62 protein-coding genes and 1 tRNA gene (1 of these 63 cut by a window edge) are annotated in these 56,659 nt (G+C 41.3%); 37 read left to right on the top strand and 26 right to left on the bottom strand.

The annotated features are described in order from the left end of the window. From BLR53_RS17075 to BLR53_RS17060, 4 genes are all read right to left on the bottom strand, one after another. Positions 1-956, bottom strand: the 5' portion of a protein-coding gene (locus BLR53_RS17075; protein WP_074591479.1) for an aromatic amino acid hydroxylase. The gene continues 829 nt to the left of window position 1, outside the view; only the first 956 of its 1,785 coding nucleotides appear in the window; the start codon lies at positions 954-956; its stop codon lies beyond the left edge, outside the window. Between the two features lie 85 nt (positions 957-1,041). Next, positions 1,042-1,521, bottom strand: a complete 480-nt coding sequence (locus tag BLR53_RS17070; protein WP_037440526.1) for a GtrA family protein — start codon at positions 1,519-1,521, stop codon at positions 1,042-1,044. Positions 1,522-1,591: 70 nt separating this feature from the next. Further along, positions 1,592-2,308 carry a CAP domain-containing protein gene (locus BLR53_RS17065; protein WP_083332117.1) on the bottom strand — a complete coding sequence of 239 codons (717 nt, stop codon included), beginning with the start codon at positions 2,306-2,308 and terminating at the stop codon, positions 1,592-1,594. A 328-nt stretch (positions 2,309-2,636) separates the two neighbouring features. Then, positions 2,637-4,124: a glycine--tRNA ligase gene (locus BLR53_RS17060; protein WP_037440520.1), complete on the bottom strand. Its 1,488-nt coding sequence runs from the start codon at positions 4,122-4,124 to the stop codon at positions 2,637-2,639. Positions 4,125-4,359: 235 nt separating this feature from the next. Between BLR53_RS17060 and BLR53_RS17055 the strand changes: the two genes are divergently transcribed. Then, positions 4,360-4,917 (top strand): outer membrane beta-barrel protein, encoded by a 558-nt coding sequence (locus BLR53_RS17055; RefSeq protein WP_074591428.1) that lies wholly within the window; start codon positions 4,360-4,362, stop codon positions 4,915-4,917. A gap of 70 nt (positions 4,918-4,987) precedes the next feature. Here the strand turns inward: BLR53_RS17055 and BLR53_RS17050 are convergent, their stop codons facing one another. Continuing rightward, positions 4,988-5,959, bottom strand: a complete 972-nt coding sequence (locus BLR53_RS17050; protein WP_070808213.1) for a glycerophosphodiester phosphodiesterase family protein — start codon at positions 5,957-5,959, stop codon at positions 4,988-4,990. Positions 5,960-6,033: 74 nt separating this feature from the next. Beyond that, the gene (locus BLR53_RS17045) at positions 6,034-6,651 is read right to left on the bottom strand and encodes a YdeI/OmpD-associated family protein (protein ID WP_037442192.1); all 618 of its coding nucleotides are present in this window, start codon (positions 6,649-6,651) and stop codon (positions 6,034-6,036) included. A gap of 166 nt (positions 6,652-6,817) precedes the next feature. Between BLR53_RS17045 and dnaN the strand changes: the two genes are divergently transcribed. Next, on the top strand, positions 6,818-7,942 hold the full coding sequence (gene dnaN, locus BLR53_RS17040) for a DNA polymerase III subunit beta (RefSeq protein ID WP_037442190.1): 1,125 nt from the start codon (positions 6,818-6,820) through the stop codon (positions 7,940-7,942). 76 nt (positions 7,943-8,018) lie between these two features. Beyond that, positions 8,019-8,675: a VTT domain-containing protein gene (locus tag BLR53_RS17035; protein WP_037442188.1), complete on the top strand. Its 657-nt coding sequence runs from the start codon at positions 8,019-8,021 to the stop codon at positions 8,673-8,675. Positions 8,676-8,680: 5 nt separating this feature from the next. On the opposite strand, the gene BLR53_RS17030 is transcribed toward BLR53_RS17035, so the two are convergent. Genes BLR53_RS17030 through BLR53_RS17015 form a run of 4 tightly spaced genes read right to left on the bottom strand, consistent with a single transcriptional unit; the run spans position 8,681 to position 13,990 of the window. Continuing rightward, entirely contained in the window at positions 8,681-9,541 is an 861-nt protein-coding gene (locus tag BLR53_RS17030) for a zinc dependent phospholipase C family protein (protein WP_074591426.1), read from the bottom strand. A gap of 56 nt (positions 9,542-9,597) precedes the next feature. Beyond that, complete coding sequence (gene hscA / locus BLR53_RS17025) at positions 9,598-11,496, bottom strand: Fe-S protein assembly chaperone HscA (protein WP_074591424.1); 1,899 nt, start codon at positions 11,494-11,496, stop codon at positions 9,598-9,600. A gap of 23 nt (positions 11,497-11,519) precedes the next feature. Next, complete coding sequence (locus tag BLR53_RS17020; RefSeq protein WP_074591421.1) at positions 11,520-12,656, bottom strand: DUF3810 domain-containing protein; 1,137 nt, start codon at positions 12,654-12,656, stop codon at positions 11,520-11,522. Then, complete coding sequence (locus BLR53_RS17015) at positions 12,656-13,990, bottom strand: dihydroorotase (RefSeq protein ID WP_037442202.1); 1,335 nt, start codon at positions 13,988-13,990, stop codon at positions 12,656-12,658. Before BLR53_RS17015 ends, BLR53_RS17020 begins: the two co-directional genes overlap by 1 nt. 59 nt (positions 13,991-14,049) lie before the next feature. On the opposite strand from BLR53_RS17015, the gene BLR53_RS17010 reads away from it, so the two are divergent. From BLR53_RS17010 to BLR53_RS16940, 15 genes are all read left to right on the top strand, one after another. Then, positions 14,050-15,387 (top strand): DEAD/DEAH box helicase, encoded by a 1,338-nt coding sequence (locus BLR53_RS17010; RefSeq protein ID WP_037442184.1) that lies wholly within the window; start codon positions 14,050-14,052, stop codon positions 15,385-15,387. Between the two features lies 1 nt (position 15,388). Then, a complete protein-coding gene (locus BLR53_RS17005) occupies positions 15,389-15,610 on the top strand; it encodes a hypothetical protein (protein ID WP_037442182.1) in 222 nt (73 codons plus the stop codon). A gap of 48 nt (positions 15,611-15,658) precedes the next feature. After that, positions 15,659-15,994, top strand: a complete 336-nt coding sequence (gldC, locus tag BLR53_RS17000) for a gliding motility protein GldC (protein ID WP_037442181.1) — start codon at positions 15,659-15,661, stop codon at positions 15,992-15,994. Beyond that, positions 15,995-16,417, top strand: coding sequence for a hypothetical protein (locus tag BLR53_RS16995; protein WP_037442179.1), 423 nt, complete (start codon positions 15,995-15,997; stop codon positions 16,415-16,417). Then, complete coding sequence (locus tag BLR53_RS16990; RefSeq protein WP_037442177.1) at positions 16,404-17,063, top strand: heme exporter protein CcmB; 660 nt, start codon at positions 16,404-16,406, stop codon at positions 17,061-17,063. Before BLR53_RS16995 ends, BLR53_RS16990 begins: the two co-directional genes overlap by 14 nt. A gap of 173 nt (positions 17,064-17,236) precedes the next feature. Further along, entirely contained in the window at positions 17,237-17,896 is a 660-nt protein-coding gene (ccsA, locus tag BLR53_RS16985) for a cytochrome c biogenesis protein CcsA (RefSeq protein ID WP_037442200.1), read from the top strand. A gap of 51 nt (positions 17,897-17,947) precedes the next feature. Next, on the top strand, positions 17,948-18,163 hold the full coding sequence (locus BLR53_RS16980) for a CcmD family protein (protein WP_037442175.1): 216 nt from the start codon (positions 17,948-17,950) through the stop codon (positions 18,161-18,163). A 153-nt stretch (positions 18,164-18,316) separates the two neighbouring features. After that, positions 18,317-19,738: a Glu/Leu/Phe/Val family dehydrogenase gene (locus BLR53_RS16975; RefSeq protein WP_037442173.1), complete on the top strand. Its 1,422-nt coding sequence runs from the start codon at positions 18,317-18,319 to the stop codon at positions 19,736-19,738. A gap of 193 nt (positions 19,739-19,931) precedes the next feature. Next, positions 19,932-20,342 carry a cytochrome c maturation protein CcmE domain-containing protein gene (locus tag BLR53_RS16970; protein ID WP_037442171.1) on the top strand — a complete coding sequence of 137 codons (411 nt, stop codon included), beginning with the start codon at positions 19,932-19,934 and terminating at the stop codon, positions 20,340-20,342. A gap of 5 nt (positions 20,343-20,347) precedes the next feature. Continuing rightward, on the top strand, positions 20,348-22,819 hold the full coding sequence (locus BLR53_RS16965; protein WP_037442168.1) for a heme lyase CcmF/NrfE family subunit: 2,472 nt from the start codon (positions 20,348-20,350) through the stop codon (positions 22,817-22,819). A 79-nt stretch (positions 22,820-22,898) separates the two neighbouring features. After that, positions 22,899-23,663, top strand: coding sequence for a Rossmann-like and DUF2520 domain-containing protein (locus BLR53_RS16960; RefSeq protein WP_074591419.1), 765 nt, complete (start codon positions 22,899-22,901; stop codon positions 23,661-23,663). 38 nt (positions 23,664-23,701) lie between these two features. Further along, positions 23,702-24,034 (top strand): 2Fe-2S iron-sulfur cluster-binding protein, encoded by a 333-nt coding sequence (locus tag BLR53_RS16955; protein ID WP_037442164.1) that lies wholly within the window; start codon positions 23,702-23,704, stop codon positions 24,032-24,034. Positions 24,035-24,069: 35 nt separating this feature from the next. Continuing rightward, entirely contained in the window at positions 24,070-24,312 is a 243-nt protein-coding gene (gene iscX, locus BLR53_RS16950; RefSeq protein WP_037442162.1) for a Fe-S cluster assembly protein IscX, read from the top strand. Further along, positions 24,313-24,840 (top strand): KdsC family phosphatase, encoded by a 528-nt coding sequence (locus BLR53_RS16945; RefSeq protein ID WP_074591416.1) that lies wholly within the window; start codon positions 24,313-24,315, stop codon positions 24,838-24,840. It begins immediately after the preceding gene. A 29-nt stretch (positions 24,841-24,869) separates the two neighbouring features. Then, positions 24,870-25,445 (top strand): Maf family protein, encoded by a 576-nt coding sequence (locus BLR53_RS16940; RefSeq protein WP_074591414.1) that lies wholly within the window; start codon positions 24,870-24,872, stop codon positions 25,443-25,445. A 19-nt stretch (positions 25,446-25,464) separates the two neighbouring features. Here BLR53_RS16940 and BLR53_RS16935 read toward each other — a convergent pair whose 3' ends face one another. The 5 genes from BLR53_RS16935 to BLR53_RS16915 form a co-directional block, all read right to left on the bottom strand. Then, a complete protein-coding gene (locus BLR53_RS16935; RefSeq protein WP_037442156.1) occupies positions 25,465-26,376 on the bottom strand; it encodes a Ppx/GppA phosphatase family protein in 912 nt (303 codons plus the stop codon). A gap of 31 nt (positions 26,377-26,407) precedes the next feature. Continuing rightward, complete coding sequence (locus tag BLR53_RS16930) at positions 26,408-27,787, bottom strand: ABC transporter permease (protein WP_074591474.1); 1,380 nt, start codon at positions 27,785-27,787, stop codon at positions 26,408-26,410. Positions 27,788-27,791: 4 nt separating this feature from the next. Then, positions 27,792-28,700, bottom strand: a complete 909-nt coding sequence (locus tag BLR53_RS16925) for an ABC transporter ATP-binding protein (RefSeq protein ID WP_074591412.1) — start codon at positions 28,698-28,700, stop codon at positions 27,792-27,794. A 101-nt stretch (positions 28,701-28,801) separates the two neighbouring features. Further along, on the bottom strand, positions 28,802-29,890 hold the full coding sequence (locus BLR53_RS16920) for an AI-2E family transporter (RefSeq protein WP_037442152.1): 1,089 nt from the start codon (positions 29,888-29,890) through the stop codon (positions 28,802-28,804). A 105-nt stretch (positions 29,891-29,995) separates the two neighbouring features. Next, the gene (locus BLR53_RS16915) at positions 29,996-30,346 is read right to left on the bottom strand and encodes a 4Fe-4S dicluster domain-containing protein (RefSeq protein ID WP_037442150.1); all 351 of its coding nucleotides are present in this window, start codon (positions 30,344-30,346) and stop codon (positions 29,996-29,998) included. Between the two features lie 75 nt (positions 30,347-30,421). Here BLR53_RS16915 and BLR53_RS16910 point away from each other — a divergent pair, with 75 nt between their 5' ends. From BLR53_RS16910 to dnaJ, 5 genes are all read left to right on the top strand, one after another. After that, positions 30,422-31,450 (top strand): acyl-CoA reductase, encoded by a 1,029-nt coding sequence (locus BLR53_RS16910; RefSeq protein ID WP_074591410.1) that lies wholly within the window; start codon positions 30,422-30,424, stop codon positions 31,448-31,450. Between the two features lie 62 nt (positions 31,451-31,512). Further along, a complete protein-coding gene (locus tag BLR53_RS16905) occupies positions 31,513-31,716 on the top strand; it encodes a hypothetical protein (RefSeq protein ID WP_037442146.1) in 204 nt (67 codons plus the stop codon). Between the two features lie 3 nt (positions 31,717-31,719). Beyond that, the gene (locus BLR53_RS16900; RefSeq protein ID WP_037442144.1) at positions 31,720-32,403 is read left to right on the top strand and encodes a cell division ATP-binding protein FtsE; all 684 of its coding nucleotides are present in this window, start codon (positions 31,720-31,722) and stop codon (positions 32,401-32,403) included. A 127-nt stretch (positions 32,404-32,530) separates the two neighbouring features. Next, positions 32,531-33,118 carry a nucleotide exchange factor GrpE gene (locus BLR53_RS16895; protein WP_074591408.1) on the top strand — a complete coding sequence of 196 codons (588 nt, stop codon included), beginning with the start codon at positions 32,531-32,533 and terminating at the stop codon, positions 33,116-33,118. A 2-nt stretch (positions 33,119-33,120) separates the two neighbouring features. Beyond that, positions 33,121-34,290: a molecular chaperone DnaJ gene (gene dnaJ / locus BLR53_RS16890; RefSeq protein WP_037442140.1), complete on the top strand. Its 1,170-nt coding sequence runs from the start codon at positions 33,121-33,123 to the stop codon at positions 34,288-34,290. A 72-nt stretch (positions 34,291-34,362) separates the two neighbouring features. Here dnaJ and BLR53_RS16885 read toward each other — a convergent pair whose 3' ends face one another. After that, positions 34,363-34,812, bottom strand: a complete 450-nt coding sequence (locus tag BLR53_RS16885) for a universal stress protein (protein WP_037442138.1) — start codon at positions 34,810-34,812, stop codon at positions 34,363-34,365. Between the two features lie 128 nt (positions 34,813-34,940). Here BLR53_RS16885 and BLR53_RS16880 point away from each other — a divergent pair, with 128 nt between their 5' ends. Beyond that, entirely contained in the window at positions 34,941-35,723 is a 783-nt protein-coding gene (locus BLR53_RS16880; protein WP_074591406.1) for a C40 family peptidase, read from the top strand. On the opposite strand, the gene BLR53_RS16875 is transcribed toward BLR53_RS16880, so the two are convergent. Genes BLR53_RS16875 through hisG form a run of 9 tightly spaced genes read right to left on the bottom strand, consistent with a single transcriptional unit; the run spans position 35,720 to position 43,691 of the window. Beyond that, a complete protein-coding gene (locus BLR53_RS16875) occupies positions 35,720-36,619 on the bottom strand; it encodes a WD40 repeat domain-containing protein (protein WP_074591404.1) in 900 nt (299 codons plus the stop codon). The genes BLR53_RS16880 and BLR53_RS16875 overlap by 4 nt on opposite strands. 2 nt (positions 36,620-36,621) lie before the next feature. Further along, positions 36,622-37,212, bottom strand: a complete 591-nt coding sequence (hisIE, locus tag BLR53_RS16870) for a bifunctional phosphoribosyl-AMP cyclohydrolase/phosphoribosyl-ATP diphosphatase HisIE (protein ID WP_037442132.1) — start codon at positions 37,210-37,212, stop codon at positions 36,622-36,624. Further along, the gene (hisF, locus tag BLR53_RS16865; RefSeq protein WP_074591402.1) at positions 37,203-37,964 is read right to left on the bottom strand and encodes an imidazole glycerol phosphate synthase subunit HisF; all 762 of its coding nucleotides are present in this window, start codon (positions 37,962-37,964) and stop codon (positions 37,203-37,205) included. Before hisF ends, hisIE begins: the two co-directional genes overlap by 10 nt. Positions 37,965-37,967: 3 nt before the next feature. Beyond that, positions 37,968-38,717 (bottom strand): 1-(5-phosphoribosyl)-5-[(5-phosphoribosylamino)methylideneamino]imidazole-4-carboxamide isomerase, encoded by a 750-nt coding sequence (gene hisA / locus BLR53_RS16860; protein WP_037442131.1) that lies wholly within the window; start codon positions 38,715-38,717, stop codon positions 37,968-37,970. 1 nt (position 38,718) lies between these two features. After that, positions 38,719-39,312 (bottom strand): imidazole glycerol phosphate synthase subunit HisH, encoded by a 594-nt coding sequence (gene hisH / locus BLR53_RS16855; RefSeq protein ID WP_074591400.1) that lies wholly within the window; start codon positions 39,310-39,312, stop codon positions 38,719-38,721. 1 nt (position 39,313) lies between these two features. Next, the gene (gene hisB, locus BLR53_RS16850; protein ID WP_074591398.1) at positions 39,314-40,447 is read right to left on the bottom strand and encodes a bifunctional histidinol-phosphatase/imidazoleglycerol-phosphate dehydratase HisB; all 1,134 of its coding nucleotides are present in this window, start codon (positions 40,445-40,447) and stop codon (positions 39,314-39,316) included. Position 40,448: 1 nt separating this feature from the next. Further along, on the bottom strand, positions 40,449-41,495 hold the full coding sequence (hisC, locus tag BLR53_RS16845; RefSeq protein ID WP_037442125.1) for a histidinol-phosphate transaminase: 1,047 nt from the start codon (positions 41,493-41,495) through the stop codon (positions 40,449-40,451). Continuing rightward, positions 41,485-42,783 (bottom strand): histidinol dehydrogenase, encoded by a 1,299-nt coding sequence (gene hisD / locus BLR53_RS16840; protein WP_074591396.1) that lies wholly within the window; start codon positions 42,781-42,783, stop codon positions 41,485-41,487. Before hisD ends, hisC begins: the two co-directional genes overlap by 11 nt. Positions 42,784-42,839: 56 nt before the next feature. Beyond that, the gene (gene hisG, locus BLR53_RS16835) at positions 42,840-43,691 is read right to left on the bottom strand and encodes an ATP phosphoribosyltransferase (RefSeq protein ID WP_037442121.1); all 852 of its coding nucleotides are present in this window, start codon (positions 43,689-43,691) and stop codon (positions 42,840-42,842) included. 249 nt (positions 43,692-43,940) lie between these two features. Between hisG and BLR53_RS16830 the strand changes: the two genes are divergently transcribed. The 13 genes from BLR53_RS16830 (at position 43,941) to BLR53_RS16765 (ending at position 56,257) form a co-directional block, all read left to right on the top strand. Further along, positions 43,941-45,518: a L,D-transpeptidase family protein gene (locus BLR53_RS16830; RefSeq protein ID WP_074591394.1), complete on the top strand. Its 1,578-nt coding sequence runs from the start codon at positions 43,941-43,943 to the stop codon at positions 45,516-45,518. A 313-nt stretch (positions 45,519-45,831) separates the two neighbouring features. Beyond that, positions 45,832-47,094, top strand: a complete 1,263-nt coding sequence (locus BLR53_RS16820; protein WP_074591389.1) for a dihydroorotase — start codon at positions 45,832-45,834, stop codon at positions 47,092-47,094. Beyond that, positions 47,087-47,761, top strand: coding sequence for a hypothetical protein (locus BLR53_RS16815; protein WP_037442116.1), 675 nt, complete (start codon positions 47,087-47,089; stop codon positions 47,759-47,761). Before BLR53_RS16820 ends, BLR53_RS16815 begins: the two co-directional genes overlap by 8 nt. 10 nt (positions 47,762-47,771) lie before the next feature. Further along, positions 47,772-48,347: a DUF4199 domain-containing protein gene (locus BLR53_RS16810; protein WP_037442114.1), complete on the top strand. Its 576-nt coding sequence runs from the start codon at positions 47,772-47,774 to the stop codon at positions 48,345-48,347. Between the two features lie 85 nt (positions 48,348-48,432). After that, entirely contained in the window at positions 48,433-49,386 is a 954-nt protein-coding gene (locus BLR53_RS16805; protein WP_074591387.1) for a glycosyltransferase family 2 protein, read from the top strand. Positions 49,387-49,389: 3 nt separating this feature from the next. After that, positions 49,390-50,358: a glycosyltransferase family 2 protein gene (locus tag BLR53_RS16800; protein WP_074591385.1), complete on the top strand. Its 969-nt coding sequence runs from the start codon at positions 49,390-49,392 to the stop codon at positions 50,356-50,358. After that, a complete protein-coding gene (locus tag BLR53_RS16795; RefSeq protein ID WP_037442110.1) occupies positions 50,355-51,143 on the top strand; it encodes a hypothetical protein in 789 nt (262 codons plus the stop codon). Before BLR53_RS16800 ends, BLR53_RS16795 begins: the two co-directional genes overlap by 4 nt. A 6-nt stretch (positions 51,144-51,149) precedes the next feature. Further along, positions 51,150-52,655 carry a GH3 auxin-responsive promoter family protein gene (locus tag BLR53_RS16790; protein ID WP_074591382.1) on the top strand — a complete coding sequence of 502 codons (1,506 nt, stop codon included), beginning with the start codon at positions 51,150-51,152 and terminating at the stop codon, positions 52,653-52,655. Further along, entirely contained in the window at positions 52,652-53,818 is a 1,167-nt protein-coding gene (locus tag BLR53_RS16785) for a 1-deoxy-D-xylulose-5-phosphate reductoisomerase (protein WP_037442106.1), read from the top strand. The genes BLR53_RS16790 and BLR53_RS16785 overlap by 4 nt, the downstream gene beginning before the upstream one ends. A gap of 29 nt (positions 53,819-53,847) precedes the next feature. Beyond that, a complete protein-coding gene (rseP, locus tag BLR53_RS16780; RefSeq protein ID WP_037442094.1) occupies positions 53,848-55,179 on the top strand; it encodes an RIP metalloprotease RseP in 1,332 nt (443 codons plus the stop codon). Between the two features lie 4 nt (positions 55,180-55,183). Beyond that, entirely contained in the window at positions 55,184-55,717 is a 534-nt protein-coding gene (gene hscB / locus BLR53_RS16775; RefSeq protein ID WP_074591380.1) for a Fe-S protein assembly co-chaperone HscB, read from the top strand. Positions 55,718-55,796: 79 nt separating this feature from the next. Further along, positions 55,797-56,102, top strand: coding sequence for a DUF3817 domain-containing protein (locus tag BLR53_RS16770; protein WP_074591378.1), 306 nt, complete (start codon positions 55,797-55,799; stop codon positions 56,100-56,102). A gap of 75 nt (positions 56,103-56,177) precedes the next feature. Further along, positions 56,178-56,257 (top strand) — tRNA-Leu (locus tag BLR53_RS16765). Positions 56,258-56,361: 104 nt separating this feature from the next. On the opposite strand, the gene BLR53_RS16760 is transcribed toward BLR53_RS16765, so the two are convergent. Continuing rightward, positions 56,362-56,659, bottom strand: a 298-nt coding sequence (locus tag BLR53_RS16760) for a transposase (protein ID WP_143007899.1), incomplete at its 5' end; no start/stop codon positions are given.

Below are 56,659 nucleotides of genomic sequence, written 5' to 3'. Positions count from 1 at the left end.
GCTGTCGCCGGATTACGGGAGTCAATCGCTTTGGCAATACTTTCCGCTCCGCCACGTCTGAACGACATGGTGTCGGCAAACTGTTCGAGTACGTCGATCAGATTTTCGAAGTTTGGTGTCACAAACAACTGCGGCTGTGTTTTAGTGATGTCGTAAGCGTAATTTACGGTATCAATGGTATATAGAATCTTTTTAACGTTTTCGGACATGCAGCTTGAGCTTTCCCCGATAGAAGACAAAAGACCGGCCCCGTAGATCTTTGGATTGTCGAGACTTCCAATCAAGCCATATTCTACCGTCCACCAATGTAAACGGCTTAATAAGGCCATTTCGGATGGTTCGCCCATGTGCGCAGAAATATGACTGAGTTTTTCTTCCGCCCGCTGGATTTCGAATTCCGGTATGTTCTGTGCCTCTTTCAGGATAGATAAATTTCTGATGGCTTCATAGAGTTCAAAATCACGTGCTGAAAACATCGCTTTAGCCCCGATTGAACCTATATAGCTCAGGTAGGAATTGTAAGCTTCGTCTGCAATAATCGGCGCGTGTCCGGCAGACTCATGTATAATATCTGGTGCCGGTGTATATTCAATATGATTTATCTGGCGGATATCGGCGGCAATGACCAGCACTTTAAATGCCTGGTATTCCATAAAGGCAGCGGGAGGGATAAAACCATCAACTGTTACTGCACCCCAGCCCATTTCGCCCAGATTATCGTTCATTGTCTGCAGATCTGGAATATATTCAATACTCAACCCTGCGCGCTGAAGACCTTTGATATAAGGATAATAAGCAACATCTTTCAGGTAACTGTAATTCTGACGCATTACATAGCGCCATACGGCCTGATCCACCGGGGTATATTTCTCGTAATGCTGATCTACGATAAATTGCCTTAAATGTTTGGGTAAACCGGCTACCTGCGGATTATTAAAGTTGTTAAAGTCGCTCATTGCCATTTTTTATTTGTATTCTGCCTAAGATAAGTCTGTCGGAACGATTTATCAAGCGAAAGATCAGCTATGACTTCATTATGATCTACTTTTTGACTTTGAAAGAGAAGTGTTTCTGTATAAAATAACTGAAAAATGCTAATATTATTGTGGTAATGATTTTTGCAATCGTCGGATAAAAATGAAACGTTTCGACCATAACCTTTAACATGGCAAAGTTGAGCAGGATATTAGTGGCTACTACAGTGCCGTAGCGAAAGAGCTGTATTCTGCCTTTTAATTCACTTTGTGTAAAGACAAGATATTTATTGAGTACAAAACCAATAATAAATGTGATGAAAGACTCAATGATCAGTGCAGCTACCGGTGCGGTAATCATTCCGGGAGGGAAAGGGAGCAGAACGTGTTGCTGTTTCAGTATAAAGTTATAGACGATATAATAGACAACAATTCCACTGGCTGCTGTCGTACCACCGGAAACGATGTATCGGAAAGTATGCACCGTAAACCATCTTGAAAATGGAGGATAGAAAAAATCAATAAAACGGATAACGGCTTTACGCATATATAATGTGGGTACGCTTAAAAGCGGCAATTTAGGGAATGAGAATCACTTACCGAAAATTCCGTTTTATTTAATCTGCCGGCCCCGATATAAAATCCATTACAGCGCAGTATCTGTATCCGGGGTGGGTACCGATAGTTACACCCGTATATTTCAAATTGTTCTTTGTACTTAAAATCGTTTTTCTGTGGCCCAGATCATTTACATTCTTGTCCAGCAGCAGCATACAGATATTTGCAAATCCTTTTGAAAATCCGAAAGCAAGGTTCTCGGCCATCGCCCTGTTTGGATAATATGGGGTTATCCGGTCCTTAACCGATCTGCCATCACTTGAGTTATGTCCGGCCTTATTCGTTTTTTTAAGGTCTTTGGCGTGTTGCTGTGCAACCCAGGTTAAAGTTTCATCTGGTTCAAATAGTGGGAGGTTTCTAACATCTTTCAGGTCTTTTTCCAGCCCGCGGTAGTACTTGTCTTTCCGGTTTACCCGCAGGTCATTGTAGTTTCGGTATTGCTGCATCTCCTGGTTATATGCATCAGTAAAATCCTGAAAGTAGGTGTTGAAAAACTTCTCGCCATTGGTCCGGACCAGATTCATATAAAAGATTAGTTTTTTCTCTTCGTCATTTAGATACGGCGCATCTTTGGCAGTATCTGCGTTTTTAAGTTCTAATGCAGTCCAGGTATTCGCTGAAGACCGGCTTTGTGCGCAGAGTGTGTTTGATAGTCCAATCTGTATGAGCAGGAGAAGGAGCAGCCTGGTCAATAGGGTGTATCTTAAGTTTTTCATCCAGCATTTGTTAGCAAAGAGTATTCCGCTTATTCCCGCTTAATTTTTTATTACTTTTTATTTGCTATTCTTCGGGGTTGCTATACCGTTGCGATACCCTTGGTATACCCTTCCTTTACCCAAAGGGTATACCAAGGGTATCGCAACGGTATAGCAAGGGTATACCAAGGGTAATGCAACCCCGAAGAAAAGTGGTCGAAAAACTGGAATTACCTAAAATTTATTACAATTCATATAACTTCCTGCTATACACAGCCAGGGATGTAATGTGATTTGCTAAGGCACAAAAAAGCCCGGTCATTTAATGACCAGGCGCGTTATTTCTATTTTATAATTTTCTCAGCAGGTTTTTCCAGCTTACTTTGCTTGAGATCAGTTCCTCCAGATCTTTAATTTCGATACGCTGCTGTTCCATGCTGTCACGGTGACGGATGGTTACAGTTTGATCTTCCAGTGTCTGATGATCGATTGTAAGACAGAATGGGGTACCTATAGCATCTTGTCTGCGGTAACGTTTACCAATAGAGTCTTTTTCCTCATAAACGACGCTATGATCGAATTTAAGCAAGTCCATGATTTCTTTCGCTTTTTCTGGTAAACCATCTTTTTTAGTTAGAGGCAGAATTGCAACTTTAATAGGGGCCAGGCAAGGGTGCAGGTGTAAAACAATGCGGCTGTCGGTTTTCTCGCCTTCAGAAAGATCCTGCTCTTCGAAAGCACCAATCATAGTGAGCAAGAACATTCTGTCCAGACCGATAGAAGTTTCGATGACATAAGGAATATAGTTTCCGTATGGCTTTCCTTCTTCATTAAGGTCATTATCAAAATATTGCATTTTTTTACCTGAAAACTCCTGGTGCTGACTTAGATCGAAATCAGTACGGCTGTGAATACCTTCTACTTCTTTAAATCCAAATGGGAATTCAAATTCTATATCAACTGCAGCATTTGCGTAATGCGCAAGTTTTGCATGGTCGTGGTATTTATATTTTGCAGGATCTGTACCTAATGCTGTATGCCATTTTAAACGTGCTTCTTTCCAGTAAGCATACCATTTCATTTCTTCTCCCGGACGAACAAAGAATTGCATTTCCATTTGTTCGAACTCACGCATACGCATAATGAACTGTCTGGCAATAACTTCATTCCGGAAAGCTTTTCCGATCTGGGCAATCCCAAAAGGAATTTTCATCCGGCCGGATTTCTGAACGTTCAGGAAGTTCACAAAGATTCCCTGAGCCGTTTCCGGACGCAGGTAAACTTCTTCGGCACCTTCTGCCATTGCACCGAACTGGGTACTGAACATCAGGTTAAACTGACGTACATCTGTCCAGTTTTTTGTACCGCTGACCGGGCAGGCGATTTCATGCTGTTCAATCAGGACTTTAAGCTGTGGCAGATTCTCATCTTTCAAAGCCTGATCCATATCTGCCTGCAGCTGCGCAGCCTTATCTGTTTTGCCGTCCTTTTCATAACGGGCAATTTTATCTTCCAGTAACTGGTCTGCACGATAACGTTTTTTCGAATCTTTATTGTCGATCATAGGATCGCTGAAGCCGTCTACGTGACCACTTGCTTTCCATACTTTAGGATGCATAAATATTGCAGAATCAATTCCGACAATATTTTCATGTAGCTGAACCATCGATTTCCACCAATAGGTTTTAATATTATTTTTTAGTTCAGCACCTAACTGGCCGTAGTCATATACGGCACTTAATCCATCATAAATTTCGCTGCTTTGAAATACGAAACCATATTCCTTGGCATGAGAGATCACATTTTTAAATTGTTCGTCGTTATTCGTTTTGGCCATAATACTGCAAATATAGAATTTGAAGAGTAATTTAAAATATGAATAAACACCAATTTGTCGCTGGGTATGAATAGACTGCATGGAAAAACCAACATAAAACTGACTCTTTGTGAGATATATTCAGTAAATTAAATACTTGATTGTTAGTGTTTTGTGATGGTTATATCTGAATTGGCCGGCTTTTTGATTTAATCACATCAGCGTAAAAGCGCTACTAAACTTAAATACACATATTATGAAAAAGATCTTTTTACTTACCGCTCTTGCAGGAATGTTCGCTTGGTCAACCGCATCCGCTCAGGTACGTGACCCGGCTATGTCAGGCGCTAAGTTAGGTATCGGGGCCGATTTTGCTTTTCCAACGGGAAATACCGGTGACGTTTATAAATTAGGGTATGGAGGTTCGCTTGAATTCCAGACACCTATAGCAGATCGGTTGAATTTCACAGCAAGTGCAGGTTACCTGACTTTTACAGGTAAAGAATATGGTTTTGGCGGTATCACGATTAAAGCGCGTGATTTTAGCGCTGTTCCGGTAAAAGTGGGGATTAAATATTTCCTTGCGGAGAATTTTTATGCAGGCGGACAGGTGGGTGCGTCATTTGGAACCAGTGATGGTGCAGGTACGGCGTTTGCCTATACTCCTGGCATTGGTGTAGAATTTCCAGTTGCTGATAAAGGTTCAATCGACCTTGGTGCACGCTATGAAGGCTGGTCTGCAAAAAACGAGAATCAATTTGTACCAGTTAAAAATTTCGTAGGATTAAGACTGGCATATAACTTTGGTTTATAATAAATCAATTCATAAAAAAAGGGCATCTTCAGATGCCCTTTTTTTATGAATTGATTTTTATATCGCCGTCTTATTTTGTTTGATAACTGCCAAATAAACGGATAAGCCTATCTGGATAATTCGAAATGATTCCGTCTACACCCAGTTTTCCCAGTTCGACCATGTCTTTTTCTTCGTCCACAGTCCAGGGTAAAATCAACATTTTATTTTCATGTGCTTTTTTTACCATTCCGGCATCTACTGAAGAGAAGTGTGGGCTGTAAATATCAGGAGTAAAACCTAGTTTTTTAAGATCTTCATCGATACCACCTTTACCATAGGCCAGAATAGCCTGTTTTACTTTTTCCTGGTTTTCTTTATCAAGGCCAGCTTTTTTTAATTCAGAAGACAGATCCATTTTTCCAAAAGCCAGCAGAGAGAGTTTTAACTTGGGTTCGGTTTTATGCAGGATCTGTAAAGTTCTTACGTCGAATGACTGTATTGTAATGCGGTTATTGATGTTTTTAGGGTTTAATACCTTCATTAACGTAGTCACGAACACTTCTGGTGATGGATTATATACCCCGTCTCCTGCAGGAGAGATTTTTGTTTCAATATTATAATAAACAGGTTTCAGCTGATTCTTTTTTACATAATTTTCCACGCTGTCAATCAGTTCAGAAAGCAGTGGCTTATGTGTTTTCATTTTTACCTGCTGCGGGAACATCGGATGAGGTTTGAGCCCGGCATCAAAATGACTTATACTATCGTAGCTCATCTGGAAAAGTGCTATGCCGGCCTGTTCCTTTTTTGTAATTTCAGAACCATCAGGTTTAAGCATGAAATCCGCTGACATATATGGGTCATGGGACACTACCACTTTGCCATCACTGGATATAACAACATCCAGTTCGAGGGTTTTTACCCCTAGCTTTACACCGTTTAGCATTGCCGCAATAGTGTTTTCCGGCATTAAACCCATACCGCCACGGTGGCCCTGGACGTCTAATTTTTGTTGTCCGAATGCAGCGCCTGTCAAACAAACTGCTGCTGTTAGTATCATTAGTTTTTTCACGTCGCTAAACTAATCAACTTCCTTTCTGCTCAAGTTAAGGCAATATTAAATCATCATCGACGCTACGGTTTTTCGAGGTATTTCCAGTTCCTGATCTTTCCATCCGCTAGCCATTCTACGGCGGTCTGCATCCTTTTTTCACGCGTTGCTTTTGTTTTCGCTTCGGTAATCCATTGCAGGTATTCTTTCCTCTGAGAATAACTGAAGTTTTCGAAATGGTTTTTAGCCGCTATTGCCTGCGCCAAAAGGTTTGCAAAGTCTTCAGGAATTAGCAGTTCGGTCTTTGGAGATGCAGGTTTCTTTTTGAGTTTAACGCCTTCTTCGTTAAGCTGAACTGCAAACTTAATACTGGAAATCAACAGGTCGTCGGTAGGCAAATCGTTCAGTGAACATATCTTGCCCAGCTGTCCCATGGCATTTGCGGAAGCGCTGCTTCTTAATTCTTGCGTTGCCGGGGGAAGGAGTGCCGCTTTCCAGAAACCGAAAGCACAGTGCTGTTTAAAAGCCGCCATACTGCAGACAGTTCCCTTATATTCGAAATGAGGAAAACTCCATTTCATGGTCTCTTTCATTTCGGGACATGCCTGGTGAACCAGCGTTCTGAGATGGTTCAAAATTGGTTTGGCAAATTCTGCTGCATCATCTATATATTTATCTATTCTGGGATCGTATTTTTCCATAGGTCGATTTTGTATGACGATTAAAATAAGAAAACAAATAAATCATAATATTGATTTGTTTTCCAAAAAATCAGATAATAATGGCGGCGATTTTTCAACATTATTACAGCGAGTATAAGTATGCGAGGTAATTTTTATATTTTTGAGAACTTGACAAGATCATATTATGAGATTTATTGTATCCACATCAACGCTTTTAAAACATTTACAAACGGTTAATGGTGCCTCAAGCAGCAGCACTGTTTTACCGATATTGGAAAATTTCCTTTTTGAGATTAAAGAGGGTAATTTAACGATTTCGGCAACTGACCTTCAAACCAGTATGACTACGTCATTACCGGTTGAATCTAAAGAAGGGGGTAAAGTAGCCGTTCCTGCAAGAATTCTGCTGGATACTTTAAAAACGCTTCCTGACCAGCCAATTTCATTTAATATCGACGATTCGACTTTCTCCATTGAGATCAGCGCCGGTGATGGAAAATATAAACTGAGCGGTGAAAACGGAGATGACTTCCCAAAAATACCTGTAGTTGAAAACGCATCTTCAGTGAACCTGCCTGCAGCTGTACTGACAGAAGCGATTACCAAAACTATTTTTGCAGTAAGCAACGATGAGCTTCGTCCTGCAATGACCGGTGTATTCTGCCAGTTGTCAGATCAGTTCATCACGTTTGTGGCAACAGATGCACATAAACTGGTCAGATATAGAAGAATGGATAGCAAAGCTGAAAAAACAGCTTCCTTTATTCTTCCTAAAAAAGCTTTGACCCTGTTAAAAGCTGCACTTCCTTCAACTGATATCAATGTATCGGTCGATTATAATGCAACAAGCGCATTTTTTAAATTTGAAAATATTAACCTGGTATGCCGTCTGATTGATGAGCGTTATCCGGATTACGAAGCTGTAATTCCAGCGAATAACCCTAACAAACTGATTATCGACCGCGCTTTGTTTTTGAATACACTGCGTCGTGTGGTAATTTTTGCTAATAAAACCACACATCAGGTTAGGTTGAAAATCAACGGAAGTGAATTAAATATTTCTTCAGAAGATCTGGACTTTGCAAATGAGGCCCACGAACGTCTGAGTTGCCAATATGAGGGTGAAGACCTTGAAATTGGTTTCAATGCACGTTTCCTGATTGAAATGTTAAGTAACTTATCTGGTGAGGAAGTTACGCTGGAACTGTCTACACCAAACCGTGCAGGCTTGCTGATTCCTCAGACTAATAATGAAAATGAGGATGTGCTAATGCTGGTTATGCCGGTTATGCTAAACAGTTACAACTAAAATTTTTTACGATTTTTTCTAAAATGTCAAATGCGCTGGAATTTTATGCTGCATTTGACGTTTTAATACCAGACCTATGGATATCATCAATCAGCTTATACAATTTATTCTGCATACAGATGTAGAATTGGTAAAACTGGTCAGTAACTACCAGACTTGGACTTACCTGATCTTGTTTATAATAATTTTCGCGGAAACGGGTTTTGTTGTAACTCCATTTTTACCCGGCGATTCTATGCTTTTTGCAGTCGGAGCGCTTATTGCAAAGGGAAATACAGGCCTGGATATCTGGATTATGTTTTTCTTGCTTACTGCAGCCGGTATTTTGGGAAACAGCTTGAATTACAGACTGGGAAGTTTCTTTGGGGTTAAGGTGTTTAAACCGCAAAACAGGATACTGAAACTAGAATATTATAACAAATCACACGAGTTTTTCGAGAAACATGGTGGTAAGGCGATTATTTTCAGTCGTTTCCTGCCAATTTTCAGAACTATCGCACCGTTTGTAGCTGGTGTGGCTAAAATGCCTTTCGGCAGATTTACTTACTACAATATTGTAGGTGGTATTGCTTGGATCGCAAGTTTACTATTTGCAGGTTACTTGTTAGGACAAATTCCGCTGATCCGTGATAATTTCTCTCTTGTTATCGCTTTCATCGCTATTGTGACTTTTGCACCGGTGGTCTTTGCCGCTCTAAAGTCAATGTTCAAGCCGAAAGAAACCATCGACTAATTAAATTATTCCAGCATGGGCTGACCCGCGTCAACCCATGCTGAATACCATAGTGACCCGGTCATGGCCACTGCACCACGCATTTGCCTTTCTACCATCCCGTTAAGTCTCTGGTCATATGCTTTTGCGTATTCAGGTGAATAATTTCTGGTCAGAAGCCCTTTTCTTTTCGTGAAGCTATATTTACGGTAGGCTGGAAATTCTCCGCTGAGCCTGGCTTCTATACGTAATACACTATCGGCCAATTGATAGCTTGTGGCTATTATACGCCACGCTTCTGCTAAAGGGGAAGCTACATATACGGCTGGCCCGGTTATCAAATCAAACTGTTTATCAAATAACTCAGGGAGCAAGCTTTCCCACAAAGCATGGATACCAGTCTGTCCGGTGTATTGTCCATTATGATTTCGGGTAGCATGTAAAGGAACATGAGCATCAGAAACATAATGTGCGAGATGGGCAGAAATGCGCAGGATACGACGTTTATTCTGTTCGCGAAAAGCGGCAACCAATTGCAGATAACTTTTTTGTATATGCCATGGGAGGATCCCGTTTTGCTGTAAATGTTCCAGGCCGTATTTTTCCAGCGCGTGTTCCCACCGGCGGGGAATACTGTCAATGCAATGATGGTAATTTTCCGTATCCAGGAAATGCCTTGGACCTTCTTGCGGATCAGTATATCTCCGCTTGTCAGGATCTATAGCATGCGCAGATAAATAACCGATATGGCTTTTATAAAAACGGATCATGCCTTCAGGTAAGGTGAGTACGGCAAGGTAGTTGATCCTCGTGTGTGCGTGAAAACCCCAGGAGCAAAAAAAAAGCAGGCAGAAGATGAGTGCTGCGAAGATGAATAAACTTTTCATTTTCGTAAAACTACTTCAGGCCTGCCGATATCGGTTAAGAATTTCTGTTTTGCTTTTTATTCTATTGATTTACCTTTCATGGCTTGAGAAACCGCAATGTCCATTAACCTTTCTGCAAAGGGACGTGTAAATTCATTGAGCTCATCAGCTTTTTTCAGGATCAGGTCTTTATCTCCATCTGCAAGTGCATCAGCGAGGTGCTGAATATAGTTTTTAGTATGGCTAATTTCTTCTGCAGTGAGTACATATCCGTTCTTCTCTACAAAACGTTCCACGGTATAAAGTAATTGCTCACCTTCAGATTTTGCTTCGATTCGCATTCTCTCTGCAACATCTGCCTCTGCATGAGTAATGCTGTCCACCAGCATTTTCTCAACGGTATCGTCAGTTAGTCCATAACTTGGGGTAATGTCAATTTCCTGTTTTACACCCGAACGAAGTTCGATCGCCTGAACAGTAAGGATTCCGTCGGCATTAAGCAGAAAGTTAATATCTACTTTTGGAAGACCAGCCGGCATAGCGGGAATTCCTTTCAGTTCAAATTCTGCCAGTTTACGGTTTTCTTTAACCAGGTCACGTTCGCCCTGATAAACAGAAATTTTCATATTAACCTGTCCGTCTACAGAAGTTGTATACTGCCTGCCGCCTTTAGTTGGAACTTTGGCATTTCTGGGAATAATGACGTCCATAAGTCCACCCATGGTTTCAATACCCAGGGAAAGCGGTGTAACGTCAAGCAGCAAAATATCAGACCGGTTTCCGGCGAGAATGTCTGCCTGAATAGCTGCACCCAATGCAACGACCTCATCTGGGTTAAGCTGATCGTGGGGGGCTTTACCAAAGAAGGCTGCAACCTGCGCTTTAACGTACGGTGTACGTGTCGATCCGCCTACAAGGACCACTTCATCTATAGCACTCACCGAAATTCCCGCATCTTCAATAGCTTGTTTACAAGAAAGCATGGTTTCTGCTACTTTCGGTGCGATCAAGTCTTCAAAAGTTTGTTTATTAATCGTGCACCAGATCTTACCGGCAGATTCATCAGCGCTGAGGCCTGAAAATGAAGATATATCCAGGGTCTCGTTAAACAGGTTCTGTGTAGTCAATGCTTTTTTCGCTTCTTCCGCTTTCAGACGTAATTGCTGCATTAAGCCCGCATTTTTCTGTAATGCCTGCACATCTATTTTGTTTTTTTCGATCCAGTAATGTACAATAGCTCTATCGAAATCGTCTCCGCCTAGAAATGTGTTGCCATGCGTAGACAATACTTCAAAAATCCCATGCTGTATAGCCAGAATGGATACGTCAAATGTGCCTCCGCCAAGATCGTATACAGCAATTGTTTTATGTTCCAGCGGATCCAGTCCGATTCCATAGGCGAGACTGGCAGCAGTGGGCTCATTCACGATTCTCAGTACATCGATACCTGCCAGTTTTCCGGCATCGCGTGTTGCCTGACGCTGCGTATCATTAAAGTAAGCCGGGACAGTTATTACCGCACGGTTAACTGGTGTTTTTAAAGCGTGTTCTGCTCTGGTTTTGAGTTCTTTTAAAATGGCTGCTGAAAGATCTACTGGTGTATAAAAGCGCCCGCCAGATTGAATTTTAACCAGGGAGTCACTATCATCGTCAATGATTTTATAGCTAAAAGTATCCTGGTGGGCTGCAACATCTTTATAAGATCTGCCCAGCAAGCGTTTTACAGAAAATATAGTGTTGGCAGGGTCAGATATCAGAAACTCCCTTGCATCATGACCGACAACAGTTTCCCCTGCAGTATTGAAATGCACAATTGAAGGAACTAGTAAGCCCTTGCCTGTATCATTAATAACTTTTGGGTTTTTGTCAGGATCAATAAATGCGACCAGACTATTGGTTGTGCCCAGGTCTATCCCTACAATAATCTCTTCTTTTTGTAAAGAACCTGTAGCCAGGTTGATGGATATCTTTGCCATAATACAGGCAAATTTAGGAATGTTTACTGGTTTTTATGTCTGTAACCCGTACTATTTTCAAAGGCAGGAAACAGGGCAGGAGCGTGCTCAAGTTGCAGATTATAAACCCAGATCACAATATCCTGATAACTGTCAACGCCTTTAGTCTGATTGTTTATTTTCAGGAACTGATCCAGTGCAGTACCCATATAAGCAGACATATCGCCATTGTATTTTTGCCAGAACTCCTGTTCAGCCCGGTAATCGGCCTGAGTGGCTGGATTAATCTGGTCACGGAGCTTCTCTAATTTCTCCGGAGCGATCAGGCGGATTTCAAAAAGTACATTTCGAAGAATTGAATAGACCCCGGCATAGCGGAAATTCAGATCAGGACTGTTCAGGCAGGCAAGATATCCGGCCAGATTAGCTTCGTCTTCCCTTGCGATTCCCAGCTGATGGGAGATTTCATGACAGGTTACAAAAGGAAGGGATACCGGCGGGAGCCCCATATTAACATTGGCTTCTCCGGATACCGGACAATAATAACCTTCCAGACCGATTCTATTGATCAGGGCTTGTGAAAGCACAGCTTTAACAACCGGGTTCTTGTAGGTAAATAATGGATTTCTGCCAGCCAGATTTTTATACGCGATGGTTGCTCCATACTGGAGTTCCTTAATTGTATAGGATTTTCTGGCTTTTTGTTGATCAAGCTCAGCAGATAAGGTATTTACCTCTCTGATTAACTGTTCTCCGAGCGTGGTGAGCTGCTCTGCTGTATAGCTCTTTTTACTGATACCAAGGGTAGTGGCAACAGATGGGCGACTGTAATTGAATCCCCAAAGAATCTTAAATACAATATATAACCAGAGAATAAGTTTTAATGCTTTGAACGGGGCTTTGTATAAAAGGGTTCTGTCGGGCAGACTCCGCCAGGCTTTTCTGGTAAAACGAAAGAGCGAAACACAAAGGATTCCAACTAAAATCAGATAGATAAAGTCTCCGGCCGCAAAATTAAACTGGCCGCTTAGCCAGCGTAAGATTGCTGAGAGCCCGGGATAGAATCCCAGGCTATAAAATTGTTCCGTCAGACTGCTGTTCAAGCCTATACACCAGATGATTGCAGAAAGCAATACCGGAAGCGCAAGCCAGCGCAGTTCATACCGGACCCGGCTCGGCATTAGCGGTTAAATGCCATGCGCTGGCCAGTTTTATTGGTTAGAAATTTACCTTTCATATAGGCCAGGTTTCCTGAAATAATCGTGTGGGTTATTTCAGACTGAAAAGTCTGTCCCTCGAAAGGAGACCATCCACATTTATAGAGAATATTGGCCTTGGTTACTTTAACCGGATCGTTTAGGTTTACCAGTACTAAATCTGCCCAGTAACCTTCGCGGATATAACCTCTGCGGTCTATCTGAAAACATACTGCCACATTATGGGCTGTTTTCTCAGCAATTTTTTCCAGTGTTATTTTTCCCTGATGATACATTTCCAGCAGGGCCGATAAAGCATGTTGTACAAGAGGACCGCCTGAAGGTGCCTGTATATAGGGTTGCAATTTTTCTTCCAACGTATGTGGAGCATGATCGGTAGCGATGATATCGATATGGTTATCCAGTACGCCTTGTAGCACCGCATCCCGGTCTGCACTGGTTTTAACTGCAGGATTCCATTTGATCAGATTACCTTTTTCGGCATAATCCTGGTCATCGAACCATAAATGGTGAACACAGGCTTCTGCTGTGATCCTTTTTTCGGCGAGTGGTGTGACCGCATCAAAAAGGCCAACTTCGGCTGCAGTGGAAATATGCAGGATATGTAATCTTGTATTGTGTTTTTTTGCGAGTTCCACCGCCATGGATGAAGAAAGATAACAAGCTTCTGCACTGCGGATGAGCGGGTGCATAGAAATGGTCAGCTGGTCTCCGTATTTTTCTTTATATACCGCCAGATTACGTTGTATTGTCATTTCGTCTTCGCAATGCGTGGCTACCAGTATCGGTGCTTTAGAAAAGATGTTCTCCAGCACAGTGGCATTATCAACCAGCATATTCCCTGTAGAGGAGCCCATGAATACTTTAATTCCGCAGACATTGGCCGGGTCAGTACGCAGCACTTCATCCAGGTTGTCATTCGAAGCGCCCATGAAAAAGGAATAGTTGGCCAGTGACATCTCAGCAGCAATCTGATATTTATCTGCCAGTAGTTCTTGTGTCAATGTATTGGGTACAGTATTAGGCATCTCCATAAAAGAAGTAATTCCACCTGCAACAGCAGCCATGCTTTCTGAAAAAATATCTGCTTTATGGGTCAGCCCCGGCTCTCTGAAATGGACCTGGTCATCGATCATTCCGGGGAATAGGTGGAGACCTTCCGCATTGATTTCCTGATCTGCTTTTTTATTGATTTCTGTGCCGATTTCTGCAATGAAACCATTTTCGATATACACATCTGCAACAAATACCCGGCCTTCATTAACCAGCGTTGCGCCTTTAATTAGGATGCTCTTCATAGGGCCAAATCTATTAAAAAATGAATTAGCCTTCCTATTATTTATAGTATCTTTGCAAAATGCCAAAATCATTTGAAGAGTTTAACCTGAACAGACAGATCCTTAATGCTGTTGCCGACGCAGGCTTTACTGTAGCGACACCTATTCAAGAAAAAGCAATTGCCCCGGTTTTATCGGGACAGGATATTTTTGGAATTGCTGAAACAGGAACAGGAAAAACTGCTGCATACGTATTACCTATATTAATGCAGCTTAAGTATGCACAGTTTGATGCTGCAAGGGCATTAATTCTGGCGCCCACACGTGAACTTGCCATGCAGATTGCAGAGCACGTTAAAATTTTCTCTAAATACACAGATCTGAGATCGGTTGTTGTTTTTGGCGGAATCGGACCAAAAACTCAGATTGAACAAATAAAAGCAGGGGTAGATATCATTATCGCCACACCAGGACGTTTCCTGGATATTTACCTGGCCGGACATATTAACACGCAATATCTTAAATTTCTGGTACTGGACGAAGCAGACAAGATGATGGATATGGGCTTTATCGGCTCTATCCACCGGATTCTTGAGATCGTGCCCCGCAGAAGACAGAACCTTCTGTTCTCTGCTACCATGAGCGAACTGGTACATAAAATTGCCGGAGATTTCCTGAAAAACCCAACTATCATAGAAGCGGGAGAGCAGGCTACACCAGCACAGACCGTTACGCAGATTCTTTACGAGGTACCTAATTTTAAGACAAAAATTAACCTGCTGCAGCATTTGTTAAAGAATGAAATCGATTTTAAAAGGTTGATTATCTTCTGCAAAACGAAAACAGTAGCAGATAATATTTTTAGTTTTATAGAACGCCGTTACGGAGCAGATGCAGTTCGTGTAATCCATGCGAATAAAGGACAAAACACACGTATCAACTCGATTAATTCTTTTAAAGAGGGTAGTATCAGGGTTCTTGTAGCTACCGATGTTGCTTCCAGAGGGATAGATGTTTCGGAAGTAAGTCATGTGATCAATTTCGATGTTCCTATTATCATAGAAGATTATGTGCACCGTATCGGGCGTACAGGCCGTGCTTATGCTAAAGGCGATGCAATTACGCTTTGTACAGAGGCCGAAAAGTATTATGTGACTAAGATTGAGAAACTGATGCGTCAGTCTATTCCCGTAATGCCACTTCCGGAGGAGGTCTTCATTGAAGAAACTCCTTATGAAGAACGTCAGTTCCTTGCCCGGGAAATTGATAACCAGAAAAGAAAGGATGATCCGGACTTTAAAGGCGCTTTCCATGAGAAGAAACATGCTGCAGCGATTGCGGCAAGAGCAGTCGAGTCGGCTAAAAAGAAAATGAACAAAACACCGGCCTGGAAGAAACGTAAATTTAAAAAGACCTAAATTGAAGCTTACACCGCTGAATATTGTGACTTCCGGATGTCTGGTCATGGGCGTGTTTTCGGGTATGACCGGTCTTTATATTTTAGGGGCAATTATTGCTTTTATTTCAGATTTGATTTTCCGGAAGTTTATACCTTTGACCCGCAATTTGTGGGTAGTAGAATGTGCCTTTCTGATTTTTAGTCTGGTGCTGATGATTATTTTTAAAATGGTTATCGGCTAAAGCCCGCGTGTAATTCAAATAAATGCTGTATAAAACAATTATATCTAAATGAAGACTGCTGAAATTAAAATAACTGTAGAGCTGGACGACAATAATGTACCGGAAAATTTAACCTGGGAATCTACTGATGCCGAAACTAAAGAAAAAGTTCCTGTGAAGTCGATGATGCTCGCTTTGTGGGATCATAATTATAAAAACTCCATGCGTATCGACCTGTGGACAAAGGATATGCCTGTGGATGAAATGAAACGTTTTTTCTATGAAACCCTGCAGACTATGGGTGATAGCTTCCTGAAAGCTACGGGTGAAAAATTGATTGTAGAAGACCTGAGAGATTATTGCGCGCATTTTGCAGATAAAATGGGAATCGACCAGCGTAAATAAATGAAACTTCAAGCTGTAACAGGAGTCCTTCTGCTCACCGCAGGGGGACTTTGCCCTTTAATCCGGGTTCCGATTATGGGTACATGGAATTATTTTGGTATAGACCCTTTTTTGGGAGGGGTCTATTATTTTTTCGTCCTGCTCGCTTTCTGGGCAATCTGGAAAAATAAACCGGGTACAATCCGTTTTGCAGGATGGGCCGCGCTGATCTGGGTAATCTTAAGCCTGGCTGCAGTGTGGTTTAAATCGCATGATCTTTTCGGCTTTATTCATTTTCGAAAGCTAATTAATCTGGCTGCCGGAATGGTTAAATATAAGTGGGGCTGGCTGGTAATAATTGCAGGTTCAGGTATATTGATTACAATGCGCAGACCTGTAAAACCAATTGCAGGATTATCTTTGTCACCGGATGCAGTTAATTAAAGAAGTTAAATTCCTGATTGGAAAAGAGCTCCTGCTGGAATGGAGATCTAAATACGCACTCAATGGCGTCGTTCTATACGTCGTTTCCACGATTTTCGTATGTTTTCTTTCTTTTGTATCGTTATCTGGAGTTACCTGGAATGCCTTATTCTGGATTATTATGCTTTTTGCCTCAATTAATGCAGTATCCAAGAGTTTTTTGCAAGAAAGTAAGGGCAGACAGCTCTATATTTATACTATAGCAAGTCCGTTGGCACTTATTATTTCCAAAACAATTTATAATGTGCTGTTAATGCTGCTGCTTACTTTAATTGCGCTGGCTTTCTATACGCTCGTATTTGATTATGTGCCACAGGATATGCTGTTGTATATAATTGCAACTATTTTAGGCAGCATCAGCTTTTCGATGATATTTACTATGGTATCGGCAATAGCGTCCAAGGCAGGAAATGGCGGAATGCTCATGTCTATCCTAAGCTTCCCGGTAATTATTCCGGTAATTACCGTACTGATTAAATTAAGTAAAAATGCAATAGACGGCTTAGACAGAAGTGTCAGTCTGGATGAAATTGGAATACTGTTGACTATAAATGTGTTGGTTGCCGCTTTTTCATTACTGCTTTTTCCTTATTTGTGGAAAGATTAAATAAGGGAATTAAGAGCCTGTTTAAATTTAGATGATCAGATGAATTTTAAACAAGCTCTAAGCTTATTCCTGAAGTTTTTAGTAGTTTTAAAGGTTCAATCCAGCGCGTTAGGCGGGGTTCATCCAATTGTACAATAATTTAAACTGAAAATAATAATTTTATATAAATGAATATTTCTCAATCCTGGTGGAAAATTTTAGGGGCGGTCCTTGTCATCTATTCAACGGTATACGGATTCCTGTCCACTGTTCCGGCATTGCCCATTTTACATCAAAGTATTAGAAACCTGTACTTTCATGTGCCTATGTGGTTCGCCATGATCGTTTTATTTTCGATCTCTGTTTTTCACAGTATTAAGTTCTTAAATAACGGGAATGAGGATAGTGATCTTAAAGCTGTACAAAGTGTAAACGCCGGTATTGTATTTGGTATTCTGGGCATTGTTACCGGAGCAATCTGGGCACGTTTCACCTGGGGACAGGCCTGGAGTTTTGATGTAAAGCAGAATTTCGCAGCAATTGCGCTGTTATTATATTTCGCTTATTTGATTTTACGGAATGCCATCGATGAAGAGCAGAAAAGAGCCAAGATCTCTGCAATCTATAATATTTTCGCTTTCCCGATGATGGTCGTGTTGTTATTTGTCCTGCCGCGTATTGGTGATAGTCTGCACCCCGGAAACGGCGGTAACCCTGGTTTTAACGCCTACGATCTGGACAGCAGAATGCGGATGGTCTTTTATCCTGCCTGTGCGGGCTGGATCATGATCGGTTACTGGATCTATACCTTGCTGGCCAGGGTAGCCAAACTTGAAAAAAAGAAGACGCTTTAATCAGCAGATCAAATTATCAAATCAAAATTGAAAATATTTAATTCTATATACATGAAATCTTTAACTACTACTTTTGTTTTACTGCTGGTCTCTATGCAGTTGTTCGCTCAGCCTCAGGAATCTGCGGTTGTGGATACACTGGCCGGATCGGAAAAAATCTATGTAGTTGCAGCATGCGCACTGTTGATTTTACTTGCGTTGTTGTTTTTATTGTTCTCTGTTGACCGCAGAGTAAAAAAACTCGAAAAAAAATCTGAAGGAAAATAATTTATTTAAATCCTTTAACACAGCTTTTTGGCTGATTTTTAAGCGTGTGTTTGTCTTACACTAAGCAATTATTTATTTGCATTAATCGTTTTTTTTAGTGCAATTTTGCGCTAACGAATAAGAACAATAATTCAAATTCTTAAAAAATCAATAATGGCTAATACAGCAAACGACACAAATTTTTTTACAGACGTCTGTAAAAATTTTGACGACGCAGCACAATTTACCGGTCACCCAGAAGGTCTGTTATCACAGATCAAAGCATGTAACAGTGTTTACCGCTTTCAGTTCCCGATCAGAAGAGGGAACGGATTTGAAGTCATTGATGCCTGGCGCGTAGAACATTCTCACCACATGAGTCCTACCAAAGGTGGGATCCGCTACAGTGAAATGGTCAATGAAGATGAAGTCATGGCACTTGCCGCTTTAATGACTTATAAATGTGCAATTGTAAACGTTCCGTTTGGTGGTGCAAAAGGAGGGATTAAAATTACTCCTAAAAACTACACTACCGGAGAACTGGAAAACATTACCCGCCGTTATACTACAGAATTAATCAAGAAAAATTTTATTGGTCCCGGTATCGACGTTCCTGCTCCTGATTATGGTTCAGGAGAACGTGAGATGAGTTGGATTGCCGATACTTATATGACTATGAATCCGGGTCAGCTGGACGCATTGGGTTGTGTAACCGGAAAACCTATTGCACTCCACGGTATCCGCGGACGTAAAGAAGCTACTGGACGTGGAGTTGCCTACGCAATCCGCGAATGTGTAAGAGTTACAGAAGACATGCAGAAAATTGGATTAACTGCTGGTCTTGGTGATAAAAGAGTTATCGTTCAGGGTTTGGGTAATGTAGGTTACCACTCTGCGAAATTCCTTACTGAATTTGGTGCTACGATTGTCGGTCTTTGTGAATACGAAGGTGCAATCTATAATGCAAATGGTCTGAATGTAGACGAAGTTTTTGCACACCGCAAATTAACAGGATCTATCCTGGGTTTCCCGGGAGCCACTGAATTCAAAAATTCAATGGAAGGTCTGGAGCAACCATGTGATATTTTAGTTCCTGCAGCTCTGGAGAACCAGATTACAGTGGAAAACATAAAAAATATCAAAGCTAAAATTATTGCAGAAGGTGCAAATGGTCCATGTACACCTGAAGCAGAAGATATCTTTACGCAAATGGGTGGTATTATCATTCCTGATATGTACTGTAATGCCGGTGGTGTAACTGTATCTTATTTTGAGTGGTTAAAAAACCTTTCTCACGTCGCTTTTGGCCGTATGGAAAAACGTTATGCAGAGAATTCAAATGCAAATCTAATCAATACACTGGAAAGTCTAACCGGACAAAGCATTCCTTCTGAGCATCGTTTAATGATCATTAAAGGTGCGTCTGAATTGGAACTGGTTAATTCAGGACTGGAAGATACAATGATCCATTCTTACCATGAGATCAGAGAAACACTATTAAGCAAGCCTGGAATTCAGACGCTAAGAACTGCAGCTTTTGTTGGTTCAATCGATAAGATCGCTGTATCTTATATGAATCTGGGTATCTGGCCATAGAGCTGGTATTTAGCATAAACTTGATCCGCCTGTGTTCTCACAGGCGGATTTTTTTTTAACAAAACTGATACAGTTCGCTTCATTTGTCAGACTACTATCAATATTTGGCCTTCTGGCTGATTAGATGGACAGTCCAGGTCTTTAGGTGCTTATATTTTTTATCTTTGTGTGTTGAAAAACTAATTATACTCACATGAAAAAAAGTGCAATTATTGGCTTGATTACAATCGCTATCTGCGTTGGTTTCCTGGTTAGCTTAAACGCAGACACCAGCAATTATTCGACCTTTACGGAAGCAGCCAAAGATTCCCGTGAATTTCACGTGATGGGCCATTGGGAAAAAGAAAAAGGAACTTATTACGATGCCCTGAAAGATGCCAATCACTTTGCTTTCTATATGAGAGATGAAAAAGGTGAAGTTAAAAAAGTTATTTACAGCGGCACCAAACCGCAGGATTTTGAACGTTCTGAAAAACTCGTTCTGATTGGTAAGATGAATAAAGATGTCTTCCATGCCTCCAAGATTTTAATGAAATGCCCTTCTAAATATAACAATGACCTTGTAGAGATACAGCAGGACGGACAGGTTAAACAATACAAATAATTTTAATGGACATACAATTTACAGGAGAGACCCTTCTTCCCGGCAAGGTTGGGCAGTTTTTTATTGTTTTAGCTTTTGCTGCAGCACTTTTATCTACTATTTCTTACTTTTTTGCTACCCGCAGTAAAGACCAGGCCGATCAGTCTTCCTGGACCCGTATGGGAAGAATCTCATATGGAATTAATGTACTGAGTATCATTGGAATCGGTGCTACACTGTTTTACCTGATTCTAAACCATTACAACGAGTATTATTACGTTTATTCCCATTCTTCCAAAGCGCTTCCTGTATACTATATTATTTCAGCTTTCTGGGAAGGCCAGGAAGGTAGTTTTTGGCTTTGGGCATTCTGGCAGGCCGTACTCGGTATTGTATTAATCAGAACCTGTAAATCATGGGAGAGTGGTGTGATGACTGTAGTTGGTCTTTCACAGGTGTTTTTAACCTCGATGTTGCTGGGCGTACAGATTTTTGGTGAACGGATAGGAAGTTCTCCTTTTATTTTATTACGTGATGCAGTGAACTTGCAGGAAATGGCTCCGGTTGTCTTCGCAGATCCTGAAAACTTTAAAAACTACCTTAAGTTTATAACTGACGGCCGTGGTCTGAATCCACTGTTGCAGAATTACTGGATGGTTATTCACCCGCCAACTCTTTTCCTGGGCTTTGCAAGTATGATCGTGCCTTTTGCGTATGTGATTACCGGTCTTTGGCAAAAAAGATATAAAGAATGGGTAAAACCAGCTATGCCCTGGGCATTGTTTGCTGTAATGATATTGGGTACAGGTATTATCATGGGGTCTTTCTGGGCATACGAAGCTTTAAATTTTGGTGGATTCTGGGCTTGGGACCCGGTGGAGAATGCCTCACTGATTCCATGGCTTACTTTAATTGGTGCAGTTCACGTAATGATCGCTTTTAAAAATACAGGTCATGCGTTCTTTACATCTATTGCGCTGGTTCTGGTCAGTTTTATTTTGGTACTGTATGCATCTTTTCTAACCAGAAGTGGTATTCTGGGTGAAACTTCGGTTCACTCTTTTACAGACCTGGGAATGTTTGGTCATCTGATCCTTTACAATGTTGTTTTTCTATTTATACCAGTTGTATTAATCATATGCCGCTGGAAAGAATTGCCGATTACTAATAAGGAAGAAGAAACTTATTCCAGAGAATTCTGGATGTTTATTGGTGCATTGGTGGTTACCGTTGCTTGTATTCAGGTAATCTTCTCTACTTCGGTTCCTGTATTTAACAAGGCTTTCGGTACAAATTTCGCACCTCCGATCGATGCGATCAAATACTATAATCAATGGCAGGCTCCTTTCGCGATTTTGATTACTATGATCTCCGGTTTCTCACAATTCCTTAAATACAAGAGGACAGACACTCGTAAGTTTTACAGCAGTCTGATAGCTACTTTAGTGATCGCTATTGTAGTTACTGGTGCATTCGTATATATCACAGATGTTTATGGAAACTTAATGTACATCCTGCTTTCATTTAGCTGTATGTTTGCGATCTTGTCCAATGCAAGAATCCTGGTGCAAGGGTTTAGTGGTAAAGGAAAACTGGTTGGTGCTGCAGTTGCGCATATAGGTTTCGCTTTATTACTGGTAGGTGCATTGGTTGCAGCTGCGACAAGCAAGCCTGTATCTCTGAATGCTGCGAATTTTATTCCGGTTAAGGATTTCGAAAAGGTAGAAAAACCAGGGGAGAACATGGTGCTGTACAAAAATGAGCCAAAGAAAATGGGCCGTTTTACAGTAACTTATACGAACGATACAACCATTGCCCCGAACACATTTTATACTTTGAACTTTAAGGTTCTTGATGAAAAATCTGGTGCAGTGAAAGAAAATTTTGACTTGAATCCAAGGGTTCAGATCAATGAGAAGATGGGTTTGATTGCGTCTCCTGACACCAAACATTATCTGACTTACGATATGTATACGCATATCACCAGTGCTCCAGATAAAAAAGATTCGCATGCAGAAAGTGATGCACAGAGCGATGAAGAAAATTATAAAAAACCAAGAATAGTCAATGTAAGTACGGGTGATACCCTGCACACCAGCAGTGGAATTATTCATATTAAGGATCTGAACTTTAAACCAGTGGCCAAGAGTCTTGCCCTGGCAGAAGGAGATCTTGCTGTAGGATTACCATTGGAGATTGACCTGAATGGTAAAATTTATAAGACGGAGCCAATCTTCCTTGTAAAAGGTAACAATACATTCGACTTCGCAAGAAATATTCCTGAACTGGGCCTGAGATTAAGATTTACAAAAATTCTGCCTGATCAGAAAAAAGTGGAACTGCAGGTCTTTGAAAAACCACAGCAGTCTAAAGACTGGGTTGTATTCAAAGCAATTGAATTTCCTTATATTAACCTTTATTGGGTTGGTTTAATTGTGATGGTGGTCGGCTTCCTTATTTCCATTGTCAGAAGGCAAAAAGAAAACGTAAAAAATTAAGCTAATAAAATCAGAAGCCCGTGTACCCCTGGTGCACGGGCTTCTGATTTATTGAATATTTTATAAAATATTACAGCGCATGAAACTTGTTTGTATTGGTTCGGGAAATGTTGCTACACATCTCTCTCTTGCTTTTAAAGCTATGGGCGCGGATATCCTGCAGGTCTGGAGCCGCGATGTGAAACGTGCCGGGATCTTAGCTGCCCTGACGGGTTCTCGAGCAACAAGCAACTGGTCAGAGATAGATCTAAATGCGGATTGTTATTTGATCGCCGTAAAAGATGATGCTATTGCCAGCGTAGCCGCCGAATTAAAAGAGGTAAGGGGTATAGTGATCCATACTTCTGGCACAACACCGCTAAGCATCCTGCAAGGAAGTGGGAGCGGATGTGGGGTTCTCTATCCGTTGCAGACTTTCTCTGCATCAAAGGCTGTGGAGATTACTAAAGTTCCTTTTTGTGTTGAAGCAAATAGTCCTCAAAACCTGGAACTTGTAACTGCTTTAGCGAGCCTGATCAGTCCGAATGTTTACCCGGTAGATTCAGCCCAGAGAAAAATATTGCACCTTTCGGCAGTTTTCGCGTGTAATTTTACTAATCATCTTTACGCAATTGGGCAGCAGCTTTTGGAAGCGAATGGTCTTAATTTCGATATGCTCCGTCCTTTAATTCAGGAAACCGCACTCAAAGTGCAGTCTTCAAAACCTTCCGAGGTGCAGACCGGTCCAGCCGTCCGGCATGATGAGCAGACTTTAAAGGCTCATAAACAATTGCTTGAGGGCTCCGCTGAATGGAGTCAGATCTACGAAATTTTAAGTAATAGCATTAAAAAGGCACGTCCCTAAGGTATTGCGGATTTTGCTGCTTATTTTTGAAAACAATTATGAATATTTATCAATTAAAAGTCAATTTTGAAGAACAGGGGAAACAGCAGGTAATCCTTCCGATAGCGGCGGGCGAATCTGTTCTTGATGTTTGTCTGGATAACGGAATCGAGCTTCAGCACAACTGCGGGGCCGTTTGCGGTTGCAGTACCTGCCATGTTTATGTAAATAAAGGAATGGACAATGTTCAGGATATTTCAGACAAAGAGGAGGATTTTATAGACAGGGCAGTGCGTCCGAGAATTACATCCCGATTGGGTTGCCAGTGTGTGGTCATCAACGGAGATATTGAAGTTACTATCCCTGACCAAAGTGAGTTCCTTGGTCACTAATTATATTTATTTTATTAAGTACAAATCAAACAAACATGCAGGACAAATTTGCTTTACCTATTCACTGGCAGGATCATGAAGATATTGCTCAGGAATTATATGAAAAATTCGGTGATGAGTTTAATGAAGCTAAAATCTACCGCATCCGTTTCACAGAATTGGTAGAATGGGTTCTTGAACTGCCTAATTTTAAAGGTACCAGGGAGCAGAGCACCGAAGGTCATCTGGAGCAAATCCAATCTGCCTGGGTTTATGAATGGCGCGATAACCAGGATTAGATGTTATTGCAGGATCTGGGTAAAATAACCACTTTCATCTTTGATATAGATGGTGTACTGACAAATGGTGAGGTAATGACCAGTACGTCAGGTGAATTGCTGCGTACCTTTCATATTAAAGACGGGTATGCTTTGCAGCTGGCTGTGAAAAAAGGTTATCGTGTCTGTCTGATATCGCGTGGCCGTGGACAGGCGATGCAGCAACGTTTTGAAGCACTCGGGATCCCTGATATCTATTTAGGGGTAGGGGATAAAGTTGAGGTTTTTAATAACTATCTGACTGAAAATAAACTATGTAAAGAAGAAACGCTGTACATGGGGGATGATATTCCTGATTTACAGGTTATGCAACTGGCAGGTATCGCAACTTGTCCGGCCGATGCTTGTGAAGATATAAAAGCAATTTCTGCTTATGTTTCTCCATTCAAAGGTGGTAAAACTGCCGTGAGAGATATCCTGGAGAAAGTTTTGAAGCTTCAGGGTAAATGGTTTGATGCCAATCCTTCTGCTGCTGATGCCAGCAAATAAATATTGCTTTTTCTTAATATTAACTAACGATGTTTAAACCTTCTATACCACTTATACTCGCTTCTAAATCTCCGCGCAGGCAGGAGTTAATTAAACTCATGGGCCTGGAGGTTGAAGTCTTGCTTAAAGATGTTGACGAAAGTTATCCTGACGGTCTTAGCCCGGCAGAAATTGCCAGTTATATTTCTGCGAAAAAAGCGGAAGCATTTCAAACTGAAGCACAAACGCACGTGGTGATTACCGCAGATACTATTGTGGCTTTTGAAGGCGAGATTCTGGGGAAACCCAAAGATGCAGCAGATGCGAAAGCAGTGCTCGAAAAACTATCGGGTAAATCACATCAGGTCTATACTGGTGTGAGCCTTGCTTATCAGGACCGGATCAAAACTTTTTGTGATCTTACTGAAGTCACTTTCCGCGAGTTGACCCCAGAAGAGATCGTACATTATATTGCCGTATACCGTCCTTTTGATAAGGCAGGTTCTTATGGTATTCAGGACTGGCTGGGTAGTATAGCCATTGTACAGATTATCGGCTCTTATCCGAACGTGATGGGACTGCCCACGGAAAAACTTTATAAGGAACTCTCGGAGTTTTTAGCTTAGGAAATAACTTTATGTTTTATCATTCTTCCGCGGCAAGCTCATACAGTATTCCCATTTTTAAATCATAGGTAGATAAAGCGATTTGCTTTACAGCAGTATTTTTAAGGATATAACGGCAAAGTAAAGATGCCATAACGATCATGTCGACCCTTAGAGGGATCAATTCAGGAATAGCTTCTCTGGTTGCATGATCTGACAAAATCAGTTTAGTTAATAGGTCTGAAAAATCTTTGTAATCGAGATTTGCGGCTGCTATATTTTTAAGGTCTGTTCCGGGAAGCAGCATTGCAGCATATGTCTCAAAAGCGCCCGCAGAACCAATGAGGCATTGCGGTTGGTAGACATTGCATTTTTCGACCAGTTCATGCAGTTCCTTTTCAAATAAATTGGCAATAGCCTGTTGATCGGCAGCTGATACCGGGTCGGAATGCCAGTATGCTTGTAGTAATCGGGCAGCACCGACAGGGTAGCTTTTTTTCCAGAACTGACCTTCGGGACTGCAGAGAATAAATTCTGTACTGCCACCGCCGATATCCATGATCAGCGATTTCTGCCGGATCAGTCCTGTCGCCTGTACGCCTTTGAAAATATAGCCGGCTTCCTGCTCACCGCTAATTACAGTGATGGTTATTCCCGCTTTTTCAGCGGCTTCCCTGACAAATTCATTTCCATTCGACGCACTGCGTACTGCAGCTGTCGCAGTCGCCTTGATTAAGTCAACGCCATGCTTGTCAATTTCAGTTCTGAAAGTCTTTAATGCATTAATGCCTCTTTCAAAAGCTTCGGGGATAATCTCTCCTTCATTGATCTTTCCCTGGCCAAGCTGGACGGGAATATTAGTTTTATAGAGCACATCTACCTTTCCTGCATGGATGGTGGAAATTACCAGGTGGAAGGTGTTTGTTCCCAGGTCAATTACTGCTGCTTTCATCCCCGAAGATATTAATTCTGAGTTTGTGGCGTTAATTTTTATAAGTAAACCATTTGATCATTTCTTTCAGACTGGTTTTTTTACCGTACATCAGGATGCCGACGCGGTATATTTTTGAGGCGAACCCAACCGTTCCTACAAAACCAATAATAAGCAGAACCATTGATAACCCGAGCTGCCAGTCTGGTACCCCATACGGAAGTCTCACCATCATCGCTATTGGAGAAGTAAATGGAATCATCGACAGCCAAAATGCGATAGGACCATAAGGGTCATTTGATATTACGCTTAAAGACAAAGCGTAGCCTACAAATAAGGGCATCATAACCGGCATTACAAATTGCTGGGTTTCAGTTTCGCTATCTACCGCTGAGCCGATAGCTGCATATAAAGCACTGTAAAAAAGGTATCCGCCAAGGAAGAAAAAGATGAATACCAGGATAATTTTGGTTAAATCCAGGTGGGCCAGGCTTTTCTGAACATAAGCTACTGGTCCGCTTTCGCTCAGTTTATCTTGAATTTTAGCCTTTTTTGTCTGCTGACTATCTGTAATTGCCTGACCTGCTTTTTCTGTGTTTTTGTTATCTAATGTGCTGGCAGATTGCATAGTTTGAGCCGCTTTATCTTTACCTGTGAAAAACTGGACAGCGACAGTAGATATTGCGGTTGTCAGGATAATCCAAAGGATAAACTGTGTTAAGCCGACTAAAGCTATTCCAATTATTTTACCCATCATCAGCTGGAAAGGTTTAACCGAAGAGATCATAACTTCTATAATCCGGCTGGTCTTTTCTTCGATAACACCGCGCATCACCTGGATGCCGTACAAGAGAATAAACATGAACATAAGTATGCCTGCTGCCGATCCGATAATAGTGGTTGCACCGGCACTGGAGTCTTCTTCTTTACCATTTTGGCCTATCTTCATAGTATCAATATCAACACTGGTAGATAGCCTGTCTAAATCCTGCTGTGCAATTCCACTTGCTTTAAGTTGTTGCGTACGCAGTGTTTCTTCTAAATCATTGGCTACTTTGCTATTGAGTGCGAGGCTGGCTTGTTTATCTCCCATGAGTTGTATGCCCTTTGGTGCATCCAGCGTAAATTCTGGCAAATATAGAATATAGTCAAATCCTTCTTTTAGATAGTTCTTTTTCACGTCCTGCAGGCTGGTAGAAAAATAGGTGTAGGAGATGTTTTTACCGGATTTTAGTTTTTCGGTCAGTGCGGAATTATTATTGACAACCGCCACTTTATGGAATGTAGAGGTTGCTCCCTGAAGGGAAAAATAAATCATAATGCCGTAAAAGGCCGCGATAATAACGGGCGTCAGCAAAGTCATCAGGATAAATGATTTTTTCTTTACCCTGGAAAGGTATTCTCGTTGTATAATGAGTAGAATCTTGTTCATGAGTTTAATTTTGAGAGGGTTTAACTTTTTCAATAAAGATGTCATTCATCGTGGGAATAACTTCATCCAGGCGGTGGATATTAACTAAAGGAAGAAGATAATAGAGCAATTGATTGGCAGTCACGTTTGGTTGTAACTGGATTTTCATCCTGATCTTATTTCTGATTTCTTCTTTTTTGATCACCTGATATAGTGTCTCATGTCCTTCTGAAGAGAGTGAGCCATCGTATTCAAGCCAGTAAGTGTTGTTTCGGTATTCTTCTTTAATATCAGCAACTTTTCCATCCAGTATTTTTTTTGACTGATGAATAAGCGCGATGCTATCACACAGTTCTTCTACGGATTCCATCCTGTGTGTTGAAAATATAAATGTCGCTCCTTGCCGGTTAAGTTCCAGAATCTCATTTTTAATGACGTCTGCATTTACCGGATCAAACCCCGAAAAAGGTTCATCCAGGATAATTAGCTCAGGCTGATGCAGCACCGTTGCTACAAACTGCACTTTCTGCTGCATGCCTTTACTCAGGTCTTCGACTTTCTTATTCCACCAGCTGCCCATTTCTAGTTTTTCGAACCAATATTTGACCCGCTTGGTAGCCTCAGCTGTACTTAGTCCTTTTAACTTTGCCAGATAAAGCACTTGCTCACCAATTTCCATTTTTTTATACAAGCCTCTCTCCTCGGGCAGATAACCGATCTGTGCGATATGATCGGAGTTAAGGCGCTGCCCGTTGAAAATAACTTCACCACTGTCTGGTGCTGTAATTTGCGTGATAATCCGGATCAGGGAAGTCTTTCCTGCTCCATTCGGCCCTAGCAGTCCGAAAATCTGTCCCTGGGCTACTTCCAGGCTGACGTCATTCAGTGCACGGTGTGAGGCATACTGTTTTACAATATTGTGGACACTTAGCATATGTTGAGTTTTAGTTACAGAATTAGACGCAGTTTTCTGAAATCGTTACAGATTATTTACTAACTGGTCAGCCGGTCCTGTCTAATATGCCTGGCCCTGGATTAAGCCTTTTTGAAAATTTGTTTGATTTTATCGGTAAAACCAGACTTGGAAGAAGATTGATTGTCGGTTCCGATCAGAAAACCATAGGGTTGTAAAGCTGGTACATGATCGCAGATAATTTTAACCATACCCAGTAAAGGAATAGCCAGTACCATCCCCGGGATTCCCCATACTAGTTCACCGAGTACAATAACCATGATGGTAAACAGTGGATTAATATTAACTTGTTCGCCCACGACCAGGGGTTCCAAGATATAAGTCTGAATAAACTGAACCAATGCATAAGTGACTAAAACGGTAATAATCATCTTTGAATCTCCCCCCTGTGCAATCACCGCAAGGACCGTAATGGAAGTGCCTGTTAGGTTGCCAATAAACGGGATGATCTCGAGTATGCCGCATAAAACAGCAAAGAATATTGCGCTTTCCACTCCAGCCAGGCTAAAGCCAATTCCATACATAATCCATAAAAGACCAATCATTGCAGCTAATCCACTCAGATAATGCTGAGCTACTTTTCCGGTTTGATGAACAACTTTTGAAGCTTCTTCCCGGTTTTCTGGTGCAATGAGTTTGAGAATGAATTTTTTAATATGATTCCTGTACAGCAAAAACAGAAACATGTAGACGACAACAAGAATGGTGTTAACCGCCATGTTCATTACTCCCGAGGCAAATCCTGCCAGCATGCTTCCCGCACCGCCGCTTTGTTCCCCTTGCTGTTTGACAAGTTCTGATTGCTTACTTAAACTGATTCCTACTTGTTTATTTAGCCATTGCCGCAGACTGGCAAACATATCGGTGACTCTGTGTTTCATGCTATCCAGATTCTCCGTCAAACCGCTTAACTGCCATGACAGGAGTGTAAAAACTAGTGCAATGGCCGCAAGGAACAGAACGACACAGCAAAGGGCACTCATGCCTTTACTAAAACCGTGGTTTTCAAGCCATTTGCTTAAACGAATAAATAACATGGAGAATACTGCCGCTAAGGCTAGTGGAATAAGGAAATCTGCGGCGAAGTAGATGCCTGCGAAGAAAAGAAACAAGATTAATAGAATATAAACGCTGCGTTGAAGTTTTTCCATATCCTGCTATTCAACAAAATCCGGTAAAGAAAGTTTGGTGGATATAGTGCATAAAAAAAGAGGCTATCCGTGCAGATAGCCTCTTTTTAAATAGTTATGTGATAATTATCCTTCCTGGTGTAACCAGGCTTTTTTCTTTAAGAGTTCTTCTTCTGTTTCACGGATGTCTTCATCATCTACACAGCAGTCAACAGGGCAAACCGCAGCACACTGTGGTTCATCATGAAAACCTTTACATTCTGTACACTTATCCGAAACTATATAATATACTTCATCTGACACAGGCTCCTGAGCCGCTCCTGCATCTACTTCCTGATCACCAAAATCAATAATACCGTTTAAATTGGTACCATCGGAAAATCTCCAGGCTGTGCCTGCATCATAAATTGCATTATTTGGGCATTCAGGCTCACATGCTCCGCAATTAATACATTCGTCTGTTATTTTAATAGCCATGTCTTCGTATAAATCTATTGCTAAAGTTACCTTTGCACTGCAAATATAACATTTATACTTTAAAATTTTGTAAACATGTCTACGCTGAACTCCGAGAAGCTAATTATTGCATTTCATAAACTAAGTAATTTCCTGCTATCTCCTGACGAGGATTTTAATTCCGTCATCCGTTCTGCTCCCAATCATAATGCCTGGTTTACAGTGGAAGAAGTGACCCGGTCACTGGCTTCTTTACAAGAAATGCTTCAGTTGCCGGCACTGGAAAAATGGTTTGAAAATATTTCCGTTACCAGCAGTCCCAAAAAAGTGGGTTTAATTCTGGCCGGTAATATTCCAATGGTTGGTTTTCACGATGTGCTATCGGTACTGGCAACGGGTAATATTGCGCTGATTAAGCTGTCTTCTTCAGATAGTCAGCTACTGCCTGCTTTACTAAAAAAACTGGTTTCTTTCGAACCGTTGCTTCAGGATCAGATCGAATATGTAGAAAGACTTACTGGTTTTGATGCCATAATCGCCACCGGCAGTAATAATACTTCGCGTTACTTTGACTATTATTTCGGTAAGGTTCCAAACATAATTCGTAAAAACCGGAATAGTGTTGCCGTTCTGGACGGCCGGGAAAGTGTTGCTGAAATAGCAGCTTTAGGGCACGATATTTTCGACTATTTTGGTCTGGGATGTCGTAATGTTTCTAAGGTCTATCTACCGGAAGGTTATGAAATCAAGAACTTTTTTGAGCCACTGGAGTCTTTTTCTCCGGTGATCAATCACTTTAAATACAATAATAACTACGATTATAACAAGTCTATCTACCTGGTTAACTCTGTAACTCATTTTGATAACGGCTTCCTGCTGGTTAAACAAGATGAGGGGCTGACTTCTCCACTCGCTGTACTGTTTACCGAAACCTATACTGATCTGGATGCACTGTCTCAGCAGCTGGAGCAAAAAGAAGAACAAATTCAATGTGTATTAACACAAACTGAACTAAAATTCAGTAAAGGTACGTTAACACTAGGGCAGGGGCAGCATCCGGCTTTATGGGATTATGCAGATCATGTGGATACGATTGCCTTTCTAAATGGACTGCAGACGGTCTGATGGCTTTTATTTGTATCACAAGGTTTCTTAATTTCTCATTTTGAAACACTATTTTTGAAGAAATGTATATAATCAAAGTAAAAGGCATTGCCAAAATACCGGATTACGTTCAGCTCAGAGATGATAAGTTCACTCTGCTGGCTTATTTCAGGGTAGACCGGCCGGACAAGTCCCTTGATAAATTAGGGCTTGGCGATAAATTGCCCGATATAATGGATGTAGTAAAAAATCTGCCCTTTGGTCAGATTGCCAAATTAGATATTTAAGATATGACAGGAAACGCAGTTATCAATTTAAGAAACGTTGATGTATTTCAGCAAAAACACCTGGTGCTCTCAGATGTAAACCTAACTGTGGATAAAGGTGAATTTGTCTTTTTGATCGGTCAGACAGGATCGGGTAAAAGCAGCTTGCTGAAAATCATATACGGAGAATTGCATATCGGCAATGGAGAGGGCCAGATCGCTGGTTTTGACCTGAAAAAACTTGCAGAAAGGGATGTTCCATTTCTGCGCAGAAAATTAGGGATAGTTTTCCAGGATTTTCAATTACTCACCGACAGGACAATCGAAAAGAATCTGGATTTTGTGTTGAAAGCCACTGGCTGGAAAGACAAAAAGCTGATTGAAGAAAGAATTAAAGATGTACTCGAAAAAGTGGGGCTGCGTTCTAAAATCAGAAAAATGCCACATGAGCTATCTGGTGGTGAACAGCAGAGGGTGGTTATTGCACGCTCGCTTTTAAATAATCCAGATATTATTCTTGCAGATGAACCTACAGGAAATCTGGATCCGGAAACTTCTGAAGAGATAGTAATGCTGCTCAAGCAGATCAGCCAAAGTGGTACCGCAGTACTAATGGCAACTCATGATTACCACATCATTCGTACACTACCTTCGCGTATTATCAAATGTGAAGCTGGCATCGTACACGAAGATGCGACGATAAACTAAACCTTTTCTGACAAAATAATTCATTTTCAGCCATTCTGTACAGTCTTGTTCACACAAAACTGACAGCATGGCTGATATATGCTATTGGCAAACAATTTGCATTTGTGACCTAAAATTCTACTATACCATGTTTAGCAAGAAGAAAACGAACGATACCCAAAATCCTGCAACGGAAAATACTGCAGAAGAGCAGTTGAACAAGGAGATTACTGATGAAAATCAGGAAGTTAAAGAAGATGCATCAGCAGAACCTGTAGTGGAAATTTCTGCTGAGGAGCAGTTAAAACTGGATAATGCAGCTTTGAATGATAAATATCTGCGCCTGTTTGCCGAATTTGATAATTATAAAAGACGTACACAGAAAGAACGTGTTGAATTACTGCAGACTGCAGGTAAGGATGTTATTTTAACGCTGTTACCTATTCTGGATGATTTTGACCGTGCTAATAAAGCCGCTGAAAATGCAACAGATATCGCTTCTATCCGTGAAGGTGTTCAGTTGGTTCATACAAAACTAAAAAATACACTTGCACAGAAAGGCCTTAAAGAAATGGAGAGTTTGAATACAGTATTTAACACTGATCTTCATGAAGGAATTACAAATGTTCCTGCTCCTACTGAAGAGTTGAAAGGGAAAGTGATTGATGAATTAGAAAAAGGATACACTTTAAATGACAAAGTTATACGCTTTGCAAAAGTGGTTGTAGGTAGTTAATTATGAGTAAGAGAGATTATTACGATATTCTTGGCGTATCAAAGAGCTCTTCTCCGGAAGAGATCAAAAAAGCTTATAGAAAGCTGGCCATTAAGTATCATCCCGACAAAAACCCGGATGACCATACCGCAGAGGATAAATTTAAAGAAGCCGCTGAGGCTTATGAAGTCCTGAGCAACGCCGAAAAGAAGCAACGTTATGATCATTACGGTCATGCAGGAGTAGGCGGAGCAGCTGGCGGTGGCGGCGGCTACGGTGGTGGCGGTATGAACATGGAAGATATTTTCAGCCAGTTCGGTGATATCTTCGGTGGTGGCGGTGGAAGCCCTTTTGATAGTTTCTTTGGTGGTCAGCAATCTCGTGGAGGTGGTCGTCGCGTCGCGAAAGGATCCAACCTGCGTATCAAGGTGAAATTAACTCTTGAAGAAATTGCGAATGGTGCTGAGAAAAAGATTAAGGTCAACAAGCAGGTAACCTGCAAACCTTGTGACGGAACAGGAGCTAAAGATAAATCGTCTGTTAGTACCTGCAGTACTTGTGGAGGTAGCGGATCTGTACGTCGTGTGACAAACACAATCCTCGGACAGATGCAGACAACTTCTACTTGTCCGACCTGTAATGGTTCCGGTTCACAAATTACCGCTAAATGTACTTCCTGCCATGGCGAAGGTACTGTACGCGGTGAGGAAACCATCAGCATCAATATTCCTGCTGGTGTGAGTGATGGTATGCAGTTGAGCATGAGCGGAAAAGGTAATGCTGCTCCTAATGGCGGTATTCCGGGAGACCTGATCATTCTTATCGAAGAAATTCCGCATGAATTTCTTAAACGTGAAGGTAATAATATAGTATACGATTTACACTTAAGTATTGTTGATGCAGCCCTGGGTTATAGCGCAGAGGTACCAACAATCGACGGTAAAGCTAAGATCAAGATCGAACCGGGTACACAAAGTGGTAAACTGCTTCGTCTGAAGGCCAAAGGTATCCCTGAGGTGAATTCATACCATCGAGGCGATCAGATTATCCATGTAAATATCTGGACACCTAAGATCCTGAGTGGTGAAGAGCGTAGCCTGCTGGAGAAACTCCGCGACTCGCCTAACTTTAAACCTCAGCCGGGTAAAAACGATAAGAGTTTCTTTGAGAAAATGAAAGAATACTTTGAGTAAGCGTTATACAGTATCATAAAAAAAGGTTGTCCCGAAAGAGACAACCTTTTTTTGTTATAAATAGATTTTACTTTATACCTCTGCTTTGTTCGGAATAATCAATACCGGGCAGGCAGAATTCCTGGTAACATGCTCTGCAACGCTTCCCATCAAAAAATGATACAGACCTTTTCGGCCGTAAGTACCGATTACAATGAGGTCTGAACCCCATTCATCTGACTGCGCAATAATTCCGTGTGCTGCGCTATCCACTACGCTAAGATAGGTAGTCTTAATTCCCTCCCCATATGTATTTTCAATTTCACGCAATAAGGCCTGGCTGTTTTCTTCACTGTTATCGTAGGATTCAAGGAATACCGGTGCAAGTGTCAGATCCTGATTCATTGTGGCAGGCATCGGTTCAATAACATTAACCAGGGCAATCTCGGCTCCAAAGGTCCTGGCCAATTCATAACCTGTTTTGGCTGCTTTTTCGGAACATGTGCTGTTATCTACAGCTACTAATATTTTTTTGAGATTCATTTTCAGATAATTTAGGATGACGACGATTATAGGAACAACAAACTGAAGCCTCCAATGTTTATTCAGTATTTCATAATTTTAAACAGAACCTCAGGCTATTTATTAATTTAGCTTTATATATACCGGTTATGGAACAGAAATTTGCAGTATGCCGTGTTGCTGTGGCACCTTTAAGAGCCGACGCTTCAGATAAATCAGAGATAAAAACACAATTATTATTTGGCGATGAGGTTGAGGTGCTTGAGCAGGCTGAGCCCTGGTGGAAAATAAGAAATGCCTATGATGAATATGTGGGCTGGATGGATTTCAAACAACTCAAAGTTATCTCAGCATCGGATTATCGTGCTTGCAGTGTTCACAGATTTCTTGCGCCGGTAGCGGTGGTTAATAGGTTAACTGCTGCTGACGGCTCTGTATTTTATTTACCGGCTTCGGCTCAGCTTCCGGCTTATAAGGACGGGAAATGTTATCTGGGAGATGATGTTTATCAAGTGGAATTTGTACCTCATGATGTCGTGCTTTCCGATCCATTGAGAGACCTTGAGCGACTTTCTTTTTTCTTTCTGAATGCACCGTATCTGTGGGGCGGGAAGACGCTATTTGGTATAGATTGTTCGGGTATCACTCAGGCGGTTTTTAAAATGCTCAATATCAGGATAAAAAGAGACGCAATACAGCAGGGGGAGCAGGGAGTCATAGTAGATTTTCTACCGGAAGTGAAAATGGGTGACCTTGCTTTTTTTGATAATGCAGAAGGCAGGATAATTCATGTGGGAATTATGCTTGATGCCCACAGAATTCTGCATGCTTCGGGAAAAATCAGGATAGACCCGATCGATGATCAGGGGATTTATAACCCTGAGCTTGGACGTTATAGTCACAAACTCAGGATCATTAAGCGTTTTTTTTAAGGTATCCATTCCCAAACTATAACCAGCTTATCGTCTCCGGTTGATAGCAGGTACCTGCCATCTGTGCTCCAGACCAGCTTGTTAATAGAATGAGTGTGTCCATGCGTTCCTTTTTCGATACTAAGAATTTTGTAAAGTTTAAGGTCATCACTACCCCACAATTTAATACTCTTATCCTGACTTGCTGTTGCAAAATAGGGGAGTGTAGGATGAAAGGCAATGGCGTAAATGCTATAGAGGTGTGCTGGAATACTGTGCTTCAACTCATAATCTGCCCGGGACCAGAAATGTAATTGTGCATCTCTGCCGCCTGAAACAAGGTATTTTCCATCAGGTGAATACTGAACTGAGGTGACAGGCCTGTCATGCTTTTGCAGAATATGCAGCAGGCTGTAATCATGCAGGTCATAGATACGGATGGCATGGTCTTTACAGCCAAATGCAAGGTGTCTGCGGTCTGGACTGACAGCGATGGATCTAACCGTCTGCGCCGACACCTGGATGCTGTAAAGGAGCGTAAAATCGGTCAGGGACCAGACTTTAACAGTTCCATCTTCTGAGGCTGTCAGAAATTCATTTTTCTCAGGAACAGGTATAATGTCAAATACTGGTTTTTCATGTGCCTGAATGCTGATTATGATTTCATTTTTCTGCAAATCATAAAGCTGGACTTCCCCGCTGCGCTGACCGTAAAGAAGCAAACTTCCATCGGAACTCATGCAGTAAACAGAGCTCTTTACAGGAATAAGTACTTTTTCAAAATTAAGCTTCTCCAACGACCATTCTACTATGCCTTTGTCGTTCCCGCCAGTGAAAAATATCTCATTCCTGTTTGAATTAGAAAGTGCATAGATGGGGTTTTGATGCCCACTGAGAGATCTGAGGTGCTGCAGCATAACTATTTTTTATGTCTTCCTTCCAGGTTCAGTCCGATATCTGCAAGTGTTTTTCCCTTTTCGCGTAACAGTACGAGCAAGTGGAAAACTAAGTCAGAGCTTTCATTGATAAAGTCTGTATCTGTTTCTGCCAATGCGGCAATGACTGTTTCTACGCCTTCTTCCCCGACTTTCTGTGCAATTTTATTCAGACCTTTCTTCCGGAGTTTATTCACGTAAGATTCCTCTGCTGGATTTGCGTAGCGATCAGCTATAATTTGTTCCAATTCGAATATAAAATTCTGGTTATAGTTGGTCTGAAAACAGCTTCTGCTTCCTGTGTGACAGGTTGGGCCAACCGGACTCGCTTTGATCAGGATCGTATCTTTATCGCAGTCAATATGGCTTTCTTTCACATAAAGGAAATTACCGCTTTCTTCTCCTTTGGTCCATAATCTCTGTTTAGAGCGTGAATAAAAGGTTACTTTTCCCTCCTGCTCTGTTTTAGTCCAGGCTTCCTGGTTCATATAGCCCAGCATGAGTACTTCCAGTGTCTGTACATCCTGTATGATTACGGGTACCAGGCCACCGGTCTTTTCAAAATCTATTTGCATAACCTTACGGGTATATGGTGTTTGTTTAATTCTGTTTTCAGGTCAGGAATAGTGATCTCTCCAAAATGAAAGACTGAAGCTGCGAGTGCTGCGTCAACACCTGTAGTACTGAAAACTTCTGTGAAATGTTCTGTTTTTCCTGCACCACCAGAGGCGATAACAGGGATGTTGATGAGTTTACAAACCTGATCCAGCAATTTGCAGTCAAAGCCTTGTTTGGTGCCGTCATGGTCCATGGAAGTAAGAAGGATCTCCCCGGCACCCAGACTCTCAGCCTGTTTAATACATTGCAGGGTCTCCAGCTCAGTTAATAGTCTGCCGCCATTCAGGTGAACCATATTTCGTTGCTCCACTAGTTTGGTATCTACTGCTACAACGACAAACTGTACACCGAATACTTTTGCCAGATCTTCGATCAGGGCAGGATTTTTAACTGCTGCAGAATTGATGCTGATCTTGTCTGCACCTGCGCTGAGCAGGGCATCGGCATCAGCTATCGAAGTGATTCCTCCACCGATTGTAAAGGGGATATTAAGCTGTCTTGCTACCGATTTGACCATTTCAATCATGGTTTTGCGGCGTTCATGTGTCGCTGTAATATCTAAAAACACCAGTTCGTCGGCACCTTGCTGTGCATATTGCCAGGCGAGCTCTACCGGATCTCCGGCATCCTTCAAGTCAACAAAGTTTACCCCTTTAACTGTTCTTCCGTCCTTAACGTCCAGGCAGGGAATGATACGTTTGCTCAGCATGATCTATAAAGAAGTCATAGCTTTTAAATTCCATTCCTTAATCTCTTCGATGGTAATTCGGTTCTCATAAATAGCTTTACCAACAACTACAGATCTAATGTCTAATTTAGCCAGTTCCTCGATATCCTGCATAGAACTTACACCTCCTGAGGCTATCAGTTTGATGAATGGCGAATGTTCCAGTAGTTTCTGATAAAGATCTAATGCCGCACCACCTAATTTTCCGTCTTTATTAATATCTGTACACAGGAAACGGAAGAATCCTAACTGAAGGCATTTATCAACGTAATCCATAAGCTTAATAGGGGAGCTTTCCATCCAGCCGGAGTACTTGATGACTTCATCCAGTACATCTATCGCGATGACGATACGGTTAGCGTAATCATATTTTTTACCTACTTCTTTGCTAAGTTCTTCCAAAAAGCTGGGGTTGGTAATAGCTTGTGTGCCGACTATGACGCGGTGAATACCAGCATCCAGCAGGTTAGTAACTTGTTCAATTGTACGGATACCACCACCATATTGAACACGCATATCTGTTTTTTTGATGATATCAAATAGTGCTGCTTGATTACTGAAATCGCCTTTTGCACCATTAAGATCGATGATATGAATAAATTCAGTACCATTAGATCTGTAAGTTTCAATCATTTCAGCGATGGAAACTTCATAAACAGTCTTCTGGTTATAGTCACCCTCTCTTAGTCTGACTACTTTACCATCTAAAATATCAATAGCGGGAATAATGTACATTTTATGATTTTAAGTTTGAAAAATTCAATAATAAACGTTCGCCGGCCTGTCCGGATTTTTCGGGGTGAAATTGTACTCCGAAAAAGTTATCTCTTTGTATAGCAGCGGCATATTTTAAACCGTAGTCTGCAGTTGCTATTCCAAAAATAGGGTTATATTCAATAAAGTAAGAATGAACAAAATAAAACTGCGTCTTGTCTTCAATGCCTGCAAAAAGTGGATTGTCTTTAATTTCTATATTGTTCCAACCCATATGCGGAATTTTAATGCCCAGTTTTTTATCAAAAAGTAACGTTCTAACAGGGATAATGTTTGTCAGAACAGCATCTCCTTCCTGGGAATGTGCAGTGAGTAATTGCATGCCGACGCAAATGCCTAGTACGGGTTTGGTAATTAATGGAATAACATCTGCGAGGCCGGACTGCCGCAACTTTTCCATTGCAGCGCCTGCATGGCCCACGCCTGGAATAATGATATGAGAATATTGGTCAAAATCCGGTTCGGTATTGATCATTCCGTAATTCAGTTTCAGTCTGTCCAGTGCAGAGGTGAGGGAAAATATATTCCCTGCGCCATAATTTACTATTCCAATCATTTTACAACATGCCTTTTGTACTCGGTAAAACTAATTTCTCTGAATCTCTTTTGACAGCCATTTTAATAGCCTTGGCAAATGCTTTGAAGATAGCTTCGATCTTGTGATGTTCATTATCGCCTTCGGCTTTGATATTCAAATTGCATTTGGCAGCATCGCTAAAAGACTTGAAAAAATGAAAAAACATTTCTGTAGGGACATCGCCTACTTTTTCTCTTTTAAACTCTGCATCCCAGACAATCCAGCTTCTGCCGCCAAAATCTATAGCGACCTGCGCAAGGCAGTCATCCATAGGCAGGCAGAATCCATATCTTTCCAGTCCAAGTTTATTACCGATGGCACCTGCAAATGCTTCACCTAAAGCGATGCCGGTATCCTCAACAGTATGGTGCTCATCAATGTGCAGATCGCCTTTTGCCTGAATATTCAGATCTATACTGCCGTGGCGTGCAATCTGATCTAGCATGTGGTCAAAGAAATGGAGGCCGGTTTGTACTGACGCTTTACCAGTGCCGTCCAGATCCAGGTTAATATCAATATCTGTTTCGTTCGTTTTTCTTTTCAGACTAAACTGCCGGCTGCCGGCTCGGAGAAAAGTATAAATATCCTCCCATTTATTGGTTTCCAATCCGATATAAGGCTTCAACTCTTCTGCTTTTCCAAGCTGTTCGGTTGCGCCAAGCAGGTCATTGTTTCTTAGCCAGATTGCTTTTGCACCAAGATTCTTAGCCAGAACTACATCATTTATCCTGTCGCCGATTACAAAAGAGCCTTCCATATCGTACTTGCCGGTCAGGTAATGCTGAAGCAATCCTGTATTCGGTTTGCGTGTATGGGCATTTTCATGAGCAAAAGTACGGTCGATGATAACTTCTGAAAAGTTTACACCTTCACCTGCGAAAGTATCCAGGATCAATTGATGTACCGGCCAGAAATTGGCTTCAGGGTGAGAATCGGTTCCTAATCCATCCTGATTAGTTACCATAACTAACTCAAAATCAAGTTCTGAAGCTATTTTGGAAAGGTAGTAAAGTGCCTTCGGGTAAAACTGCAGTTTGGCAAAAGAGTCAATCTGCTCATCGGCAGGTTCTGTAATCAATGTGCCGTCACGATCTATAAATAGTACCTTCTTCATTTTAAATACTTAACGATTTTAAAGTGGATAATAATATTTCGTTCTCTTCTGGTGTACCAACGGTAATCCGCAGGCAGCCTTCGCATAGGGTCACTTTTGCACGGTTACGGACAATGATGCCTTTTTCGACTAGTGCGTCATAGATCTTCTCTGCATGTGTGACTTCAGCCAGAATAAAGTTTGCATCCGAGGGATAAACTTTGATTACTGATGGTATTTGCAGCAGAGATTTACTTAATGCCTCTCTTTCAGCCACAGTAATTTTAATCCATTCATTTACCTGGCCGATTTCCTGCAAAGCCGCAAGAGCAAGGTCCTGAGTGGACTGGCTAATATTGTAAGGCGCTTTTACTTTGTTCAGAATATCTATAACAGTGCTGGAAGAGAAAGCCATTCCCAGTCTCAGGCCTGCAAGACCCCATGCTTTAGAGAAAGTCTGGAGAATAACCAGGTTCGGGTATTCTGTCAGTTCCTGGATAAAGGTCCGCTGCTTAGCGAAATTAATGTAAGCCTCATCAATGATCACCAACCCTTTGAAATTGGCTAAGATCGTCTCTATGTCAGTCCTGATGATGGAATTGCCTGTGGGGTTATTAGGCGAACAGATAAAGATGAGTTTGGTGTGTTCGTCTATCGCTTCGGCAATTCCCTCCAGATCGAGCTGAAAATTCGGGAGCAGGTTTACTTTACGGGTTTCTACATCATTAATATTTGCAGAAACTTCATACATGCCATAAGTAGGTGGGAGCAGGATAACGTTGTCTTTCCCCGGATTGCAAAACGCGCGGTAGAGTAAATCGATAGCTTCATCACTTCCATTACCTAAGAAGGTATTTTCGATAGGCACACCTTTAATCCGGCTTAAGGCGTCCTTCAGATCTAGCTGAAGCGGATCGGGATAACGGTTGAAATTTTCAGGCAATGGTGAGCCGAAACTGTTCTCATTGGCATCCAGAAATACACTGGCCTGACCTTTATATTCATCTCTCGCAGTAGAATAGGGGCGAAGATTTTTAATATTTTCTCTTTGTAAATTCTTAATATCCATCTGTAGATTTTAAACGAATGGTGATTGCATTTTTGTGTGCCTGAAGTCCTTCTGCAGTGGCTAATATTTCTACTGCAGGGCCAATTGCTTTCAGTCCTGAAGGGGTAATATGCTGAAAGGTTATCTTTTTCAGAAAAGAATCCGTGGATACGCCTGAATAAGCTTTTGCAAAACCACTTGTAGGAAGGGTATGATTTGTTCCTGAAGCATAATCGCCCGCACTTTCTGGAGTTAGATTTCCCAGAAAGACAGAACCTGCATTACTGATTTGAGGAATAAGTGCTTCAAACTCTTCTGTCGCAAGGATCAGATGCTCCGGCGCATAAGCGTTGCTAAACGCCATGGCCTGCTGCAGATTCTCACAATGAACTGCGTAGGAGTTTGCAATTGCTGCTGCTGCAACTGTTGCTCTTGGTAAATAACTAATTTGATTATCAATCTCCTGCATTACTTCAGCAATGAGTTCTGTTGAGGTAGAAACAAGAATGGACTGACTATCAGAACCGTGTTCGGCCTGAGCCAGCAGGTCTGCCGCAACAAAGGCGGGTGAAGCGCTTCGGTCAGCTATGATTAGTACCTCGGAAGGTCCGGCAGGCATATCAATGGCTGCAATGCCTGATGCCAAAATCTGCTGTTTGGCCTGAGTTACGTAGCGGTTTCCAGGTCCGAATATCTTGTAAACCTGAGGTACGCTTGTGGTGCCGTAGGCCATTGCGGCGATGGCTTGTGCACCCCCGGCCAGATAGATTTTTTTGATACCAAGCAACTTGGCACAATAAGCCAGGTAGCAATTTGTCTTCCCATCTTTCTGCGGTGGTGAGCAAACGACAATCTCTTCGCATCCGGCAAGCATAGCTGGAATACCAAGCATTAGAAAAGTGCTGGGCAGTACGGCAGATCCACCTGGAATATAAAGGCCTACCCGGCTTATAGGACGTGACTCCCGCCAGCAGCTGACTCCCGGCATAGTCTCTATTTTGTCTTCCGTTTTAAGCTGGGCTGCATGAAACATTCTGATATTCGCATAGGCTGTTTCAATAGCTTCCCTTGCATCCTGCGGGATTTCTGATGCAATAGTTTCAATCTCCTGCTCATCGAGAAAAAGCCGTTCCAGTTTTACGCCGTCGAACTGACCGGCATAGTCAAGCAGCGCTTGATCGCCGGTAGTTTTTACCTGGTTAATGATCTGGCCAACACGTTCCGCGATAGCTGCATCATCCTCCAGTGTTCTCAGGCAGATATCCTCAATATTCTGTTTAGATAGATTGGTATAACTGTAGATTTTCAATGTGTTATGTTTTTGATTTAACTTTTAGTTAACGGTTCTGGTCGGTTGTTTTATTGTTATGCGATGATTTTTTCGATCGGCATAACGACAATTCCCTCTGCCCCCGCTGCTTTCAATAAGTTAATTTTCTCCCAGAAATCCTGTTCTGTTATTACGGAATGTACAGCAACCCAGTCCGGCTCAAACAGAGGAACTACAGTTGGACTCTTAACACCTGGCAGCAGGTTAACAACTTTTTCGAGGTTTACTTTTGCGACGTTAAGCACGACATACTTATTTTCTTTTGCGCGCAGCACGGAACGGATTCGCTGCAGTAATTCAATAACGTCTTCGTTGAGTTCTGTACCTTTACTGCAGATCATTACTGCTTCGGAATTCATCACTTCGGCGAATGGTTTCAAACCATTACTTTTTAAAGTTCCACCTGTAGAAACGATGTCACAGATTGCATCACTCAGACCAAGTCCCGGACCAATTTCTACAGAACCTGAAATCGTTCTGACTACGGCATTCACCTCGTTGTCCTTTAAATACTTTTCGAGAATTACGGGATAGGAAGTTGCAATAGCTTTGCCTTCCAGCTGACTAATATCAGTCATTTCACTTTCGTTTGGAATGGCGATTTTCAGGGTGCATTTACCGAACCCTAATTTCTGCAGGTAGGTCACATCTGCATTGACTTCATGAATGACATTTTCGCCAACTATACCGAGATCGGCAATGCCGTCCTGCACATATTCGGGGATATCGTCATCACGAAGAAACAAGATTTCCAGAGGGAAATTGGTTACAGTTGATATAAGGGAGCTTTTGTAGTTCTCAAATGAAAGGCCACAATTTTTAAGAATTTCTACAGATTTTTCGTTTAGTCTACCAGATTTCTGGATAGCAATTTTAAGTGTTTTCAATGGATTGAAATTATTGAATGAGACAGGAAGTTAAAATTCGGAAACAAGTCTTGAAGTACAAAACATTACATATATATCGCCACTACTGGCGATGATGCAAATGTAAATGATTGTTCAAGTGTTTGTTCATAATTTTTTAGTCCTTATCCAATAATGCGTTGCACGCTGGGGAACACAAATATAACCATCAGGAGCACTTTTCAAAAATATATGGCATTTTATTTGATAAAATAATCTAAAATTCCTCAATTGAAAAGAATACTTACTGTTGTTTTTCCCTTTGTTTTATTAATTTCTTCATGTAACTGGTTCAAAACCACACCTGAAGTAGGGATTATACTTGCCGATCATTTTAAGAATAAAATCTATAAAAACTTCGATACCGCTGCCTATAATCAGGTTTTCAGGAAAACCCTAGACTCACTTAAGCCTAAGTTAAGTAACCCGAATACATTAGGTAAATTTTACGAGAGTGAGGACATGAATACGACCTTGGTTACACGCTTTTTCGTTGATGGTCAGCTGGATACACTTGCTGCTTATGTCGGGAATAGTAAACTACATGGATACAAACCTTCCTTATTTGGTTATACCCGACTCACAGATTTGTTGGAAGAGTTACGCGGGAACCAGTTTAAAAATATAGAAGAGGCGTATCCTGTGATCGCTGAATTGGAGCTGTTCAGCGCTTCTGCCTTGCTGAAGTATGACACTTTTGTCGGTTTTGGCAGCATTAACCCGAGAAAAGTGCTGAACAGGTATTATGTGACGACAACCCGCCCTGACTCCGTTTATCTGTCGGGTCTGTTGAAAGTTGAGAATTTGGAGAAACATCTTCAGCAAATACAACCCCGCAGTGCTAATTATCTCGCATTGCAGCGCAGTCTTTGGGATCTGGAAAAAAGCAGTAACCCCAATTCGGAATTAATTAAAACTACGCTGGTCAATATGGAGAGGCTGCGATGGAAGATTCCGGGGATCGGAAATGAATATGTCGAAGTGAATATACCGGATTACAGTCTGACCTGGTATAAAGATAATGATACACTCTCTTATATGAAAGTATGCGTGGGGTCCCGGAGGGAGCTTGCTTATGAGGAGAAGATCAAAGCGTACAATCGTACAGGAAAGCTGGATGATAAACCAAAAAATCATCAGACGCCTATCTTGCTCAGTAAATTTAACTCCATACAGGTGAATCCAATCTGGAATATTCCGGTAAGCATTGCCCAGAATGAGATTTATTATAACGCCGCGCGTGATCCTTATTATCTTTCCAACAACAATATGCGTGTTTATTATAAAGGCAAACTGGTTGCAGACCCAGATACGATTCAATGGAGTAAGTATTCCCGTGAACGTCTGCCTTTTCAATTTAAACAAGGTTCGGGAAGTGGAAATGCACTGGGTAAATTCAAATTTATTTTCGAGAATGGCTCGAGCATTTATCTGCACGATACAAATAATAAGTCTGCATTCAACCGCTCAGTTCGCGCGGTTAGTCATGGTTGTGTGAGGGTGGAGAAACCGCTGGAGTTTGCAGAAAACCTACTTAAGAGCAAAGCAGAATATGATCAGCTTCGCATGGAAGTAAATTTACCTCCCCTAGATACGACCAAAATGAAGGTTTATCAGAAGATTCTCCAGAAAAAGGCGGACACAGTGAATGCATTTCAACTCAAGCCTAAATGGTTTGGTACACGGAAAGGAATATCTATTTTCCTGAATTACAGAACCGCCTGGGTACAAAACGGCAAAATGGTTTACAGGAATGATGTTTACGGATTGGATGATGCTCTTTATAACGCAATGAAAAAATACAGATAATATTTCTACATTTGTTTTTTAATGAATTTCGTCTGCCCGGTTTATATATTTTCAGTACTGGTACCGGCCATTCCGATGACTATTCTATTCCTTTTTCCTATCTTTTTCATTTATTTCTTTCGCAGTAATCCGTTGTTAAGTTTTCCGGCTTCCGGGAGTCTTTCGACGTTTTTATTAATTGATTTAACAACGATAGCGTATGAAATGAATATGCAGCCGATGCTTGATGAAAATTACCTAATTTTGCGGGTAGTGCTGTCTAAAGGGAATTCAACTGATTCGAATTTTTTAACCATTAAAAACATAAGAAAACATGAACCTTCTGCTTAAAGGCGTAACCATAGCTGATCCTAACAGCCCTTTCCATGAAAAAAACTGTGATGTTCGCGTGGTACAGGGTAAAATTGCATTTATTCAAGATAAACTGAGCCCGCAAAAAGGTGAAGAGGTTATCGACGGTAATGGTGCTGTGCTTTCACCTGGTTTTTTTGATCTGAACTGTTTAACAGGAGATCCGGGTTTTGAAGCAAAGGAAGATCTGGATTCTGTAGCTGCAGCAGCGCAGGCCGGTGGATTTACCGGACTCACCTTAATGCCGCAGACAAAACCAGTCGTACATTCAAAGGCGCAGGTGGCTTATCTGGTCAATAAAGCGGCAGGATATCTCGTCGACATTCATCCTATAGGAGCAATCAGCCAGGATCTGGAAGGTAAAGAGCTAGCCGAATTATATGATATGAAGCTTGCAGGTGCAGTTGCGTTCTCGGACGGAGCAAAGCCTGTGGTTGATGATGGATTTATGAGCCGGGCGCTACAATACAGCAAAGGCGTTAACGGCCTTTTAATGGTACACCCCGAGAATAAATCTATTGCTGGTAAATCCCAGATCAATGAAAGTAAAATAAGTGTATTATTGGGCATGAAGGGTGTTCCCGCACTGGCAGAGGAAATGCAGATATCCAGGGATATTTTTCTTGCCACTTATCATGATGCCCCGATTCATATCAGTACCATCTCTACCGCCGGCTCTGTTAGCCTAATTAGAAAAGCGAAGAAAGATGGGATAAAGATTTCCTGTGATGTAGCTGCACATCAGCTGGTCTTTACAGAGGAGCTTTTAAATGACTTTGATAGTAACTATAAGGTGAAACCACCATTACGGGACAAAGCGGATATCAAGGCTTTGCTTGCGGGCTTAAAAGACGGAACTATTGATGCGGTATCTTCACAACACCGCCCTCACGAACCAGAACATAAACAGGTAGAATTTGAAATTGCTGCTTATGGTATTATCGCTTTGCAAACCGTACTGCCTCTGCTACTCAAAGCCGGGCTTACCGTGAATCAGATCGTAGAAAAATTAAGTATCAACCCGCGCAGGCTGCTTGGTCTATCCATTCCGGTGATTGCTGAAGGGGAGCTTGCCAATTTTACGCTCTTTAATCCTTCTCAAACCTGGGTTTATGATCAGGCTCAAAACTATTCTCTTTCATCAAACACACCTTTACTAGGAGAAACATTAACCGGTAAAGTTCAAATGGTTTATAACAATAATCAATTTCAAGTATATGGATAATAAAGTTAACCGCGCATTAGTCGCTTCATTAGATAAATTTGCATCACTTTCTGGTCAGGATTCTTCCACTGTTAAACAAAGTCTAATTGAAGTATTCAGTAAAGAGCAGGGGTTCCTGGAAAAAGTAGAAGCATTTGACGCTGTCTTTGATGAGCATCCATCTTTTGAGGAGCTGAGAGAAGTATTCTTTGATCTGCTCATGATCAACTTCTTTGCAAGTGATATGAAGCGTTTAGAAGAAGATTACCTCGAAACAGAAGAATGGGCAAATATCGAAGAGGAAACAATAGACCGTGGCACTGAGTTGCTAAATCTGTTATTGTATATCAATGAATGCCATGACGAGCAAATCAAGCCTGAACTGGGAGATTTCCTTCGTGAATTCCTTTTAGTGGAAGAAGATGAATTCCAGGACGAGTTTCATATTTATGAAGATCTGATCAGCAATCAGCAGCTGGCAGAAAGCAGTATCGAAGATATTTGCGCCCATAAGGGTATGATCGACCTTGGAGAGGAAATGGAAGAGTTGTTTATACCTTTTATGAGTTTCTTCAATCAGCCAAAAGCGAACGATCAGGCTTACGAGGATTTGTCTAACTTCAGTACAAATAAAGAATTCGATACTGCGGTTTACGAACTGATTACAGTATTTAATCAGAAAAACTAAATTTACAGCTATGGAAACAAATCTGCTGAATCAAAATGGTCTGCTTAGATCTGAAGCAATTAAGAATGGAGTTATCATGGCTGCTGTCAGCCTGGTGATTTTTCTGGCGATCAATTACACTGTGCCTCACTTAATGGGGTCTACTGCATTATCTATTGTAAATATTGTTGTAGGAATTGCGCTGGCTGTATTCTTCTCGCTGGATATGCGCAAAAAAGCCGGTGGTTACTGGACTTTCAGCGAAGCCTTGTTACACATATTTATTATGTTTCTGGTTTCTGCGGCAATTGTTTACGTCTTTACAATCCTTTTTGGAAAGTTCATTGACCCTACTTATCCGGAGAGAATGAAAGAGCTTATCGCAGGTAAAACTGAAGATATGTTAACTAAACTTGGTGTGGATGACAGCAGAATGGAGGAGATGATTGCGACTCAAAATCAGCAGATGGAAAGTCAGTTTAATCCTACACTTTTCCAGGCTATCGTTGGGTTTGGTATTCAGGCAATTATGTATGGAATAGGGGCAATGATCTTTGCTGCCATCTTCAAGAAGGCCAGACCAATGTTCGTTTCTGACGAGAATTAGGCTAATAATTTTTTTTGCGTGCAGGTTTTATCATTATAAATGATAAAATTTGCGCGTTAATTATCAAATACATTTTTATACCTGCATGGATATATCTATTGTCATTCCCTTATATAATGAAGAAGAATCCTTACCTGAACTGACCGACTGGATCTCCAGGGTAATGGACAAAAATGGCTTCTCCTACGAAATTCTTTTCGTAGATGATGGGAGTACAGATACCTCATGGCAGGTTATTGAGAATCTAAAGGTTAGCTATCCATCTGTTAAAGCAATTAAATTCAGACGTAATTACGGGAAATCTGCGGCATTAAATGTAGCATTTGCTGCGGCTTTGGGCGATGTTGTGATTACGATGGATGCCGATTTGCAAGATAGCCCCGACGAGATCCCGGAACTTTACAGGAGAATAAAAGAAGAAAAGCTGGATCTGATCTCCGGTTGGAAGAAAAAACGTTACGACCCGATAACCAAAACCATTCCCACTAAATTATTCAATGCGGCGACCAGGCAGATGTCCGGTATTCAGTTGAATGATTTCAACTGTGGGCTTAAAGCTTATCGCAGTGATGTGATTAAGACTATTGAGGTCTATGGTGAAATGCACCGGTATATTCCTGTGATTGCTAAATGGGCAGGATTTAAAAAGATCAGTGAGCAGGTTGTGGAGCACCGTGCAAGAAAATATGGTGTAACCAAATTTGGGTTCAGCCGGTTTATAAATGGCTTCCTTGATTTACTGTCGATCTTTTTTGTCGGAAAATTCGGTAAAAGGCCGATGCACTTTTTCGGTTCGCTGGGCGTATTGAGCTTTTTAATCGGCACAATCATGGCTCTCTGGATTATTGGTGAAAAACTTTATCATATTTCAATGAGCATCCCGATTAAAAGGGAGGTGACAGACCAGCCAGGATTTTATATAGCACTGGTAGCCATTATCGTTGGATCACAATTATTTCTTACTGGATTTGTAGCCGAGCTGGTCACAAGGAATGCGACAGAACGCAATCAATACCTGATTGAAAAAGAAATTGTCTAATTTATGTTCTTTTCTATAATCATTCCACTATATAACCGGCCGCAGGAAATTGACGAGCTACTCTCAAGCCTGTGCCTTCAGACTTATCAGCAGTTTGAGGTGCTTGTTATTGATGATGGATCTGCTGTACCAGCAAAGGAGATTGTAGAGGCATACGCTGACAAGCTTGATGTGCATTATCACTACAAGCCAAATGCCGGGCAGGGTTTTGCAAGGAACTATGGATTCGAAAGAGCGAAAGGAGATTACTTCGTTATTTTTGATTCTGACTGCTTGATTCCTGAAGATTATCTGGAAATTGTTTCTTCGTATTTATTTACTCATCAGCTAGACGCTTACGGGGGGCCGGATGCTGCACATGAAAGTTTTACTGCGGTGCAAAAGGCTATCAGTTATGGAATGACTTCTGTATTTACAACAGGGGGTATCCGTGGTAATAAGCAGCACGTAGGCCAGTTTCACCCCAGAAGTTTCAATATGGGGATATCGGCAGAAGTCTGGAGGAAAACGGGTGGTTTTATTTTAACCAGGCTGGGAGAGGATATAGAATTCAGCATTCGTATACATGAATCCGGATTTAAAATCGGGCTCATTCCCGGTGCGAAGGTTTTTCATAAAAGACGGACCAGTATGCTTCAGTTTTATAAACAAATCCATTTTTTCGGTCGTGCAAGAATCAATATCTATAAACATTTTCCCTCTCAATTAAAACCAGTTCACTTTTTTCCTGCACTGTTTACCATTGGAGTAGGTGTTTTAGTTTTGTTGAATCTTTTCGGTGCTCCGCTGGCACATACCGGGAATGTTTTTCTTCTGGTATACTTTATGCTGATATTTTTTCATTCCCTGTATCTAAACCATTCATTTAAAGTTGCTTCGCTGAGTATCGTGTCTTCATTTATACAATTGACAGCTTATGGACTGGGGTTTATTCAGGATTTTTTCAAGAGACTAGTATTTAAACAACTATGATAAATTATCTAAAGGAGAGTACGTTTACCGTTAACGAAGTAATTGGAAAGGCCTGGGAAGTAACCAAGAGAAACTATTTCTCTATCGCGACCCTGTGTTTTCTGATGTTTATTACCTCCAATGCGTCCGGGCTAATGGCCTTTTTAATCAAGGACGTCAACATCTATTTAAGCATACTGATGGCTTTCTTTTTTATGATGATGTATTTCACGCTCAATCTTTCTCTGTTGAAATACATATTTCATTTACTAGACGATGAGGAGAACGATGTCAGCATTGTGAGCACCCTACCTACAAGACAGCAAATTATTAGATTCATGGTAAGTATGCTTTACTTTATGCTGGTTATCGTTGGCGTGTACGCGATCGTTATTCTTGCAGCTTTCCCTTTTATATATACAGGTATAAGAATGGAAGTCATTACTAACATCGCGGTTTCGGTAGGTATAGTTGCGATTTTTATAACCTGGATCAGAATATCTTTCTTTCCTTTTTTTATTATTGACAAAAACCAGAGCCCTTTTGCAGCCATCAAGTTCAGTTTGGCTATTACCAAAGGTAACTTTACAAAAATTCTGTTACTGCTGCTGGTATTGGGCGGTTTTTACGTGATGTGTCTATTACTGATAGCACTCAAATTACCGGTTATCGCATTTTTTGTCAATATCCTAAGCTCATTCATCATTGTTCCGTTGTCAAGTGTGGCATTGACTATTGCTTATCGCTGGATGATGAGTAAATATGATGGCGAGGGAGAACCCGATATTATTCATAACATAGTTTAAATCCAAATGGGATTAAAAGCGGCATTAAGTAAACCCTTTGCAGCCTATGTTGTCTGGCGGATCAATCGCTGGAAGAACAACGCAGTTGCTGCACAGCAAGAGGTTCTCCATCATCTGGTAGCAGAAGCCGGCAATACGGCATTCGGTAAAGACCATCATTTTGAACAGATCCGTAATTATGAAGACTTTAAGAAACACGTTCCTGTAAGGGACTATGAAGAATTGCGCCCTTATATTGACCGCGTGGTGGCGGGAGAAGCAGATGTGCTCTGGAAGGGTAAACCGGCGTATTTTGCGAAAACTTCCGGAACAACTTCTGGTGCCAAATATATTCCGATCTCAAAGGAGTCGATGCCTGAGCATATAAAAGCTGCAAGAAACGCCTTGTTAACTTATATACATGAAACAGGCAATGCGGACTTTGTAAATGGAAAGATGATCTTTTTACAAGGCAGTCCTGTGCTGACGAAAAAGAATGGCATTAATGTAGGACGGTTGTCAGGGATAGTGGCAAATCTGGTACCTGCTTATCTGCAGAAAAACCGCTTGCCTTCTTATCAGACTAATTGCATAGAAGATTGGGAAGAAAAGGTAGATGCAATTGTAGCGGAAACCATCGATCAGAATATGACACTCATTTCTGGAATTCCACCCTGGGTACAAATGTATTTTGACAGGCTGACTGAGAAGTCCGATGGAAAAAAGATTAAAGACATCTTCAAAAACTTTGAGCTCTTCGTATATGGGGGTGTTAATTACGAGCCATATCGCGCAAAAATTGAAAACAGTATTGGGAAAAAGATTGATGCTATTGAGACTTACCCTGCTTCAGAAGGATTTATAGCCTATCAGGATTCCCAGCATGATAAAAGTTTATTACTACTTGTACAGGCAGGGATATTTTATGAATTTATACCAGCTTCGGAATATTACAATGAAAATCCGTCCCGTCTAAGTCTGGAAGAGGTGGAGTTGGATACGAACTATGCCTTGATTTTAAACACGAATGCCGGATTATGGGGATATAGCATTGGGGACACTATAAAGTTTGTTTCTAAAAATCCGTATAAGATTATGGTTACTGGAAGGATTAAGCATTATATTTCCGCTTTCGGTGAACACGTGATCGGGGAGGAGGTCGAACAATCTTTATTGTCGGTTGCGAATGAGCTGGGTGTTGGTATAACAGAATTTACCGTTGCTCCGCAGGTTAATCCTGAAGCAGGTGAATTGCCATATCACGAGTGGTTTATAGAGTTTTCAGCCCCCCCTGCTGATCTGTCTGCTTTTAGTAAAAAAGTTGATCAGGCGCTCCAAAAGAAAAATATTTACTACTTTGACCTGATTGAAGGGAAAATTCTGCAGCCGCTGGTGATCAGATCCCTTCAGAAAGATGCCTTTGTTACCTATATGCGAGCTGAAGGTAAACTAGGCGGGCAAAATAAAGTACCCCGTTTGTCCAATGACAGAAAAATAGCAGACGGGCTTATTCATTTGACCAGAAAGATTTGAAAAATATAGCAATACTTGGTTCTACGGGATCCGTAGGTACCCAGGCTCTGGAGGTAATCAGGGCTAATCCGGATTTGTATAATGTGACAGTTTTAAGTGCACATTCCAATGCAGATCTGCTGATCGCGCAGGCTCTTGAATTTAAACCTGAGCTGGTCGTTATAACTTCCGATGCTAAATATGCAGAGGTTAAAGAAATGCTTGCCGGACATGGCATTGCAGTTCATGCCGGAGAAGAGGCATTGTCAATGGCTGCGGCCTATGAGAATGTAGACCTTGTGCTCACAGCTATAGTGGGCTCCGTCGGACTTCGACCTACCATAGCAGCCATTCGTGCCAGAAAATCAATTGCGCTGGCCAATAAGGAAACTTTAGTGGTCGCCGGAGAATTAATCACAAGACTGGCAGCTGAATACGGCGTAGAGATTCTGCCTGTAGATTCTGAACACTCTGCAATCTACCAATGTCTGGTAGGGGAGAAAATTGATTCTATTGAGAAGATCTACATTACAGCTTCTGGCGGACCTTTCCGTGGGAAGGACAGGAATGATCTGCTTAAGGTAACAAAAGAACAGGCACTTAAACATCCAAATTGGGTAATGGGTGCTAAAATCACAATAGATTCTGCATCCCTGATGAATAAAGGACTGGAAGTTATAGAAGCCAGATGGCTTTTTAACCTCCGTTTGGATCAGATTGATGTAATTGTCCATCCGCAGTCTGTCATACACTCACTAGTGCAGTTCAATGATGGTTCTATCAAAGCCCAGTTAGGTGTCCCAGATATGAAGTTGCCAATTCATTATGCAATGGCCTACCCGGACAGAATAGAAACGCAATTTCCACGTTTTAACTTCATGGATTATCCCGAACTTACGTTCTATAAACCTGATATGGAGACATTCCGTAATCTTGGACTTGCTTACACTGCCCTGGAAAAAGGGGGGAATATGCCTTGTATAATCAATGCGGCAAATGAAATTGTGGTTGACGCTTTTCTTCATGACCAGATCGGATTCCTGGAAATGAGTGACGTAATCGCACAATGTATGTCCGACCTGGAATTTATTCAACAACCAGACCTGAACAATTACTTAGAAACAGATCGTCATACCCGTATATTTGCCAGGGAACTGGTTTCTAAAAAACATCTAGCTATCTAAATTTTCAATTAAAAACTCTAAAATAATATATGAACGGATTAATTATGGTTGCCCAGTTATTATTGGGCCTATCAATATTAGTAATCTTACACGAATTAGGTCATTTTCTTGCGGCACGTGCTTTTGGTATTAAAGTTGAAAAATTCTATCTCTTTTTTGATGCGTGGGGATTTAAATTATTTAGCATTAAACGCGGTGGCGTCGAATACGGTATAGGATGGCTTCCCCTGGGCGGTTATGTAAAAATTGCCGGAATGATTGATGAGTCGATGGACAAAGAGCAGATGGCGCTTCCACCTCAACCATGGGAATTCCGGTCTAAGCCAGCATGGCAGCGTTTAATCGTGATGCTGGGTGGTGTTTTTGTCAATATTGTAGTTGGTATCTTTATCTTTTGGATGCTTGCCTTTAAATTTGGTGATACCTACATTCCAAACAGCTCTGTTAAAAATGGAATTAATGTCGGTGTGATCGGAAAGGAAATTGGGCTGAAAGATGGAGATCATGTGCTGGCGATAAACGGAAAGAAAGTGATTCGTTTTGATGAGATCACGAGTTCGAATATACTTTTAAGCCACACGACCTTAACAATTGACCGGAGTGGTAAAACACTGGAAGTTAAAATTCCCGACAATATTCTTAACAAAGTGGCGGATCTGGGTTTGGAGGAATTGATTAGTCGTACCCCGTTGCGTCTGCCTAAACTTGATACCATAATTGCAAACAGACCTGCTGCTGCTTCTGGATTATTGAAAGGTGATTTAATTACCAGCATAAACGGTAAAGCCGTTAAATACGATGCAGATGTGTCTGACGCTTTAAAAGCCCAAAAGAATAAAGAGGTGCAGATAGATGCGATGCGCGATGGTGTTGCGAAGCAATTTACTGTCAAAACAGACAGTCTGGGAACGATAGGTATTGGTTTTACATTAGGCGATCTGAAGTTAGAAACTATTCAATATGGCTTCTTTCAGGCATTGCCGATTGGTGTGAATCAAGCCTGGGTAACTTTCACTGACAATGCAAAAGGTATTTCAAAAGTGTTAACCGGGAAGATTAAAGCTGATAAAGCATTTTCCGGCCCTGTAGCAATAGCACAGAAGGTTTATGGTGGAGTTTGGGTATGGTCGCATTTCTGGGCTTCTACAGCGCTTATTTCAATCGCACTGGCATTTATGAACCTGCTTCCTATTCCTGCTCTGGATGGTGGGCATGTTGTATTCCTGATTGTAGAGATGATTAAAGGGAAACCGCTTGGAGATAAATTCATGGAGGGCGCGCAAATGGTAGGATTTGTAATTCTGTTATGTCTAATGGTGTTTGTGCTTGGTAATGATATTTTTAAGGCATTTATTAAATAAGTAGATGGACTATTTTAGTTTTTACGACTTGCCGGTGTCTTTTCATCCTGATCCTGCAAAAGTTAAACAGCAGTTCTATGCTTTAAGCAAGAAATATCACCCGGATTTCTATATCAATGAGTCTGAAGAGAAACAGGCAGAAGTTTTGGAGTTATCTACCTTGAATAATAAGGCGTACCAGTTGTTAAGTGATCCGCAAAAGCGACTGCATTATATCCTGGAACTAAAAGGCATGCTCACTGAGGGAGAGCAATATAATCTTCCTCAGGAGTTTCTTATGAAAATGATGGAAGTTAATGAGGAACTGATGGATCTGCAGTTTGATCCTGATGCTGCTAAATTGGCCGCTATTAAGGCGCAGGTAGCCGAAATATCCTCAACTATGGACACTATGCTGGATAGACTTACAGATGGCTTCGAAGGACAGTATTCTGCTGCTCAGGAGGAGACGCTTAAAGAAGTAAAAGATTTATATTTCAGAAAAAAGTATCTGGCCCGTATCAATGATAGTATTGTAAAATTAGATGCTGTAAGATAAGGTGTTAGAATAGTGTCAAAAAGAAAGATAACCGGTCAGAGATGAACCGGTTTTTCTATTTTTGGGACAAACTCAAATTATGAATACACTATCAATCTTTAGAAAAGTAGCCGTTGCAGAAGGTATATCTTATATCGCCTTGCTTTTTATTGCCATGCCGATGAAGTATTATATGGACATGCCTCTGGCAGTTAAGTATACTGGCTGGGCACACGGGTTATTATTTGTACTGTATGCCGCATTAGTAATCATGTGTCTGGTAGAGTATAAATGGAGTATTGGTAAGGCTGCTTTGATATTTTTAGGTTCATTGCTGCCTTTCGTGCCTTTTTATATAGATAAAAAGCTAAAGGAAGAGCCTGTAGATCAGCCTAAAGCATCTTAATTGTATTTTTATTGAAAATAAGCCTTGGAAATGCTGGTGCGAATATATAGATTTGCGTCCCGCTAATAAGGAAATGCCCGGATGGCGGAATTGGTAGACGCGCTGGTCTCAAACACCTGTGGGAAACCGTGCCGGTTCGACTCCGGCTCCGGGTACGACCCCTCTCTAAATCACTTAGAGAGGGGTTTTTGTTTTTTATCTAATTTACAATTTGCCTGTATTGCGGATCAAGTCAAAAACTTGTGGACTAAGGGTGTTTTTAAGCATAAAGTTGGGTGAGGCGATACAAGAAAAACTCAGTGCTTCTTACTCCTCTAAACTGGCTTCTAAATGCCTTTATCTTTGCATTGAAAGACTCAGCTGAAGCATTCGTGGAACGACTATCAAAGTAGTTTAGGATGGTTTCATAATGGTGCTGAATGGATCTTGAAATCGTATTGAACGACTTAAAGCCTGATTGTCTTACTGCCTCATGCCATTTGGCAAGTCTTGCCAGACCATAAAGTTTGTCGGTGGTTTTCTCGAAGATGTTACTCAGGTTTAGGCTTAAGTTGTAA

This window comes from Pedobacter antarcticus (genome assembly GCF_900103515.1).
GTDB lineage: Bacteria > Bacteroidota > Bacteroidia > Sphingobacteriales > Sphingobacteriaceae > Pedobacter > Pedobacter antarcticus.
Note: the sequence above shows the minus strand (reverse complement) of the source record. Positions and strands in the feature narration are given on the sequence as shown.

What these genes read in the sequence shown, in the direction of transcription:
- BLR53_RS17070 (WP_037440526.1), bottom strand. Translation starts at nt 1,521, where the DNA reads ATGCGTAAAGCCGTTATCCGTTTTATTGATTTTTTCTATCCTCCATTT.
- BLR53_RS17065 (WP_083332117.1), bottom strand. Translation starts at nt 2,308, where the DNA reads ATGAAAAACTTAAGATACACCCTATTGACCAGGCTGCTCCTTCTCCTG.
- BLR53_RS17060 (WP_037440520.1), bottom strand. Translation starts at nt 4,124, where the DNA reads ATGGCCAAAACGAATAACGACGAACAATTTAAAAATGTGATCTCTCAT.
- BLR53_RS17055 (WP_074591428.1), top strand. Translation starts at nt 4,360, where the DNA reads ATGAAAAAGATCTTTTTACTTACCGCTCTTGCAGGAATGTTCGCTTGG.
- BLR53_RS17050 (WP_070808213.1), bottom strand. Translation starts at nt 5,959, where the DNA reads ATGATACTAACAGCAGCAGTTTGTTTGACAGGCGCTGCATTCGGACAA.
- BLR53_RS17045 (WP_037442192.1), bottom strand. Translation starts at nt 6,651, where the DNA reads ATGGAAAAATACGATCCCAGAATAGATAAATATATAGATGATGCAGCA.
- dnaN (WP_037442190.1), top strand. Translation starts at nt 6,818, where the DNA reads ATGAGATTTATTGTATCCACATCAACGCTTTTAAAACATTTACAAACG.
- BLR53_RS17035 (WP_037442188.1), top strand. Translation starts at nt 8,019, where the DNA reads ATGGATATCATCAATCAGCTTATACAATTTATTCTGCATACAGATGTA.
- BLR53_RS17030 (WP_074591426.1), bottom strand. Translation starts at nt 9,541, where the DNA reads ATGAAAAGTTTATTCATCTTCGCAGCACTCATCTTCTGCCTGCTTTTT.
- hscA (WP_074591424.1), bottom strand. Translation starts at nt 11,496, where the DNA reads ATGGCAAAGATATCCATCAACCTGGCTACAGGTTCTTTACAAAAAGAA.
- BLR53_RS17020 (WP_074591421.1), bottom strand. Translation starts at nt 12,656, where the DNA reads ATGCCGAGCCGGGTCCGGTATGAACTGCGCTGGCTTGCGCTTCCGGTA.
- BLR53_RS17015 (WP_037442202.1), bottom strand. Translation starts at nt 13,990, where the DNA reads ATGAAGAGCATCCTAATTAAAGGCGCAACGCTGGTTAATGAAGGCCGG.
- BLR53_RS17010 (WP_037442184.1), top strand. Translation starts at nt 14,050, where the DNA reads ATGCCAAAATCATTTGAAGAGTTTAACCTGAACAGACAGATCCTTAAT.
- gldC (WP_037442181.1), top strand. Translation starts at nt 15,659, where the DNA reads ATGAAGACTGCTGAAATTAAAATAACTGTAGAGCTGGACGACAATAAT.
- BLR53_RS16995 (WP_037442179.1), top strand. Translation starts at nt 15,995, where the DNA reads ATGAAACTTCAAGCTGTAACAGGAGTCCTTCTGCTCACCGCAGGGGGA.
- BLR53_RS16990 (WP_037442177.1), top strand. Translation starts at nt 16,404, where the DNA reads ATGCAGTTAATTAAAGAAGTTAAATTCCTGATTGGAAAAGAGCTCCTG.
- BLR53_RS16980 (WP_037442175.1), top strand. Translation starts at nt 17,948, where the DNA reads ATGAAATCTTTAACTACTACTTTTGTTTTACTGCTGGTCTCTATGCAG.
- BLR53_RS16975 (WP_037442173.1), top strand. Translation starts at nt 18,317, where the DNA reads ATGGCTAATACAGCAAACGACACAAATTTTTTTACAGACGTCTGTAAA.
- BLR53_RS16970 (WP_037442171.1), top strand. Translation starts at nt 19,932, where the DNA reads ATGAAAAAAAGTGCAATTATTGGCTTGATTACAATCGCTATCTGCGTT.
- BLR53_RS16965 (WP_037442168.1), top strand. Translation starts at nt 20,348, where the DNA reads ATGGACATACAATTTACAGGAGAGACCCTTCTTCCCGGCAAGGTTGGG.
- BLR53_RS16960 (WP_074591419.1), top strand. Translation starts at nt 22,899, where the DNA reads ATGAAACTTGTTTGTATTGGTTCGGGAAATGTTGCTACACATCTCTCT.
- BLR53_RS16955 (WP_037442164.1), top strand. Translation starts at nt 23,702, where the DNA reads ATGAATATTTATCAATTAAAAGTCAATTTTGAAGAACAGGGGAAACAG.
- iscX (WP_037442162.1), top strand. Translation starts at nt 24,070, where the DNA reads ATGCAGGACAAATTTGCTTTACCTATTCACTGGCAGGATCATGAAGAT.
- BLR53_RS16945 (WP_074591416.1), top strand. Translation starts at nt 24,313, where the DNA reads ATGTTATTGCAGGATCTGGGTAAAATAACCACTTTCATCTTTGATATA.
- BLR53_RS16940 (WP_074591414.1), top strand. Translation starts at nt 24,870, where the DNA reads ATGTTTAAACCTTCTATACCACTTATACTCGCTTCTAAATCTCCGCGC.
- BLR53_RS16935 (WP_037442156.1), bottom strand. Translation starts at nt 26,376, where the DNA reads ATGAAAGCAGCAGTAATTGACCTGGGAACAAACACCTTCCACCTGGTA.
- BLR53_RS16930 (WP_074591474.1), bottom strand. Translation starts at nt 27,787, where the DNA reads ATGAACAAGATTCTACTCATTATACAACGAGAATACCTTTCCAGGGTA.
- BLR53_RS16925 (WP_074591412.1), bottom strand. Translation starts at nt 28,700, where the DNA reads ATGCTAAGTGTCCACAATATTGTAAAACAGTATGCCTCACACCGTGCA.
- BLR53_RS16920 (WP_037442152.1), bottom strand. Translation starts at nt 29,890, where the DNA reads ATGGAAAAACTTCAACGCAGCGTTTATATTCTATTAATCTTGTTTCTT.
- BLR53_RS16915 (WP_037442150.1), bottom strand. Translation starts at nt 30,346, where the DNA reads ATGGCTATTAAAATAACAGACGAATGTATTAATTGCGGAGCATGTGAG.
- BLR53_RS16910 (WP_074591410.1), top strand. Translation starts at nt 30,422, where the DNA reads ATGTCTACGCTGAACTCCGAGAAGCTAATTATTGCATTTCATAAACTA.
- BLR53_RS16905 (WP_037442146.1), top strand. Translation starts at nt 31,513, where the DNA reads ATGTATATAATCAAAGTAAAAGGCATTGCCAAAATACCGGATTACGTT.
- BLR53_RS16900 (WP_037442144.1), top strand. Translation starts at nt 31,720, where the DNA reads ATGACAGGAAACGCAGTTATCAATTTAAGAAACGTTGATGTATTTCAG.
- BLR53_RS16895 (WP_074591408.1), top strand. Translation starts at nt 32,531, where the DNA reads ATGTTTAGCAAGAAGAAAACGAACGATACCCAAAATCCTGCAACGGAA.
- dnaJ (WP_037442140.1), top strand. Translation starts at nt 33,121, where the DNA reads ATGAGTAAGAGAGATTATTACGATATTCTTGGCGTATCAAAGAGCTCT.
- BLR53_RS16885 (WP_037442138.1), bottom strand. Translation starts at nt 34,812, where the DNA reads ATGAATCTCAAAAAAATATTAGTAGCTGTAGATAACAGCACATGTTCC.
- BLR53_RS16880 (WP_074591406.1), top strand. Translation starts at nt 34,941, where the DNA reads ATGGAACAGAAATTTGCAGTATGCCGTGTTGCTGTGGCACCTTTAAGA.
- BLR53_RS16875 (WP_074591404.1), bottom strand. Translation starts at nt 36,619, where the DNA reads ATGCTGCAGCACCTCAGATCTCTCAGTGGGCATCAAAACCCCATCTAT.
- hisIE (WP_037442132.1), bottom strand. Translation starts at nt 37,212, where the DNA reads ATGCAAATAGATTTTGAAAAGACCGGTGGCCTGGTACCCGTAATCATA.
- hisF (WP_074591402.1), bottom strand. Translation starts at nt 37,964, where the DNA reads ATGCTGAGCAAACGTATCATTCCCTGCCTGGACGTTAAGGACGGAAGA.
- hisA (WP_037442131.1), bottom strand. Translation starts at nt 38,717, where the DNA reads ATGTACATTATTCCCGCTATTGATATTTTAGATGGTAAAGTAGTCAGA.
- hisH (WP_074591400.1), bottom strand. Translation starts at nt 39,312, where the DNA reads ATGATTGGAATAGTAAATTATGGCGCAGGGAATATATTTTCCCTCACC.
- hisB (WP_074591398.1), bottom strand. Translation starts at nt 40,447, where the DNA reads ATGAAGAAGGTACTATTTATAGATCGTGACGGCACATTGATTACAGAA.
- hisC (WP_037442125.1), bottom strand. Translation starts at nt 41,495, where the DNA reads ATGGATATTAAGAATTTACAAAGAGAAAATATTAAAAATCTTCGCCCC.
- BLR53_RS16820 (WP_074591389.1), top strand. Translation starts at nt 45,832, where the DNA reads ATGAACCTTCTGCTTAAAGGCGTAACCATAGCTGATCCTAACAGCCCT.
- BLR53_RS16815 (WP_037442116.1), top strand. Translation starts at nt 47,087, where the DNA reads ATGGATAATAAAGTTAACCGCGCATTAGTCGCTTCATTAGATAAATTT.
- BLR53_RS16810 (WP_037442114.1), top strand. Translation starts at nt 47,772, where the DNA reads ATGGAAACAAATCTGCTGAATCAAAATGGTCTGCTTAGATCTGAAGCA.
- BLR53_RS16805 (WP_074591387.1), top strand. Translation starts at nt 48,433, where the DNA reads ATGGATATATCTATTGTCATTCCCTTATATAATGAAGAAGAATCCTTA.
- BLR53_RS16800 (WP_074591385.1), top strand. Translation starts at nt 49,390, where the DNA reads ATGTTCTTTTCTATAATCATTCCACTATATAACCGGCCGCAGGAAATT.
- BLR53_RS16795 (WP_037442110.1), top strand. Translation starts at nt 50,355, where the DNA reads ATGATAAATTATCTAAAGGAGAGTACGTTTACCGTTAACGAAGTAATT.
- BLR53_RS16790 (WP_074591382.1), top strand. Translation starts at nt 51,150, where the DNA reads ATGGGATTAAAAGCGGCATTAAGTAAACCCTTTGCAGCCTATGTTGTC.
- rseP (WP_037442094.1), top strand. Translation starts at nt 53,848, where the DNA reads ATGAACGGATTAATTATGGTTGCCCAGTTATTATTGGGCCTATCAATA.
- hscB (WP_074591380.1), top strand. Translation starts at nt 55,184, where the DNA reads ATGGACTATTTTAGTTTTTACGACTTGCCGGTGTCTTTTCATCCTGAT.
- BLR53_RS16770 (WP_074591378.1), top strand. Translation starts at nt 55,797, where the DNA reads ATGAATACACTATCAATCTTTAGAAAAGTAGCCGTTGCAGAAGGTATA.